General features: G+C 72.6%; 47 protein-coding genes and 1 tRNA gene. 22 read left to right on the top strand and 26 right to left on the bottom strand.

The annotated features are described in order from the left end of the window. Positions 1–98: 98 nt before the first annotated feature. Positions 99–1,814 (bottom strand): trypsin-like peptidase domain-containing protein, encoded by a 1,716-nt coding sequence (locus FRAQA3DRAFT_RS22660; protein ID WP_009741380.1) that lies wholly within the window; start codon positions 1,812–1,814, stop codon positions 99–101. A gap of 108 nt (positions 1,815–1,922) precedes the next feature. Continuing rightward, a complete protein-coding gene (mscL, locus tag FRAQA3DRAFT_RS22655; protein WP_009741379.1) occupies positions 1,923–2,318 on the bottom strand; it encodes a large conductance mechanosensitive channel protein MscL in 396 nt (131 codons plus the stop codon). 1,322 nt (positions 2,319–3,640) lie between these two features. Between mscL and FRAQA3DRAFT_RS35380 the strand changes: the two genes are divergently transcribed. Beyond that, positions 3,641–4,411, top strand: a complete 771-nt coding sequence (locus FRAQA3DRAFT_RS35380) for an LpqN/LpqT family lipoprotein (RefSeq protein ID WP_009741378.1) — start codon at positions 3,641–3,643, stop codon at positions 4,409–4,411. 12 nt (positions 4,412–4,423) lie between these two features. Here FRAQA3DRAFT_RS35380 and FRAQA3DRAFT_RS22645 read toward each other — a convergent pair whose 3' ends face one another. From FRAQA3DRAFT_RS22645 to FRAQA3DRAFT_RS22635, 3 genes are all read right to left on the bottom strand, one after another. Further along, a complete protein-coding gene (locus FRAQA3DRAFT_RS22645) occupies positions 4,424–5,575 on the bottom strand; it encodes a PHB depolymerase family esterase (RefSeq protein WP_009741377.1) in 1,152 nt (383 codons plus the stop codon). Between the two features lie 27 nt (positions 5,576–5,602). Then, complete coding sequence (locus FRAQA3DRAFT_RS22640; RefSeq protein WP_232291708.1) at positions 5,603–6,013, bottom strand: hypothetical protein; 411 nt, start codon at positions 6,011–6,013, stop codon at positions 5,603–5,605. Positions 6,014–6,222: 209 nt separating this feature from the next. Then, positions 6,223–7,350, bottom strand: a complete 1,128-nt coding sequence (locus FRAQA3DRAFT_RS22635) for a hypothetical protein (protein ID WP_009741375.1) — start codon at positions 7,348–7,350, stop codon at positions 6,223–6,225. A 119-nt stretch (positions 7,351–7,469) separates the two neighbouring features. Here FRAQA3DRAFT_RS22635 and FRAQA3DRAFT_RS22630 point away from each other — a divergent pair, with 119 nt between their 5' ends. Together FRAQA3DRAFT_RS22630 and FRAQA3DRAFT_RS22625 are read left to right on the top strand one after the other, a co-directional pair. Then, complete coding sequence (locus FRAQA3DRAFT_RS22630) at positions 7,470–8,891, top strand: deoxyribodipyrimidine photo-lyase (protein ID WP_009741374.1); 1,422 nt, start codon at positions 7,470–7,472, stop codon at positions 8,889–8,891. A 345-nt stretch (positions 8,892–9,236) separates the two neighbouring features. Beyond that, positions 9,237–9,893 carry a UdgX family uracil-DNA binding protein gene (locus FRAQA3DRAFT_RS22625; protein WP_009741373.1) on the top strand — a complete coding sequence of 219 codons (657 nt, stop codon included), beginning with the start codon at positions 9,237–9,239 and terminating at the stop codon, positions 9,891–9,893. Positions 9,894–9,947: 54 nt separating this feature from the next. Here the strand turns inward: FRAQA3DRAFT_RS22625 and FRAQA3DRAFT_RS22620 are convergent, their stop codons facing one another. From FRAQA3DRAFT_RS22620 to FRAQA3DRAFT_RS22610, 3 genes are all read right to left on the bottom strand, one after another. Beyond that, positions 9,948–10,715, bottom strand: a complete 768-nt coding sequence (locus FRAQA3DRAFT_RS22620; protein WP_009741372.1) for a L,D-transpeptidase — start codon at positions 10,713–10,715, stop codon at positions 9,948–9,950. Further along, the gene (locus FRAQA3DRAFT_RS22615) at positions 10,712–11,509 is read right to left on the bottom strand and encodes a hypothetical protein (protein WP_009741371.1); all 798 of its coding nucleotides are present in this window, start codon (positions 11,507–11,509) and stop codon (positions 10,712–10,714) included. Before FRAQA3DRAFT_RS22615 ends, FRAQA3DRAFT_RS22620 begins: the two co-directional genes overlap by 4 nt. Before the next feature lie 466 nt (positions 11,510–11,975). Next, positions 11,976–12,278 carry a hypothetical protein gene (locus FRAQA3DRAFT_RS22610; RefSeq protein ID WP_009741370.1) on the bottom strand — a complete coding sequence of 101 codons (303 nt, stop codon included), beginning with the start codon at positions 12,276–12,278 and terminating at the stop codon, positions 11,976–11,978. 63 nt (positions 12,279–12,341) lie between these two features. On the opposite strand from FRAQA3DRAFT_RS22610, the gene FRAQA3DRAFT_RS22605 reads away from it, so the two are divergent. After that, the gene (locus tag FRAQA3DRAFT_RS22605) at positions 12,342–12,494 is read left to right on the top strand and encodes a hypothetical protein (RefSeq protein ID WP_157467591.1); all 153 of its coding nucleotides are present in this window, start codon (positions 12,342–12,344) and stop codon (positions 12,492–12,494) included. An 80-nt stretch (positions 12,495–12,574) separates the two neighbouring features. Here the strand turns inward: FRAQA3DRAFT_RS22605 and pdxH are convergent, their stop codons facing one another. Both pdxH and FRAQA3DRAFT_RS22595 read right to left on the bottom strand, forming a co-directional pair. After that, positions 12,575–13,243: a pyridoxamine 5'-phosphate oxidase gene (gene pdxH, locus FRAQA3DRAFT_RS22600; RefSeq protein WP_009741369.1), complete on the bottom strand. Its 669-nt coding sequence runs from the start codon at positions 13,241–13,243 to the stop codon at positions 12,575–12,577. Positions 13,244–13,384: 141 nt separating this feature from the next. Beyond that, positions 13,385–13,771, bottom strand: a complete 387-nt coding sequence (locus FRAQA3DRAFT_RS22595) for a toll/interleukin-1 receptor domain-containing protein (protein ID WP_009741368.1) — start codon at positions 13,769–13,771, stop codon at positions 13,385–13,387. A gap of 399 nt (positions 13,772–14,170) precedes the next feature. On the opposite strand from FRAQA3DRAFT_RS22595, the gene FRAQA3DRAFT_RS22590 reads away from it, so the two are divergent. After that, positions 14,171–15,280, top strand: a complete 1,110-nt coding sequence (locus FRAQA3DRAFT_RS22590) for a citrate synthase 2 (RefSeq protein ID WP_009741367.1) — start codon at positions 14,171–14,173, stop codon at positions 15,278–15,280. Continuing rightward, complete coding sequence (gene serC / locus FRAQA3DRAFT_RS22585; protein WP_009741366.1) at positions 15,273–16,397, top strand: phosphoserine transaminase; 1,125 nt, start codon at positions 15,273–15,275, stop codon at positions 16,395–16,397. Before FRAQA3DRAFT_RS22590 ends, serC begins: the two co-directional genes overlap by 8 nt. A gap of 69 nt (positions 16,398–16,466) precedes the next feature. Here the strand turns inward: serC and FRAQA3DRAFT_RS33510 are convergent, their stop codons facing one another. The 5 genes from FRAQA3DRAFT_RS33510 to FRAQA3DRAFT_RS22565 form a co-directional block, all read right to left on the bottom strand. Then, a complete protein-coding gene (locus tag FRAQA3DRAFT_RS33510; protein ID WP_009741365.1) occupies positions 16,467–17,087 on the bottom strand; it encodes an RloB family protein in 621 nt (206 codons plus the stop codon). After that, positions 17,084–18,388, bottom strand: a complete 1,305-nt coding sequence (locus tag FRAQA3DRAFT_RS22580) for an ATP/GTP-binding protein (RefSeq protein ID WP_009741364.1) — start codon at positions 18,386–18,388, stop codon at positions 17,084–17,086. The genes FRAQA3DRAFT_RS33510 and FRAQA3DRAFT_RS22580 overlap by 4 nt, the downstream gene beginning before the upstream one ends. A 309-nt stretch (positions 18,389–18,697) precedes the next feature. After that, on the bottom strand, positions 18,698–20,065 hold the full coding sequence (locus tag FRAQA3DRAFT_RS22575; RefSeq protein WP_009741363.1) for a citrate synthase: 1,368 nt from the start codon (positions 20,063–20,065) through the stop codon (positions 18,698–18,700). 271 nt (positions 20,066–20,336) lie between these two features. Next, positions 20,337–21,110, bottom strand: coding sequence for a response regulator transcription factor (locus FRAQA3DRAFT_RS22570; protein ID WP_035923342.1), 774 nt, complete (start codon positions 21,108–21,110; stop codon positions 20,337–20,339). Between the two features lie 60 nt (positions 21,111–21,170). Then, the gene (locus tag FRAQA3DRAFT_RS22565) at positions 21,171–22,937 is read right to left on the bottom strand and encodes a sensor histidine kinase (RefSeq protein ID WP_009741361.1); all 1,767 of its coding nucleotides are present in this window, start codon (positions 22,935–22,937) and stop codon (positions 21,171–21,173) included. Between the two features lie 324 nt (positions 22,938–23,261). Here FRAQA3DRAFT_RS22565 and FRAQA3DRAFT_RS22560 point away from each other — a divergent pair, with 324 nt between their 5' ends. Continuing rightward, complete coding sequence (locus FRAQA3DRAFT_RS22560) at positions 23,262–23,693, top strand: MarR family winged helix-turn-helix transcriptional regulator (RefSeq protein ID WP_009741360.1); 432 nt, start codon at positions 23,262–23,264, stop codon at positions 23,691–23,693. A gap of 62 nt (positions 23,694–23,755) precedes the next feature. Here FRAQA3DRAFT_RS22560 and FRAQA3DRAFT_RS22555 read toward each other — a convergent pair whose 3' ends face one another. Continuing rightward, on the bottom strand, positions 23,756–24,769 hold the full coding sequence (locus FRAQA3DRAFT_RS22555; RefSeq protein WP_009741359.1) for a Gfo/Idh/MocA family oxidoreductase: 1,014 nt from the start codon (positions 24,767–24,769) through the stop codon (positions 23,756–23,758). A gap of 128 nt (positions 24,770–24,897) precedes the next feature. On the opposite strand from FRAQA3DRAFT_RS22555, the gene FRAQA3DRAFT_RS22550 reads away from it, so the two are divergent. From FRAQA3DRAFT_RS22550 to thpR, 3 genes are read left to right on the top strand one after another with little or no spacing between them, the layout of a single operon-like run. Next, the gene (locus tag FRAQA3DRAFT_RS22550) at positions 24,898–25,125 is read left to right on the top strand and encodes a helix-turn-helix transcriptional regulator (RefSeq protein ID WP_009741358.1); all 228 of its coding nucleotides are present in this window, start codon (positions 24,898–24,900) and stop codon (positions 25,123–25,125) included. A gap of 3 nt (positions 25,126–25,128) precedes the next feature. Continuing rightward, the gene (locus FRAQA3DRAFT_RS22545; protein WP_009741357.1) at positions 25,129–25,725 is read left to right on the top strand and encodes a Clp protease N-terminal domain-containing protein; all 597 of its coding nucleotides are present in this window, start codon (positions 25,129–25,131) and stop codon (positions 25,723–25,725) included. A gap of 14 nt (positions 25,726–25,739) precedes the next feature. Beyond that, positions 25,740–26,306 carry an RNA 2',3'-cyclic phosphodiesterase gene (thpR, locus tag FRAQA3DRAFT_RS22540; protein ID WP_009741356.1) on the top strand — a complete coding sequence of 189 codons (567 nt, stop codon included), beginning with the start codon at positions 25,740–25,742 and terminating at the stop codon, positions 26,304–26,306. Between the two features lie 9 nt (positions 26,307–26,315). On the opposite strand, the gene FRAQA3DRAFT_RS22535 is transcribed toward thpR, so the two are convergent. After that, positions 26,316–26,801 (bottom strand): winged helix-turn-helix domain-containing protein, encoded by a 486-nt coding sequence (locus tag FRAQA3DRAFT_RS22535; protein ID WP_009741355.1) that lies wholly within the window; start codon positions 26,799–26,801, stop codon positions 26,316–26,318. An 839-nt stretch (positions 26,802–27,640) separates the two neighbouring features. On the opposite strand from FRAQA3DRAFT_RS22535, the gene FRAQA3DRAFT_RS22530 reads away from it, so the two are divergent. Then, positions 27,641–28,543 carry a sulfotransferase domain-containing protein gene (locus FRAQA3DRAFT_RS22530; protein ID WP_009741354.1) on the top strand — a complete coding sequence of 301 codons (903 nt, stop codon included), beginning with the start codon at positions 27,641–27,643 and terminating at the stop codon, positions 28,541–28,543. 40 nt (positions 28,544–28,583) lie between these two features. On the opposite strand, the gene FRAQA3DRAFT_RS22525 is transcribed toward FRAQA3DRAFT_RS22530, so the two are convergent. Together FRAQA3DRAFT_RS22525 and FRAQA3DRAFT_RS22520 are read right to left on the bottom strand one after the other, a co-directional pair. Further along, entirely contained in the window at positions 28,584–30,191 is a 1,608-nt protein-coding gene (locus FRAQA3DRAFT_RS22525) for an FAD-dependent oxidoreductase (RefSeq protein WP_009741353.1), read from the bottom strand. Between the two features lie 132 nt (positions 30,192–30,323). Beyond that, positions 30,324–30,908 (bottom strand): lytic polysaccharide monooxygenase auxiliary activity family 9 protein, encoded by a 585-nt coding sequence (locus tag FRAQA3DRAFT_RS22520; protein WP_009741352.1) that lies wholly within the window; start codon positions 30,906–30,908, stop codon positions 30,324–30,326. 204 nt (positions 30,909–31,112) lie between these two features. Between FRAQA3DRAFT_RS22520 and FRAQA3DRAFT_RS22515 the strand changes: the two genes are divergently transcribed. Further along, on the top strand, positions 31,113–31,418 hold the full coding sequence (locus tag FRAQA3DRAFT_RS22515; protein WP_035921342.1) for a DUF2530 domain-containing protein: 306 nt from the start codon (positions 31,113–31,115) through the stop codon (positions 31,416–31,418). Positions 31,419–31,512: 94 nt separating this feature from the next. On the opposite strand, the gene FRAQA3DRAFT_RS22510 is transcribed toward FRAQA3DRAFT_RS22515, so the two are convergent. Continuing rightward, positions 31,513–35,187 (bottom strand): sacsin N-terminal ATP-binding-like domain-containing protein, encoded by a 3,675-nt coding sequence (locus FRAQA3DRAFT_RS22510; RefSeq protein WP_157467589.1) that lies wholly within the window; start codon positions 35,185–35,187, stop codon positions 31,513–31,515. Between the two features lie 115 nt (positions 35,188–35,302). Between FRAQA3DRAFT_RS22510 and FRAQA3DRAFT_RS22505 the strand changes: the two genes are divergently transcribed. From FRAQA3DRAFT_RS22505 to purM, 3 genes are all read left to right on the top strand, one after another. Continuing rightward, positions 35,303–36,103 carry a sterol carrier family protein gene (locus FRAQA3DRAFT_RS22505; RefSeq protein WP_051054447.1) on the top strand — a complete coding sequence of 267 codons (801 nt, stop codon included), beginning with the start codon at positions 35,303–35,305 and terminating at the stop codon, positions 36,101–36,103. 215 nt (positions 36,104–36,318) lie between these two features. After that, on the top strand, positions 36,319–38,052 hold the full coding sequence (purF, locus tag FRAQA3DRAFT_RS22500; RefSeq protein WP_009741348.1) for an amidophosphoribosyltransferase: 1,734 nt from the start codon (positions 36,319–36,321) through the stop codon (positions 38,050–38,052). Then, a complete protein-coding gene (gene purM, locus FRAQA3DRAFT_RS22495; RefSeq protein ID WP_009741347.1) occupies positions 38,049–39,266 on the top strand; it encodes a phosphoribosylformylglycinamidine cyclo-ligase in 1,218 nt (405 codons plus the stop codon). The genes purF and purM overlap by 4 nt, the downstream gene beginning before the upstream one ends. Positions 39,267–39,558: 292 nt before the next feature. On the opposite strand, the gene FRAQA3DRAFT_RS22490 is transcribed toward purM, so the two are convergent. Further along, the gene (locus FRAQA3DRAFT_RS22490) at positions 39,559–39,765 is read right to left on the bottom strand and encodes a DUF3073 domain-containing protein (RefSeq protein WP_009741346.1); all 207 of its coding nucleotides are present in this window, start codon (positions 39,763–39,765) and stop codon (positions 39,559–39,561) included. A gap of 315 nt (positions 39,766–40,080) precedes the next feature. Continuing rightward, positions 40,081–41,151: a Glu/Leu/Phe/Val dehydrogenase dimerization domain-containing protein gene (locus FRAQA3DRAFT_RS22485; protein WP_009741345.1), complete on the bottom strand. Its 1,071-nt coding sequence runs from the start codon at positions 41,149–41,151 to the stop codon at positions 40,081–40,083. A gap of 315 nt (positions 41,152–41,466) precedes the next feature. Here FRAQA3DRAFT_RS22485 and FRAQA3DRAFT_RS22480 point away from each other — a divergent pair, with 315 nt between their 5' ends. The 5 genes from FRAQA3DRAFT_RS22480 to FRAQA3DRAFT_RS22455 all read left to right on the top strand — a co-directional run bounded on the left by FRAQA3DRAFT_RS22480 (position 41,467) and on the right by FRAQA3DRAFT_RS22455 (position 45,516). After that, the gene (locus FRAQA3DRAFT_RS22480; protein WP_009741344.1) at positions 41,467–42,297 is read left to right on the top strand and encodes a hypothetical protein; all 831 of its coding nucleotides are present in this window, start codon (positions 41,467–41,469) and stop codon (positions 42,295–42,297) included. Between the two features lie 152 nt (positions 42,298–42,449). After that, complete coding sequence (gene bldC / locus FRAQA3DRAFT_RS22475) at positions 42,450–42,656, top strand: developmental transcriptional regulator BldC (protein ID WP_009741343.1); 207 nt, start codon at positions 42,450–42,452, stop codon at positions 42,654–42,656. A gap of 475 nt (positions 42,657–43,131) precedes the next feature. Then, positions 43,132–43,995 carry a hypothetical protein gene (locus FRAQA3DRAFT_RS22465; protein WP_009741342.1) on the top strand — a complete coding sequence of 288 codons (864 nt, stop codon included), beginning with the start codon at positions 43,132–43,134 and terminating at the stop codon, positions 43,993–43,995. A 118-nt stretch (positions 43,996–44,113) separates the two neighbouring features. Further along, positions 44,114–44,189, top strand: a tRNA-Glu gene (locus FRAQA3DRAFT_RS22460). 805 nt (positions 44,190–44,994) lie between these two features. Next, the gene (locus tag FRAQA3DRAFT_RS22455) at positions 44,995–45,516 is read left to right on the top strand and encodes an ATP-binding protein (RefSeq protein WP_009741340.1); all 522 of its coding nucleotides are present in this window, start codon (positions 44,995–44,997) and stop codon (positions 45,514–45,516) included. On the opposite strand, the gene FRAQA3DRAFT_RS35375 is transcribed toward FRAQA3DRAFT_RS22455, so the two are convergent. Continuing rightward, complete coding sequence (locus tag FRAQA3DRAFT_RS35375; RefSeq protein ID WP_198286963.1) at positions 45,500–46,141, bottom strand: GlxA family transcriptional regulator; 642 nt, start codon at positions 46,139–46,141, stop codon at positions 45,500–45,502. The two genes, FRAQA3DRAFT_RS22455 and FRAQA3DRAFT_RS35375, sit on opposite strands and share 17 nt — an antisense overlap. 313 nt (positions 46,142–46,454) lie before the next feature. Between FRAQA3DRAFT_RS35375 and FRAQA3DRAFT_RS22445 the strand changes: the two genes are divergently transcribed. Then, positions 46,455–48,860 (top strand): leucine--tRNA ligase, encoded by a 2,406-nt coding sequence (locus tag FRAQA3DRAFT_RS22445; RefSeq protein ID WP_009741339.1) that lies wholly within the window; start codon positions 46,455–46,457, stop codon positions 48,858–48,860. A gap of 290 nt (positions 48,861–49,150) precedes the next feature. After that, positions 49,151–51,583, top strand: coding sequence for a CATRA conflict system CASPASE/TPR repeat-associated protein (locus FRAQA3DRAFT_RS22440; protein ID WP_009741338.1), 2,433 nt, complete (start codon positions 49,151–49,153; stop codon positions 51,581–51,583). Positions 51,584–51,608: 25 nt separating this feature from the next. Here FRAQA3DRAFT_RS22440 and FRAQA3DRAFT_RS38165 read toward each other — a convergent pair whose 3' ends face one another. The 3 genes from FRAQA3DRAFT_RS38165 to FRAQA3DRAFT_RS22425 all read right to left on the bottom strand — a co-directional run bounded on the left by FRAQA3DRAFT_RS38165 (position 51,609) and on the right by FRAQA3DRAFT_RS22425 (position 56,198). Further along, positions 51,609–55,199, bottom strand: coding sequence for a CHAT domain-containing protein (locus FRAQA3DRAFT_RS38165; protein WP_009741337.1), 3,591 nt, complete (start codon positions 55,197–55,199; stop codon positions 51,609–51,611). A gap of 121 nt (positions 55,200–55,320) precedes the next feature. Further along, on the bottom strand, positions 55,321–55,848 hold the full coding sequence (locus tag FRAQA3DRAFT_RS22430; RefSeq protein ID WP_009741336.1) for a hypothetical protein: 528 nt from the start codon (positions 55,846–55,848) through the stop codon (positions 55,321–55,323). Next, entirely contained in the window at positions 55,848–56,198 is a 351-nt protein-coding gene (locus FRAQA3DRAFT_RS22425) for a hypothetical protein (RefSeq protein WP_009741335.1), read from the bottom strand. Before FRAQA3DRAFT_RS22425 ends, FRAQA3DRAFT_RS22430 begins: the two co-directional genes overlap by 1 nt. Between the last annotated feature and the right edge of the window lie 15 nt (positions 56,199–56,213).

The following is a 56,213-nucleotide window of genomic DNA, read 5'->3' as shown; positions in this document are numbered from 1 at the left end:
GACCGTCCGTCGGATTGCCCCACGATTATTACGCGGTCGGTATGTCGGTTCCGAAGCGGTACGACGGCGACGATCAGGGCGGGTGATCAGGACGGTGATCAGGAGGTCGGTGGCTGCAGGGCGAGCCGGGCCTTCACGGTGCCGGTCTGGCCGTTGCGGGTGTACGTCACCTGGACCTCGTCTCCGATGGCGTGTGAGCGCACCGCCGCGATCAGGGAGTCGACGTCGCTGACGGCCCGGTCGCCGACCTTGGTGATCACGTCGCCGGTGCGCAGGCCGGCGCCTTCCGCGGGGCCGCCGGAGACCATCGACCGGATCTGCGCGCCGGTGCCGCTGGACGCGGTCGAGCGAGTGTTCTCGGCCGCGGTCGACGCGGAGACACCCAGGTAGGGATGCTGTGCGCGTCCGGTGGCGATCAGCTGGGTGGCCACCGATTCGGCGTAGTTGCCGGGGATCGCGAAACCGACGCCGATGTTGCCGGACTGCTGGCTGCCGCCGAACGGACCGCCCCCGCCGCCGCCGCCGACGGTCGCGATCGCGCTGTTCACCCCGATGATCTCGCCACGGCTGTTGACCAGCGGACCGCCGGAGTTACCCGGGTTGATCGGCGCGTCGGTCTGGATCGCGTCGAGGACGGCGTTCTGCTGGTCCTGCACGGTCGAGTCGCCGGTACGGACCGGGCGGTGCACGGCGCTGACGATGCCGGAGGTCACCGTGCCGTTCAGGCCGAGCGGGCTGCCGACGGCCACCACCAGCTCGCCGATGTTCAGCGAGTCGGAGTTGCCGAAGGTCGCCGCGGTCAGCCCCGGCGCGTTGATCTTGATGATGGCGAGGTCGGAACTAGGGTCGGTCCCCACCACCTGCGCGTCGAAGGTGCGGCCGTCCTGCAGGGTCACCGTCAGCGTGCCGCCGCCGGAGGCGCCCGACACGACGTGGTTGTTCGTCAGGATGTGTCCGTCCGAGCGGATGATCGTCCCGGAACCGGTGCCCGACTCGCTGCTTGACTCCTCGGCGATCGTCACGACGCTTGGGAGGATCTTCTGCGCCGCCGCGGCGACGGTGCCGGAGGCCGCCGGGGACGTCCCGCCGGAGCTGTCGCTGCTGCGCTCGAGCCCGGCGGTGGTCACGACCGTGTTCCCGCTGTCGTTGTCGGCGACCAGGGCGCCGACGCCTCCCCCGATGCCGGCGGAGACGAGGGCGATGGCGAGCCCCGCGGCCACCAGCCGGCGCCGCCGCCAGGGCAGCGGAGAGGCCGTCGCCGTCGTGAGCCGGTTGCCGTGGAGGTCGTGCGCGGTCGGTGGAATGCCCCCGCCGGGAGCGCCCCACTGATTACCCCACGGCTGTCCCCCCGCGGGCGGGCTGGGCGGCAGACCCGGACCGTCCGGTCCTCCGGGGCCGCCGATTCCCGGGGCTCCCGGGCCGTACGGACCGCTCACCCCGCCGGGACCGGCGTTCGCCCTGACCACACCCTGCCCTGGGCCGCCCTGGCCCGGACCCGGGCTGGGCGGTCCCCAGGGCCCGGGAGCGAGCCCGCCGGTGTTGAACGGCGCCGGCTGGCCGGGGCCGGTGGATGGGTGGACCGGCGGGGGAGCGCCGTAGGGCGTCCCGGGCAGACCGGGGGGCGACGCCACCGGGCGATCGGGCGTGGAGCTGCCGGGGCCGGCCGGGTGAGGCTGTTCTGCCCGTGACCCGTATGCGCCTTCGGCGGGTGGGGCCCAGGGGGACGGCGAGTCGTGCCCGGCGCCGGCCTCCTCCCGGCCGCTGTCCGCCTGAGCGTCCTCGGCGCCGCTGCTGAAGGGGAGACGCGGTGTCATGGTAGGCACTTTCCCTTGCGAGCCTGAGCGATTCCTGAATGCCGACCAACGTTCGGGTAAGCGATCGACAGGATGGACCGGTGCGGAGTCCCTCCGGTGTCGACCGACTCAGGAGGTGGGACGGCGTTCCGCCAGTAGATCACGAATCTCGGTGAGCAGGCGTGCCTCATCGGTCAGCACCGGGTCCTCCTCGGGCGGGACCTGGCCCCGGGCGCGCCGGTCGTTGATGGTCTTCAGGGGGAGCACCACGACGAAGTAGATCACGGTCGCCACGGAGAGGAAGGCGACGACGCTGTTGATGAACTCGCCGTAGCGAAACACGCTGCCGTTAACCGTGAACGTGAGGGCCGAGAAGTCCGGCTTGCCGAAGATCGCCGCGATCAGCGGGGTGAAGATGGTCTTCACCAGGGACGTCACCACAGCGGTGAAGGCGGTGCCGATCACCACGGCGACCGCGAGGTCGACCACGTTCCCTCGCATCAGGAACTGCTTGAAGCCCTTCATCGACGGTCCCCCCATCAGGCGCCCGGTGCGCCATGGGAGGATATCGCTGCAGGTCGGTGATATCCGACCCGGCCTCTATGCCCCTGGCGGGCTGTTGTCAACTAGGCGCGCGCTACGTGCCGGCAACTCCGTGGTACACCGGTGGGACGAACGAATGCGTGCGGGGGCTCGGGATCGGAGGTCGTCTGGTGACGGACGGTGCGCGACGGGCCGAATGGGACGATGACCACCGCCAGCCCGCCTACCGTCGGCCCGGGGGAAACCTCCCGCCGGGCGGGCCCTACCCTCCGGCCGATCAAGCCCCCGCAGGTTATGGCGGTCCGCCCGCCCCCGGCGGCCATGGTGATCGGCTGCCCGCGGCGGGCTATGGAGCGGACACCGGACCCTACTACCCTGCCGGCCCGCCGACCGGGTCCTATCTCCCCGGGGGCGTGAGCGGCGGATTCGGGTCTGCGGACGGCCCGGGAGACGATCCCTACGGTCGGGGCCGCCCGCAGGGCCGAGACAGCCGGGACAGCCGGGACAGCCGGGACAGCGGTCCGGGCCCCGATCGGGACCGGGCCTGGCCGCCGGGACCGCCCGGCTCGCCAGGACCGGCGGGACCGGCGGGACCGCGCGCGCCGCGGGCCGGTGATGCCTCGGGCCTGCCCCGGGACACCGGCACCTCCACCCGCAGGGCTCTCGTCCCGCCGGCCGGCGGGCGACGCACAACAGGCGACGCTACCGGCCCGGCGGCACGGCCGGGTGCCCCCACCGGGGACACGGGCCGGCACGCGGTCGTGCGGTCGCGGCCGGCCGCCACCGGCGGACAGGGCTATCCGGCCGTCGGCGGGGAACGGACGGGACGGCCCGGCCGCCCTGGTGACGCCGGTCCGCGGGATCGGACGACCCCGCCGGGGTTCGGGGCCGCCGATGGCCCGGCCGGCGGCGCGGCGCCCGGTGCTGGCGGGCGGGCAGGCCGTGCCGGGACCGATGGCGGGCCTGGGGGCACTGGCGCGCGGGCGCGCTTCGCGGCCCCTGCGGGAACCGAGGACCCCCGCCTCGACCGGCCGCGCTCCGGCCGGCCGCCGCCGGGTTCCGGCGGCGGCGACCGCGCCGACCCGGGTCGCGCCGACCGGCTCGGAGCTCCGGCACGCCCGTCCCGCCCGCAGCGGTCGGGTGGGCCGGGACGGACCGGCGTCGGCGGCGCCATCGCCGGTCGGGAGGGCGACCAGTCGCTGGACTCTCCGCCTACCATGATCAGGAAGCGGACCGGGCCGCATCGTCCGGGTAGCGACCGGTCTCCCGCGCCGCGCCGTGCGGGTGGTCCCCTCACGGCGGCCATGGAACGCGACTTCCCCGAGCCCGATGACGTCAGCGACCTCGACGAGGTCGACGAGCTCGACGACCGCCGGGGTGGTGGCGGTGCCGACTCCATGTCCTTCCTGCACCGCCTCGGCGTGGCGCTGGTGGTGCTGGCGGTCGCGCTCGGGGTGGGGGTCGGCGCCGGCGTCGTGTGGGAGAAGGTGCGCCCCAGCGGCCGCACCGCCACGGCCACCACGCCGTCCCCGTCGGCCTCCGCCGCGTCCGCCGGGCCGGCGGCGCCCGGCGCGGGTGCCTCCGCCGCCCCGAGCACCGACCAGCCGGCTACGGGCCAGATCGCCGTGCCGGCGGACTGGGCCCCCTACACCGACCCGCTGCAGAAGGCGACTTTCTCCCATCCGCCGGTGTGGAAGCAGCGTCGCGACAACACCGGCATCTTCTACGGGGAGCCCGGCACCGTCTCGGAGTACGGCCCGCAGATGATCGGAGTCGCCAGGATCGCGGGCGCCGACCCGGCAGCGGCGCTCAGTCAGGTCCAGGCGGGCGAGTTCGACGCGGTCTCGGGGCTGACGAAGGAGCGTTCAGGCCCGGCGACGGACACCAGCGGCCAGCCGACCCAGGAGCTTGCCGGCTCCTATGACCGCGAGGGTCAGCGCGTGTCCTACCTGATGCGGACGGTCTCCGCGGCGGGGGCCGTCTACGTGCTCATCGCGAGGGTGTCCACGAGCGCTGCTGCGACGCTGAACACGCTGATGGGCGCCTTGCGCGCGTCGTTCTCTCCGGTGGCCTGACCTCGCCGGCCGTCACATCCGGGGCCCGGGGTGGGCGGACCGCGCCGGCGCGAGCAGGTTCCAGATCACCCCGCTGGTGGCGAACGAGTTCGGTCCGGCGGCGGGCGGCCAGCCGTGGCCCATCGAGGGCATCAGGAACTGGACGACCCGGGCCGAGGATGCGCACCGGGCCTCCCTGCGGACGGCCACCGGCCCGGTCGTCACCGGTGCGGCCGGGGGGCCGGCGGGGGCGGCCAGACCGTCGGGTACCGGTGTAGAAGGTCCGGGCACCGGCGTCGGCGCCCCGGGCTGGGGTGTGGACGCCGCGGGTGCGGGCTGCTGCCCGGCGGACAGGGCCGTGGGCGGAGCCTCGGCGTGCCAGGGCACCCCGGTGGAGTCGGTGAGGATGGTGTCGCCGGGCTGGCTGGGCAGCGGGCAGTGGTCCACCGCGCGGAACGGCGCCATGCTCTCCTCGACCGGGGTGATCGCCGTCTGCAGCACGGGTGACCACTGCGAGCCGAGGTAGGGGACGTGACCGTCGGCACCGCCGTGCACGACGACGACGGTCAGCGGCGCCGCCGGCTGGCACTGCGCCACCTGCCGGCTCGCCGCGACCACGGCGATGCCCGCGAGTTCGTCGCCGTGCTCGCAGGCGTACCGGTAGGCGAGCATGCCGCCGTTGGACAGGCCGATCAGACTGACCCGCGTACGGTCGATCGGGTAGTTCTCGCTCAGGTGAGCGATCAGCGCGCGCAACCAGCCGACGTCGTCCATGCTGTTGATCTTCGCGGTATCGCAGCATGTCCCGGCGTTCCAGGCCTTGCCGATGCCGTCCGGGTAGACGACGGCGAGGCCCGCGGCGCGGGCGAGGCCGTCGAGATCCCAGTGCGCCTTGGGGTCGGTGCCGTCGTAGTGCAGGCTGTGCAGCGCCACGATCAGTGGGTACGGCCGGGGTGTGCCGGGCGGCGGCAGCGTGATCCGGATCGGCATGCCGCGGCCGGATTGCTCGAACGCGTCCGGTCCGGTGGTCGGCGGCGCGGTCGGGGTGGCCCCGGGGACCACATTGCCTCGGCGGGTTCCACTCAGCCCGCTACAGCTGGTGACGGTCAGTAGCGCGGGGAGTAGGAAGGTGAGGAGCCAGACCGCGGTGACGCGGCGGCGACGAACGGCCGGCACGATGGCCATTCTGGCCCGCCTGTAGCGGACCGGGCGTCACCGGTGCCGGTGATTACTCTTCGTGTTGGAACTGCTGCGAGCGAGGTCGCCTTCCGGGGCGCGGACCACATTGAGGCGGGGGCGCTCCGCCGTGGCCGGCGGCGACCAGCGGCCCGCCGGACGCGGCGGGGGAGCCGAGGTGCTCTCCGCGGCGGTGCGGTAGCGGTCGAACGCCTCCTGGGCGCGACTTTCCAGGTCGTCCACGAGCGCCAGCGACTCGCGCACCCGACGTTCTCCCGCGGGACCGGCGGCGAGCAGGTCCGACAGACAGTTGTCCACCGCGCGCCGCGCCGCCAGCCAGCCGAGGAGCAGCCGGGAACGCTCCATGTCCGAGAGCTCCTCCACCGAGATGTCCCTCCGCTCGCCACTCGTGACGTTGATGAGGTTCCTGCCGCGAAGATCGGTCATGTGGAGATCGATCGGCGGGTCTCCTGGCTGGGTCAGGTGTCCGGGTCAGGTGTCCGGGTCCGGGTGGTACGGGCGGTTCAGGTCGATGACCGGCGTTGACATCCCGTCCTCTCCCAGAGTGCCCCACCCAGGGGCCGAACGCGCCGTAGTTCGCCTAACGCACACCCACTGGTCCCTGCGTGACGGTAGAGGCGGGAACGAGCCACAGGTTACGGGGGTCCCTCCGGCGGGGGCCCGTCGGCGGGCCGGGGCGGGCCGTTCGGCCGTGGCGAGGAGGCGGATGCCGAGGTCCGGTCGGGCGCGGCGGGTTCGAGGGGGGCCTGTTCGCCCGGCGGTGGGATGGACGGACGGGGCGTGGTGGCCGCAACCGCTCCCGGCGTCGGGACCGGGATTGACGGCGACACCGGGCCCCCGGCCGGATCCGGTTCGACCGGCACGTCCGGGTCGGCGGGCGGCTCGTTGGCCGTCGGCTCGTTGGCCGTCGGCTCGTTGGTCGTCGGGCCGGTGGCGTCGACGTCCGCGCCTTCCGCGGCGGTGAGGTCCGCGGCGGTGAGGTCCGCGGCGGTGAGGTCGGCGGCGGTGAGGTCGGCGGCGGTGGGGTCGGTCTCGGCGGGGTCGGTCTCGGCGGGGTCGGTGTGGCGTGCGCGCCAGGTCAGCCGGGCCTGGGCGGCGGTGTCCTCGGCGTGTTCGAGGATCTCCTCCCAGCGCAGCTGCATGGGTCGGACGAGGCCCCCGCCCACTCCGACCACGATCACCCCGGTCAGGGTGGCGAGGATGGCCCAGAGCAGGGGGGTCGTGACGGAGGTCGCGAGGCCCACCTCGTCGAGCCCGGCCTTGCCGAATGTGATCACGAGTACGGCGGCCACCGTGTTGCCGGCCGCGTGCGCATAACTGAGTTCCCGCAGCGCCTCGTGCACGAAGGTACGGGCGAGCCGGGCGAGGCTGACCCCGATCGCGATGATCACGGTTGCGAGCATGGTGTGCAGCAGCAGCGCGAGCAGCTCGGTGACGGTGTCCTCGGCGGCGCTCGGGCCGAAGACACCCACGGCGACGCGCAGCACCGTGAGCAGGCCGAGGCCGGTCAGCACCCGCACCGCGCCCGTGCGGACATCCGCCGCCGGCCGGCGCAGCAGGGCCGGCAGGCCGGATCGGTCCAGGGCCCGGTCGATCCCCAGCCGGATCGCCAGGGCGGTCAGCAGCCGTGCCCCGACCCGGACCAGCAGGCCGCCGAGCACGCAGATCGTGAGGAAGACCCCGATCTTCGGCCCGGTTTCCGCGATGCGGGACCAGGCATCCGAGAAACCGCGATCCCACGCGATGGCGACGGTCACCTGCACCCGGCAATCATAAGCTCACAGTAATCTTTCGATGACGCACAGCTATAGATCGGCGGGTCCTCCGCGTTCGCCGCCCCGCGCCGCGGCGAGGGGCGGTCGACCGGCTAGCGTCCGCTCGCATGACGGTGTCGGTCTGCTGGCTGCGGCGGGATCTGCGACTGAGTGACAACCCGGCGCTGCGCGCGGCGGCGCACGGGGTCGACGAGGTGCTGGTGCTGTTCGTCCTCGACGACGTGCTGCGCAGCCCGGCCGGTCCGGTCCGGCTCGCCTTCCTGCACCGCTGCCTGCGGGAGCTGGACGAGCAGCTTGGTGGCCGGCTGTGCGTGCGGGTGGGCGATCCGGTGGACGTCGTCCCCGCGGTCGCGCGGGCCGTCGACGCGCGCCAGGTGCACATCGCCGCGGACTACGGGCCCTACGGGCGCCGCCGCGACAGCGAGGTCGAGCGGGCGCTGCGCGCCGACGGCCGGGAGCTCGTCCGGACCGGGTCGCCGTACGCCGTAGCGCCGGGCCGGCTGTCCACGGCGGGCGGAACGCCGTTTCGCGTCTACACCCCGTTCTACCGGGCATGGAAGGAGCACGGCTGGCGCCGCCCGATCGCTGAGCCGGACGGGGTCCGCTGGGCGCGGCTACCCTCCGACGACATCCCGGCCGATCCGGACCTCGGCGGTACCCGGCTGCCCGCGGCGGGCGAGAAGGCCGCGCGCGAGCGGCTCGCCGAGTTCCTGCACGGCTCGCTGGATGGCTATGCCGAGCGGCGCGACGTGCCCGGGGAGGACACCACCTCGAGGCTGTCGCCCTACCTGAAGTACGGCTGCATCCATCCGCGGACCGTCCTCGCCGAGCTCGACCGGGTCACCGGCTCCCCCGCCTCGAGGTCGTCCGCCGCCTCGAGGTCGTCCGGCGGTATGGAGCAGTCCGGAGACCGGGAGCGTGACGTCGAGAAGTTCCGGTCGGAGCTGGCGTGGCGGGAGTTCTACGCCGACGTGCTCGCGGCGAACCCCGCGTCCGCTCGCGCGGACCTGACCGACGCGCTGGCCGACATGGCATATGAGCCGCCGGGGGCCGGATTCGAGGCCTGGAAGTGGGGCAACACGGGGTTCCCCATCGTCGACGCGGGCATGCGCCAGCTGTTCGCCGAGGGCTGGGTGCCCAACCGGGTCCGCCTGATCGAGGCGTCGTTCGTGTGCAAGGACCTGCACGTCCACTGGACCCACGGGGCGCGGTGGTTCCTCGACCATCTGGTCGACGGCGACCTGGCGTCGAACCATCACGGCTGGCAGTGGACGGCCGGTACCGGTACCGACGCCGCACCGTACTTCCGGGTGTTCAACCCGGTGTCACAGGGCCGCACGTACGACCCGGACGGGACCTATGTACGCCGGTGGATACCGCAGCTGCGCGACGTGCCGCGGGCGAAGGTGCACGAGCCGTGGACGCTGCCGGACGGGCCGCCCGAGGGGTATCCGGCGCCGGTGGTCGACCACGCCGCCGAGCGGCGGGAGGCGCTGGCCCGCTACGAGGCGGCCCGCCATCGCGGCTGAGGTGGCCGGGGCAGCTGGCGAACCGGTGGCCGGATTCCTCATCGAGGTGATCGTCTACCGGATGGATGGCTTGGCCGCAAGCGCGAAACGTGTCGCGAATCTGACACCCGGGTTGTCCGGTCCGATGGGTACGCCGGGCGAGGATTGGCCACCCTTGTGACAGGGCAGGGAGTTTGTGGGCAGGGATCTCCCGCTCGAAGCCCGGTGGAGAAGTGACGGGCTCCGCCGGAGGTGGTCGCGCCCGCGTGGGATGTGGAGGGCAACCCACGTGTGGCGCGCCACGCCCACCCCGTCTGACCCCGCAGGACCGCAGGTCGGCGCGTCCGCTTGAATCTCAGGATGAGCATGCAGCCCGTCGTGGTACCCCCTGGCGCGGATCTGCCCACGCTCGCGGCGGCCGCCGCCGCCTGCCGGGGATGCGACCTCGCCGAGCTGCCCGGCACCCGGACCGTCTTCGGCGCGGGTCCGGCCCGCACCTGGCTGGTGGTGGTCGGGGAGCAGCCCGGAGACGTCGAGGATCGCCGTGGCCAGCCGTTCGTCGGCCCCGCCGGCAAGCTGCTCGACCGGGCGCTCGGCGAGGCGGGGCTGGACCGCGCCGAGCTGTACGCGACGAACGCCGTCAAGCACTTCGGCTACCGCACGGGCAACGGCCCCCGGCGCATCCACCAGACGCCGCAGGCGCGGCACGTCACCGCCTGCCGCCCCTGGCTCGCCGCCGAGCTCAACATCATCCGGCCGTCGCTGGTCGTGGTGCTGGGCGCGACGGCGGGTGCGTCGCTGCTCGGGCCGTCGTTCCGGGTGACCCGGATGCGCGGGCGGCTGCTGCCCGGCCCGCCCGGGTCGAACGCCCAGCTGCTCGCGACGCTGCACCCCAGCGCCGTGCTGCGGGCGGATCCGGCCAAGCGGGACGAGGTGTACGGCGGGTTCGTCGCGGACCTGCGGATCGCCGCCGCGGCCCGGCCTGCCCTGGTCGGCGGCGACCAGGGACCTCAGCCGGCCTGACCGTGCCGACCGGTCTGACCGTGCCGACCGGTCTGGGTGGGACGACCGGAGGACTCAGGCGACGATGTCGACCGGAGTGCCCAGCGGGACGGTCTGGGCCAGTCGGCTGATCGCGTCGTTGCTCAACCGGATGCAGCCGTGGCTGACGTCCTTGCCGATCATCTTCGGCTCGTTGGTGCCGTGCAGGCCGATCACCGGTTTGCGGCCCTCGAACGAGCTCAGCGATGTCGAGAAACCGTTCAGGCCGAACGCGTACGGGCCGTATGGGCCCTTCGGGTTGCGCGGCTGCAGCAGCTCCATGAGGTAGAAGCGTCCGCCCGGGGTCGGCGTGTCGCTGGTGCCGATGGCCACCGGCTCCTGCGCGATCTGCTTGCCGTCGCTGAACACCTGCAGCAGGTGGCGACCGCGGGACACGACCAGCCGGTAGGGCGTTTCCGACGCGGTGACCTGGTCGGCCTTGACCCAACCGGTGCTGCCGTTGGGCTGGACCGGCAGCATCACCTGCCACCAGCCGGGCATCTTGGCCTGAACCAGAAAGACCCGCTTGACGCCGTTCTCGTTCGGGCTCGCCAGCGTGGATGACGGCTGGGTGTCCGTGGGGGCGCTGTAGATGTCGACGCTCGTGCCGACGGCGGTGACGATCGTGCTCTTGCTCTGGCCGAGGCCCGCGATGGCGGCGAGCTGGTTGCGGACCTGCGGCGAGAGGTCGGTGGCGGCGTTGTGGCTGCCGTCGCCGCCGCCGCACCCCGTGAGCACCGCACCGCCGAGGACGGCCGCGAGGATTCCCGCAGCCGTCCTCGGGCCGAGCCGGCTGATGGTCATCTGGTGTAGTACGGCTCGGCCGTGACGGCGCCACCGGCGGCGGGCGCCGCGACCGGCAGCGCCGCGGGTGCCGGGATCGCCGGCGGCGCGCTCGTCGCGCCGCCGCAGTTCGACACGCCGACGGTGGGCACGGTCACGAGCAGGAGCTTCGTCTCGGCGTCCCAGGGCGAGCCGACCACGGCGAGGGCCTTGGACGGGATGTCGACGGTCTGCTTCGGACCGATGTCGAGGATGCCGCCGCCCAGGTTGGTGTCGAACCAGCCGAAGCCGAAGCTCTTGCCGCCGGTGTTCTTCAGCTTCCAGGCCGGCTCGCTGCCGTTGCAGGCGAACGTGAGGACGAGGGGGTTGGCGTCGATGTCCTCGATGCCGTTGATCTCCTTGTCCAGCGGGACCTTGAACGGCAGCAGGTCGAGGAACCCGTCGAGGGTCGGGTCGCCGGTGCCGCCGGTCGAGGCCGCCGCGGCGGCCGGGGTGGCCGAGGCCGAGGCCGAGGCGCTCGGGTCGACGCTCGCGGTGGCGCCGGCCACCGGGCTCGGTGTGGCGCTGGGGTCGAGGCTCGGGGTCGCGCTCGGGCTGGCGGATGCGCTGGTCGAGACCAGCGGGAAGGCGGTCGCTGTCGGGGACGCGCTGGGCGAGACGGGCGCGCCCGCGGGGGCGGTCTGAGTCGGTGAGCTGACCGCGGCGGTCTCGGTCGGCGAGGGCGTCGGCGTGACGGCGGAGGCCGGCGAGGCCAGCGCGATCGCCGCCACGCCGAGAACGCCGGCCACCACGGCCCGCATTCTGGTGCTGCGCATGAATCCGTCTCCCTCGACATCTGCCGGGTCGGGAAAACCTCGACGGGAAGCATTGATCGGGAAGAAGGTAGCAACGCGGCGGGCGTCCCGGTACATCCGGGTCCGGTGTAGCGGGACCGTTGGGTGAACGAAGCGGTGATTCGTGGTCATCCGGTGGTGTTCGCCGGACCCGGAGGCCGCCCGGATGAACGGGACGCTGAACGACGCCTGAACGGCGAACAGTGATCGGCCCGGATGAATCGGTGACCGCATCGGTCGCGTCAATGGCGCCGGCCACCATGGCCGACCGTAAAGTCGGCGCGTTCGTCGGGGCGGTATCCATGTTCGGCGGGACCGGCAGGCGGGTTCGGCGACGGCCGGCGGTTCCTGATGGCGGTTGGGTCGTCCACAGCAACGTTCGTCGGCGACGGCGCCGGGCCCTCGCCGCCGCCCGGGCGGGCTCGGTGATCCATCTCGCCGACGGCGTCTACCAGGGCGGATATGTGCTCACGGCGCGGGCCACGGCGACGGCGCCGATCTGGGTGTGCGGCTCGAGGCGGGCCGTGATCGACGGTGCGGCCGTGGCCGGGACCCCGCTGTCCCACTCCCGGCCGCCCCCGTCCGAGTCGCCCCCGTCCGCGGCGCCCCGCGCGGGCTCGCCCGCTCCGGCCGTCCGTCCTACCCCGTCGGCGTGGGCCGCCGCGCCGCCCCGGCCCCCGCCGCGGATTCCGCCACGCCGGGTTCCGCGGCGGGGGAACCGGCTACAGCCGGGGCGCTGGACCTGTTTCATCTCGATGGCGCCTCGTGGGTGCGGCTGGTCGGCTTCAGCCTGCGCCGGGGCGACAAAGGAGTCATGGCCGAGGCGACCATGCACAGCGTCATCGCCGGGTTGTCCGTCGACCGCAGCCGGGAGGAGGGAATCCATCTGCGGACCGGTGGTTCGGACAATGTCGTGCGCGACAACGGAATCCGGGAAAGCAGCCGGGCCACCGCCGGGTTCGGATAGGGAATCTAGGTGGGCAGCGCGGTGAACAACTGGTGCCGGTACCCCGGTTGCCGCCCGGATCGGGGCCGACCGCAATCACATCAGGGGGACAGGCGTTCGACGACCCAGAGGTCCGCGGTGGAGGCGCGGCGGTAGCGCAGCCGGTCGTGCAACCGGTTCGACCGGCCCTGCCAGAACTCGACGGTGTCGGGCACGAGGCGCAGCCCGCCCCAGAACGGCGGGGTGGGCACCGGGGTCCCCGCGGGCCAGCGGGCCGTGAGCTCGGCGGCGCGGGCGTCCAGGACGTCCCGGGACTCGATGATCTGTGACTGGTGGCTGGCCCAGGCGCCGAGTTGGGACCCGCGGGGCCGGGAGGCGAAGTAGCGCTCGGTCTCGGCCCGGCTGACGCGCTCCACCGCGCCGATGACCACCACCTGCCGCTCCAGCGCGTACCAGGGGAAGACCAGCGAGCCGAAGGGATTCTCGGCGCTCTCTCGACCCTTGCGGGAGGTGTAGTTCGTGTAGATCACGAATCCGCGGTGGTCGAACCCCTTGAGTAGTACCGTGCGCGCACTCGGCCGGCCGTCGGCGGACGCGGTGGCGAAGACGGCCGCGTTGGCCTCGGGGACGCCCTCCCCCGCGGTGCTCGCGTCGGCGAACCAGCGGGCGAACTGCTCGACCCAGGTCGCCGCGAGCTGATCCGTTTCCAGTCGGCCGGTGTGGTAACCCTGCCGCAGCCCCGCCGGGTCGGGCACGGCCGGGTCAGGCACGTCTGGGGAGGCTGTGCTGGCTGGGGAGGCTGTGCTGGCTGGGGAGGCTGTGCTGGCTGGGGAGGCGCTGGACGGCGGGGTGGAGGCGCTGGACGGCGGGGTGGAGGCCACCCCTGGATCGTGCCAGCCGCGCCCGGGTGCTCAGCCGAGCTCGCGCAGGACTGTGGCGACCCCGCGGTCCCAGTCGGTGGTCAGGTCGAGGCAGGGCCGCCCGCCGATCCGGGCGGGGGGCTCGGTGCCGGACAGGATCACGGGCAGCATGATGATGCCGCGAGCCGAGAGGTCCCCGGCGAGCGCCGGCAGGAATTCCTGCGCTATCCACGGCGCGTGAATTCCCAGGGTGGAGTGGCCCAGCACGAGAAAATCCGCGGTGGCGAGGGTTTCATTCATGAACATGGGCACGGTGTCGCCGATGCGCACCTCCCAACGGTCGAGGTGCACCGCATGGCCCACCGCGTTGACCGCCCGCCCCAGCCGTTCGGCGGTGGCGATGTCCGCCGCACGATGACTGATGAAGACGAACGCCATGATCTCCCGAGCTCCTGATCCAGTTGTTCGCGCAGCGTGACCGCCGGCCAGTCAGGCCATTTTCTCCTGCCGACCGTAGCGCGACGCGATCTCCGCTGGTCGACCCTCCCCGACACTGGTTTCGGCAGCTTGTTGCAAATAGCCGCACAATCGGACAAAGTGACTGTGACTCATCTCATAAATTGTCGTTTGAGTGCGTCGGGGTTGGCGAACTGTGAGGCCGCCGCATGCGATGGCGGTTGGCTGGAACCCCGCCGAAGCGGCGGCGCTCTGGCGTGTCCGGATGCCGCGGGGCAGGATCGGATGGAGCAGGACCGACGAGGCAGGACACAGCGGGCCGCCGGTCGAAGCGACAGACCGCCGGTCGAACCAACAGACAGAAGCGGAGATCCGGACTCGATGGCCGAGAAGACAAGCGATTTCAAGCCAGGTCTGGAAGGCGTGATCGCCTTTGAGACGGAGATCGCCGAGCCGGACAAGGAGGGCAGCGCACTGCGCTACCGCGGGGTCGATATCGAGGACCTCGTCGGCAAGGTGGACTACGGCCACGTCTGGGGGCTGCTGGTCGACGGGGCGTTCGAGCCCGGGCTGCCGCCGGCCGAGCCGTTCCCGGTGCCGGTGCACTCGGGTGACATCCGGGTGGACGTGCAGAGCGCGCTGGCGATGCTCGCCCCCTACTGGGGCCTGGGTCAGCTGATCGACATCACCCCCGCGCAGGCCCGCGACGACCTCGCCCGCGCGTCGGTGGTCGCGCTGTCCTTCGTCGCCCAGTCCGCCCGGGGCCTGGGGCAGCCCGCGGTCCCGCAGAAGGAGGTGGACCGGGCGCGGACGATAACGGAACGGTTCATGATCCGCTGGCGCGGCGAGCCGGACCCGAAGCACGTCCAGGCCGTCGACGCCTACTGGGTGTCGGCCGCCGAGCACGGCATGAACGCCTCCACGTTCACCGCCCGGGTGGTCGCCTCGACCGGTGCCGATGCCTCGGCCGCGCTGTCCGCCGCCGTCGGTGCGCTGTCCGGGCCGCTGCACGGCGGCGCCCCGTCCCGGGTGCTGGCGATGCTCGACGAGGTCGAGCGCACCGGGGACCCGCTCGGCTACGTCCGGCGTGCCCTGGACCGCAAGGAGCGGCTGATGGGCTTCGGCCACCGGGTGTACCGCGCGGAGGACCCGCGCGCCCGGGTGCTGCGCCGCACCGCGCGCGACCTCGGCTCCGACCGGTACGAGGTGGCCGAGGCGCTGGAGGCGGCCGCGATCGAGGAGCTGACCAACCGCTTCCCCGACCGCCCGCTGCGCACGAACGTGGAGTTCTGGTCGGCCGTGGTGCTGGACTTCGCACAGGTCCCCGCCCATATGTTCACGTCCATGTTCACCTGCGCCCGCACCGCGGGCTGGAGTGCCCACATCCTCGAGCAGCAGCGCACGGGCCGGCTGATCCGCCCGTCCGCCCGCTACGTCGGCCCGGACCCGCGCCCGCTCGGCGACGTCTCGCCGGGGGTGCCCCGTGGCTGACGCCGCCGCGATCGAACTGCCCGACAGCCTGCGCCCGGCCGACGGCCGCTTCGGCTGCGGCCCGTCGAAGATCCGCCCGGAGGCCGTCGCGGCCCTCGCCGCCAGCGGCTCGACCTACCTCGGCACCTCGCACCGCCAGAAGCCGGTCAAGGGCCTGGTCGGCCGGGTGCGCGCGGGGCTCGCGGAGCTGTTCTCGCTGCCCGCCGGCTACGAGGTCGTGCTCGGCATCGGGGGCGCCACCGCGTTCTGGGACGCCGCCGCGTTCAACCTGGTCCGTACCCGGTCGCAGCACCTCGTCTTCGGCGAGTTCGGCGGAAAGTTCGCGGACACGACGAAGGGCGCGCCGTTCCTGGCGGAGCCCTCCGTGGTGTCCTCGGCCCCGGGCACGCACCCGGACTGGGCGCCCGAGGCCGGCATCGACGTCTACGCCAGCCCGCACAACGAGACCTCCACCGGCGTCGCGCGCCCGGTGCGCCGCCCGGTGGGCGCCGACGCCGACGCTCTGCACCTGGTCGACGCCACCTCCGGCGCCGGCGGCCTGCCCGTCGACGTCTCCGAGACCGACGTCTACTACTTCGCGCCGCAGAAGAACTTCGCCTCCGACGGCGGCCTGTGGACGGCGCTGTTCTCGCCGGCGGCGATCGACCGGCTCGCCGAGATCGCCGCGACCGACCGGTGGATCCCGCCGTTCCTCGACCTGACCACGGCCCGCGACAACAGCTCCAAGGACCAGACCTACAACACCCCGGCGGTGGCGACGCTGTTCCTGTTCGCCGACCAGATCGAGTGGATGCTCGCCCAGGGTGGGCTGGACTGGTGCGTGCGGCGCACCGCCGAGTCCTCGTCGATCCTCTACACCTGGGCCGAGAAGACGGCGTACACGACGCCGTTCGTCGCCGACCCGGCGCAGCGCTCCCAGGTCGTCGTGACGATCGACTTCGACGGGGTCGACGCGGCCGCGGTGGCGAAGGTGCTGCGCGCCAACGGCGTCGTCGACGTCGAGCCGTACCGCAAGCTCGGCCGCAACCAGCTCCGTGTCGCCTGCTTCCCGGCGATCGAGCCCGCCGACGTCGAGGCCCTCACCGCCAGCATCGACTACATCGTCGAGCGCCTGTAGCGGCGGGTCCAAGGAAACGCGCCGAGCGGGTCGGGAGCTTTCCGCCTCTCGACCCGCTCCACGTTCAGATCATGTTCTCGGCGGGTGTGTCCCACTAGCCTCGACGAGATAGGTGGCCAAGGCGGAGACAGAGCTCGAGGGGTTGGGCCCGCGGATGCCGGGAGCACACTCGGGTGCGGTCCGTTCCGCCCGGCCGCATGCCGCCTGGTAGTTGCCGAACGGAAAGCTCGGGGGCAGCGCCTTATCCCGATGACCGTGGCCGCGGAGAATCTGACGGAGGCTGTCGCCGCGCGTATGTGCCGCGTGCTCGTCGTAGTGCCAGAGCAGCCATATTTCGAAGCACGGGTTGCTGATGGCGATCTTGACCCCCGCCGAATAGGCGAGGGCGATCGCGCGGTCGAGCGTCGCATGTGAGTCGACGTCGACGACGCACCAGCATGCGTCCACGCCTTCTTCGCGATCCCGATGGGCCATCGCAGTTCGAACTACCGTTTCGGGATCACGCCCCGTTCCTATGACCTTTGGTTTGATGACTCGGACGCCGGTTGCCCGGATCGCTCGCGCAAGCCCGTTGAAGTAATCTGGTTCGGTGCGTTCACCTTCGGTGACGATGATGATCCGTGGTCGCTCCGTCCGAGTCCCTCGTCTGCGCCGGAGGTCGGATTTTCCCGGCCTTCCCGCGGGGCTCACGTCTCGACCCGGCTCAGAACTCCCGCGAGCGCGTCGGGGTCCACCAGCGGCACGGCTCCGTACCGGCCTTCGAGGTACCTCTTGGCGAAGTTGTCGGACCGGCGGGTCGGATATTCCGCCAGTGAGTAGAGCTCGGTTGCTCCATCCGAGTTCTTCTCTGCGAACCAGATCTCGTCGGGTTCGAGCGCGGCCGGGAACGACGGGCTCATGAAGCTCACGTCGTGGGTGGTGAAGACGATCTGCGCCCCGGTCTTGTTGATCTCCGGCGCCTTGAACATCCCGACGAGAGTCGCGGCAAGGTAGGGATGCAGGCTGGCGTCCAGCTCGTCCACCAGCAGGACGCTTCCGTCCTGGAAGGCGTGCAGCGCGGGCACGGCAAGGCTGATCCAGGCGAGAGTGCCGCTGCTCTGGTCGATCTCGGGTATTTCGAACTCTGTTCCGTCGGCGGTCGTATGCACGAAAGACAAATTTTTTCGGGTCGCGGCGAGCGTGCGTGCGGTGACACCTTTGTCGCGCTCATCGCCATCATCGGAGGCGAGTTCCAGGAAGGCTGCCAGGAAGGTCGGCCGCTCCCGTTCGCGGACGGTCACGCCCCTGATGCCGAGGTCGGCCATCCTGAGTAGCGCGATCGTCTTTTGTAGAGAGTCCTTGTCCTCGATGACATCTCTGACCATGCGAAGTCGTGTTCTACGGTCAAATTCCGTGTACCTGGCATACTGGATATTGCGGGTGATCTGATGCTGGATGCGTCCCAAAAAATTATGATTGGAGTTGGCTGCGACCGAGAGGAAGAGGCTGCGTGGGCGCAGCAGGCTGGCTGCCAGGGCCTTGTCGCCGGGCAGGTGATTGCTGAATGAGATCGGAGTGCCGCCGGTGGACTCGCGTACAAAGAGCCGCCGCCGCCTGCCTTCAGGGTAGCTGTAGAGCCATTCGCTGTGTACGCCCTGGTCCGTGCATCTGAACCCGTAGTCATAGCGGACGTCATCCACTGTCAAGGAAAACTCGTAGAATGAAGGATGTGCTTCCTCGATCATGGTCAGCCGAAAAGGTTGATAGGGGAAGTCTTCCTTCTCGGCCCAGGTAGTGGCTGAATGGCGAACCGCGCTGATGGCGAAATCGAAGGCGTCGAGCAGATTTGACTTCCCGGCCGCATTGGCGCCGTAGATGGCCGCCACGCGGGTGGTCGCGCCGATCCAGTCGCCGTCAGGTGGGGTGATCGTCCGCAGTGAGGACGAAATGAGCGAAAGTTCCGCTTCGTCCCGGATTGACCTGTGGTTGGCCACCCGGAAGCGCAGAAGCACCTCTGGCCTCCCTCTGGACACGGTTTCAGGCCGAATCTCGGCGAACTTCCCCCGATTCGCGTCGGTAACTGAGGTCGATCGTACATCGGCGCCTGTCAACAGCCAGCGCCTTACTGGCGGGCGGGCCCTCTTGGGCGACAGATGACGCTGGTGCCTCTCGGTCCACCGCGCCAGGCGCGGCCGGGGAAACCGACAAGGCCGGCGAGCTGAACAGCTCGCCGGCCTTGTGCCGATCATTTGAAGGCGCTCGCGCGTTGGCTCTGGCAGGCGGCTGGAGTGCCGCAGCGCCACGCTGACGCCGGGTGGTGCCTAGCGCAGGGGGCGCTCCGGGGCGGCCTGGGCGGCCTGGGCGGCGATCAGGTCGGCCTCGGTGTCGGCGGTCGCGCCGCGGTCGTCCATCGGGACGTACGGGCGCTGGTCGTAGCCGACGTAGAGCTGGCGCGGGCGGGCGATCTTCTGCTCGGGGTCGAGCAGGCCCTCCTCCCACTGGGCCAGCCAGCCGGGCATCCGGCCGATGGCGAACAGCACCGGGAACATCTCCACGGGGAAGCCCATGGCCTGGTAGATGATGCCGGTGTAGAAGTCGACGTTCGGGTAGAGCTTGCGGGCGATGAAGTACTCGTCCTCCAGCGCGATCCGCTCCAGCTCCATGGCCAGGTCCAGCAGCGGGTTCGTGCCGGTGACCTTGAAGACCTCGTCGGCGACCTGGCGGATCACCCGGGCGCGCGGGTCGTAGTTCTTGTAGACCCGGTGGCCGAAGCCCATCAGCTTCTTCTTGCCGTCCTTCACCTGGGCGATGAAGGAGGGGATGTTCTCGACCGAGCCGATCTCGGCGAGCATCCGCAGCACCTGCTCGTTCGCCCCGCCGTGCAGCGGGCCGTAGAGCGCGGCGATCGCGGCCGCGGCCGCCGAGAACGGGTCCGCCTGCGAGCTGCCGACGGCGCGCATCGCGTTCGCCGAACAGTTCTGCTCGTGGTCGGCGTGCAGGATGAACAGCACGTCGAGGGCGTGCTCCAGGTTCGGGTCCGGCTCGTACTTGAGCTCGGTGGCCTTCCACATCATGTTGAGGAAGTTGCCGGCGTACGACAGGTCGTTGTCCGGGTAGACGTACGGGAAGCCGACCGAGTGCCGGTAGGAGTACGCCGCCAGCGTCGTGATCTTGGCGATCAGGCGGACGATCTGGAGACGACGCAGGCCCGGGTCGTCGATCGTCTTGGCGTCCGGGTAGAAGGTCGACAGCGCGCCCACGGTGGACACGAGCATGCCCATGGGGTGGGCGTCGTGGTGGAACCCGTCGATGAACTTCTTGATCGACTCGTGCACCAGGGTGTGGTGCGTGATCTCGTCTTCCCAGGTCGACAGCTCGTCGGTGGAGGGAAGCTCGCCCGCCAGCAACAGGTAGGCGACCTCGAGGAAGCTGCTCTTCTCGGCGAGCTCCTGGATCGGGTAGCCGCGGTAGCGCAGGATGCCGGCGTCGCCGTCGATGTAGGTGATGGCGCTGCGGCAGCTCGCGGTGTTCGTGAACGCCGGGTCGTACGCCATCAACCCGAAGTCGTCGTCGCCCGTCTTGATCGAACGCAACGCACTCGCGCGTACCGTGCCGTCCGTGACCGGGATCTCGTACGTCTTACCGGTTCGGTTGTCGGTGACGGTCAGTGTGCTGACCTGCTCGGACACGCCGGGCTCCTCTCGCGGTCGCGATGCCGCTGGTGACGGCTCTGGCCCCAGCCGGGGCGCGCATCCGGGTACGGAGCGCTCACGCCGGTTTGCTGGCTCACATGGTTCTTCCCAAGTCTGGCCGTTCGCGGCTGCACATGCGCGTGATCGGTGAGCCTCATCCCACGTGTGCTGCGCCACCCCTTGTAGGAGAACACATCCCCTGGCTGCGGTGATGGGGTACGGCACGCTCGGTGAGCATGCGGCCGGCCATCGCGCGGGTGGATTGCACCTACCCGAACGGGGAGAAGCCACTCTGGTGCCCGGGGCCACTCGTTGAGTGGGTTCCCGGCGTGATAACGGAAGACGTGCCGGCGGACGTTCCCGCGGCGGCACCCGGCTGGCCCGGCCCGGCGGCGGCGTTGCGCAGCCAGGTGAGCACGGCGAGCACCCGGCGGTTGTCGTCCGCGGACGCCGGCATCCCGAGCTTGCTGAAGACGCCGGCGATGTGGTTCTCCACGGTCTTGGGCGCCAGGTGCAGGCGGGCGCCGATGCCCTGGTTGGACCGCCCCTCGGCCATGTGCGCGAGCACCATGCGTTCCCGCGGGGTGAGCCGGGCCAGCTCGTCGGCGCGCCGCCGGTGGGCCAGCAGGCCCGCGACGATTTCCTCATCGAGCACGAGGCGACCGTCGATCACCCGCCGCAGCGCGTCCTGTAGCGCCCCGACGTCGTCGACCCGGTCCTTGAGCAGGTAGCCGAGGCCACCGCCGCCGCCGTCGCCGAGCAGGCGCAGCGCGTAGGGCGTCTCGGCGTAGGTCGACAGGACGAGCACGGCGATCGCGCGGTGCTCGGCGCGGATCCGCTCGGCCGCGACCAGTCCCTCGTCGGTGAACGTGGGCGGCATCCGGATGTCCAGGATCACCGCGTCCGGCCGGCTGCGCCCGAGCCCGCGGATCAGGTCGTCGGCGGTGCCGGCCTGCGCCACTACCTCGGCGCCCGCGGCGGTCAACAGCATCGCCAACCCCTCGCGGAACAGGGCCGAGTCGTCCGCGATCGCTACCCGCACGGGTCCGTTCCCCTCTTCTCGGTCGGCATGGGTCTTCTCGGTCGACACGGGTCTTCTCGGTCAGCATGGGATGCTCGCCGTCAGCCGGGTCCCGCCGCCCGACGGGCTGACGATCACCAGGGCGCCGCCGAGCGCCCGGACCCGATCGTCGAGGCCGGCCAGCCCACCGCCCTCGACGGCGGTGGCGCCGCCCTTGCCATCGTCGGTGACGTCGATGCGGACGATGCCGTCGTCGTGGCGCACCGCGACCCGGGCCCGGCTGGCCCCGGCGTGCTTGACCGTGTTCGTGAGCGCCTCGCAGATCGTGTAGTAGGCGCCCGCCTCCAGGACCGCCTCGAACCGCGCCACGGGGACGTCCAACTCGACCTCCACGGGCAGCGCGGCCGTGACGACCTCCAGGGCCGGCCGAAGCCCGCCCTGGCTGAGCACGGCCGGATGGATTCCCCGAGCGAGGCTGCGCAGGTCCGCGAGGGCGTGGCGCAGGTCCTCCCGGGCGGCCTCGATGGCGGAGATCGTATCGGGATCGGTGGCTTTCGTCCGGGCGAGTCCAAGTCTGGTGGCCAGCGCCAGGAGCCGCTGCTGCGCGCCGTCGTGCAGATCGCGCTCCAGCCGGCGCCGCTCGTGCAGACCGGCCTCGACGAGGCGGGCCCGGGATGCGCGCACGGCATCGAGCTGCGCGGCCACCGTGGCGTGCAGCTGGGCGTTCTCCAGGGCCAGGGCGCTGGCGCGCACGGCCGCCTCGACCAGATCGCGGTTGCGCCGCATGGCGGGCGCGGCAGCGATCACCGCCAGGGGCGCCCCGGTCGCGGTCCGCAGTGTCATGACCAGCTCGGCGGCGCCGGGCGGCGGCGGGGGCCGGACGGCCCCGTCGGCATCGACGTGGTGGTCCTCCCCGGGCAGCCACAGGTAGATCTCGGCGGAGTCGTCGTGCAGCGCCGCCCGCAGCGCCGCGCGCACCGCCCGCACGGCCGGCGGGGTGGGCAGCGTCGCGAGCAGCTGCGCGATGCGGGCCCGGACGAACACCCGGCGCAGCACCGCCGCCGCGAACGCCAGGGGGATCGTCAGCAGGGTGAGGGAGATGGCGACGAACTCGGGCCCGATGTCGGCGTCGCTCGGGTTGTAGACGAAGAAGTTGACCGTCGACGCGAGGACGAACGCCAGCAGCAACGCGAGCGCCACCGGCCGGAAGATCCGCCGGTCCAGCTCGGAGTACCGCCGCAGCCGCCCGCGGACGACGAGCAGGAAGGCGGCGGCGAGTACGAGGGTCAGGCCGTCGAGAGTCCAGACCACGGCGTCGAACGCTCCGTGGCCGATCGGCTCGCCGTACCACCAGACGTCGGGGTGACCGGAGTAGCCGAACCATTCCGGCCGGCCGATGCCGATCAGCCCGAGGTTCGCCAGCGGAATGACGAGCACGGCGACGCCCAGCAGCACCCGTTCACCGTTGTTCTGTAGCCGCCCCGTCGGGTAACGCAGCACGCCCCAGCCGAGGCAGACCCAGAAATGGGTGTAGGCGAAGGTCGACACGAGCGCGGACGGTCCGGCATCCCAGCCCGCCGTCCAGGACAGCGGCCACAGCAGTCCGCCCAGGACCAGCGCCGCGGTGACGCTGCCCAGCGACTCCTCGCCGTTGAGCATGGCCGCCGTGAGCGCGAACGCGAGCGCCACCACGACGTTGAGGGTCGCGGCGAGCGGGCTGTGTCCAAACGCGGGCCACTGACACGCGATCGCACCGGCGGCGGTGGCGGTGCCGCCGATTGCCAGACACCACGGGCGGTGACGGGCGGCGCACGCGGACAGTCGAGCGGGCAGATGCGGATGCGGCACGTCAGACGACGTTATGTAGCCAGGATCTCACCCGACAAGCGTCGCACACGCCGATCGGCGGATTGCGGGTTACCCCTCACTTCCTCCCAGGAGATCCCCCGGTGAACTGTGGAGCTCTCCCTGAAGTCAGCGACGGCGCGCCGGGTGGAACCTGGATGACACGGATCGGTGTCCTCGATGATCGCATCCGAACGCAGACACCGCACCGTGCGGGGGTCGGCTGCCGCCGGGGGGTGGCCGACCCCTATTCGTCCCGTTGGCGTGGCATTCCCCGAAATCAACCTTTCTTCGGTCTCCGGTCCTCCTGGCGAGTACCGTCAGAAGATGGAGACCGAGACGGCGCGTGACGCCGAACTCGCGTCCGCGCTGCGGCTGTCGGTGATGCGACTTTCCCGACGAATGCGCCAGGAGCGGTCGAGTCAGCTCACCCCCACGCAGACCTCGGCGCTGGCGTCGCTCGAGCGCCACGGCCCGATGACGCTCGGGGAGATCGCGGCGCACGAGCGCGTCCAGCCGCCCTCGATGACGCGGGTCATCGCGCATCTCGCGGTCGCCGGGCTGGTCGAGCGCCGCCCACACCCCACCGATGGCCGGCAGGTGATCGCCGAGGTCACCGAGAAGGGGCGGGCGCTGCTCAGCGACGACCGCCGCCGCCGGGACGAGTGGCTGACCGACCGGCTCGCGGCCCTGCCGGCCGACGAGATCGCCGCCCTGACCCGGGCGGCGCCGATCCTGGACGCCCTCGCCGGCTCGTAGTCCGTCGGCGGTCCGTCGGCGGTCCGTCGGCGGACCGCCGGCGGACCGCCGCAGCTCGGCCGTCACAGCTCGACCCAGCCGCCCCGCTGGTGGGAGGTGCGGGCGGCGGCGATGAGTCGGTTCGCGGTGAGCAGGTCGTGGAAGGTGGCTCCCCGCACCAGCCGCGCGTCGTCGAGCTCGGTGGCCCGCACGACGTCGTAGGTGGCCTCCATCAGCCCGGGCCGGGCGGTCGGCAGGGTGGGCATCAGCAGGTCGCGCACCCCGGCGTCGTCCTGGCAGCGGACGCGGCGGCCCTGGACGACGATGCGCCCCTCGTCCCCGCACACCGTGATGGTGGCGGTATCCAGGTTGCCACCCATTTGCTCGTTGATCAGTACGGTGGCGCCGCTGGCAGAGAGCAGGGCCAGCGTCACGGGCGCGTCGGGCGTCAGGGTGGGGGCGGGCATCGCGGCGGGATCCGCGCAGACCGCCAGGATCTCCCCGCACCAGCGCATCGTGAGGTCGATGATCTCGACCCGGCCGGCCGGTCCGGTCGGCGCGCCGACCACGGTCATCTGGGTCAGCCGACCCAGTGAGGGGACCGTCGCCGCGACGTGGGTCGCCGCCGGCCAGGCTCGCCCGTCCAGGGCGACCACGTGGGCGAGGTCGCCCTCCTCGGCCAGGTCCGCGACGGCACGCAGGGTCTCCGCCTCGGCGGTGGCGGGGCCGGCGAGCAGCACGTGCAGGCCGATCTCGGCCGCCCGCCGGGCGACGATGTCGGAGCCGGGCGGGGGTGTCTCCACGCAGACCGCCTCGATGTCGTCCGAGAGCAGGGCGAGCAGGTCGGCGTAGGCGCGGGGGACCCCTGCCTCGGCCGCCCAGGCCAGCGACTCCAGCGGCTCCGGGGCGAGCAGGCCGACCACCGCGACCCCGGCGTCGCGCAGTACTTCGGCCGTCGTGCTGTCGGAGCCGTCGGTGACCAGCGCCATCGCGAGCGGCAGGTCGGGCTGGCGGCGGCGGACGAGCCGCCGCAGTTCCCGCCAGCTTGCGGACAGTGCCGGATCACGCGGTGGCACCAGCTCGGGGAGCGTCGTCACGGCTCTGATAGTGCTCCCGGCCCGCCGGTGGTGGTCGGCGATGGCACCGATTGTCGCGGAGAGCGGACAGCGTCCCATCTTGTCAATCAGGGTTGACACTCCCCCGATGTCAACGTAGGTTGACGGCCATGAACATGACCGCCACGAAGCTCGCCGGGGCGGCCTCCGACGACGACCCACGGGTGGGTCTCGCCGCCGTCGCCTCGCTGCGGGCCCTGTTGGAATCACTCGAGGAGCTCCAGGTCGCCAGCGCCCGGCACAAGGGCTGGTCCTGGCAGGAGATCGCCGACGTGCTCGGCGTGAGCCGGCAGGCCGCGCACAAGAAGTACGGACGCCGGTTCGGGAAGGGGAGGTAGGCAGTGTTCGAGAGGTTCACGCCGCAGTCCCGCGCGGTCGTGCGCGCCGCGGCCCGGGCCGCGGCCGCCTTCGAGCACGACCGGGTGCACAGCGGCCACCTGCTGTTCGCCATCATCACCGAGGGTGGCGCCGTCGGGCGTGCCCTGGCCGGCCTCGGCCTCGACGAGCCATCGCTGCGCGCCGAGCTGCACGGGGCCCGGGTGCTCTCGCGCGGCGGCCGCGAGGTGGACACCGACGCGCTCGCGGCGATCGGGGTGGACTACGAGGCCATCCGGGCCGCCGCCGACGAGCGGTTCGGCGCCGGCGTGCTGGGGCTGACGATGGTCCGCAAGGCCCCGCGGCGGTCCTGGTGGCGGCGGCGTCCGCGCGCCCGTGGGCGGCGCTTCTCGGCCGAGGCGCGGCGGGCGCTGGAACGCGCCGTGCGGCTCGCGGCCACCCGCGGCGAGGCGGACGTCACGCCGCTTCATCTGCTGCTGGGGATGCTCGCCGACCGGTTCTCGCTAGCCGCCGGGATCATCGTGCGCCGAGGAACGAGCCTGGAACAGGTCCGGCTCGCGGCGGCGGTCGCGGACGACGCCGACCCGGGAGCACGGAGCTGACCGCGCGGCTGTTCGTGGCCGCCGTGCCGCCGGCCGCGGTGACCGACGCGTTGTGCACCGCGGTGCACCGGGCCCGGGCGGCCGCCCCCGACCTGCGCTGGTCGGCGCCCGACCGGTGGCACGTCACCCTCGCCTTCCTCGGGCCGGTGCCGGACGAGCGGCGCGGCGACCTCGACGCCCGGCTCGCGCGGGTGGCACGGCGGCACGGCCCGATCGCCGTCGAGACCGTCGGCGGCGGGCACTTCGGTGACCGGGTGCTGTGGACGGCGGTGCGGCCCGGGTCCGCGGCGGTGCGGCCCGGGGCGCTCGTAGCGCTCGCGGCCGGCGTGCGGCGTGCGGTCGAGCGGGCCGGCGCCGCTGCCGGGGCGGACGACCGGCCGCTGCGAGCGCACCTGACGCTCGCCCGGGTGCCCGACCGCGGCCACCGGGCGCTCGGCCCGCTCGTCGAGCTGCTGCGGGCCGATGTGGAACCGCTGCCGTGGACCGTCGACCGGCTGGTGCTGATGCGCAGCATCGACAGCGGCCCGGGCGCCGCCCCGGTCTACCGGGAGCAGGCGTCCTGGCCGCTCACCGGCCGGTGACGGCCGCCGTCAGGACGCCACGGCCGGATCGAGCGGGCGGTAGCGGTAGCCCACCCGGCGAATCGTCTCGATCCGGTATCGGTGCTCGGGGCCGAGCTTGCGCCGCAGCCGGGTCACGAGGACGTCGACCGTGCGGACGTCCGGGGCCGTCGCGTCGTCGGCCTGGTGTCCCCACACCGACGACAGCAGCGCCTGACGGCTGTGAGCCTGCCCGGGGTGGTGGACGAAGAAGTCCAGCACCTCGAACTCGAGGTAGGTCAGCTGCAGCGCGCGACCGTCCACGGTCGCGAGCCAGGCGTTCCGGTCGATCCACACGCCGGTGCGGGGTGGGGCCTGGACGGTCGGGCGGTGGTCGGGCCGGGCCGGGGCCGTCCGCGCGTGGGTCGGCGCGGGCAGGGGCTGGCGGGGGAGGGTCGCCGCCGTCCCGACGGGCGTGCGCTGCGGCGTGGTCACCAGGCGCGGCCGGTACGGGAGAGCGGTCGTCTGCGGGGGCATCGCTGGCCTTTCGGTCAGTGGTTCTTCCGGTCGCCGGGGGCTGTGGGCGCTGGGCCGTGCGGGCCTTGGAGCCGGGCGCTCCCTGGGCCGGGGGCGGGAAATCCTGAGCGGGTGGTGCTGGCGGGCCGGTCCCGGTCGGCAGGCGCGGTGCCAAGGGGCCGGACAGCGCTCGGGCACCGCGGCGATGGGGCGGCCGAGCTGGCATGGACTGAGACGTGACGTCGGCGGTGCCGGGCGTCTTCGCCGGTGGCGTGGAGGGATGTGGTGGCCACCGCGACGACGGGGTGCGCCACGATTGACGCCGGTCCAATGGTGGCGGCGGGCCCCGGCAAGCCAGGGGCGGGCGTCACTCGGCCGGGGACCGGAGCCTGTCGGCGGCTTGGTCGGTCCGCAGGCGCGGGCGCCGGTGGTGCGGCTGGTGGCCGCCCGTCAGACAGCCGGACAGGCAGCCGAGGCGACGCGGAGCAGATCGATATGGCTCCGGGTGACCAGGATCAGCCGCTTCAACACAAGAGCAACGGAAGCACACTGTTCCGGTCGCCGCCAAGGGAATAAAAGTGTGACTTGCTTCACACGGTGATATGGGATGCGCCGAATGTGCGGCGGCGGGGGCGTGGGACCCCAGGTCCGCGCGGGTCGGACGGTGGGTGGGCGCGGGTTTCCGGGCGGGCGGCGTCGTGTCCGCATCCATCCGATTCGGAACATTTTGTTCGGAATCTCCGGAGTCTCGCGGGCCCTCGAGCGATGTCGATTTTTCCGGTGGGGAAGTCGGAATATACTGGTGGATCGTCGGTATCCGCTGGTCGGGGACGCCGAAGAGGCCGAGAACAGGAGATCTCATGGCCCTGCCTGATTTCCTCGTGATCGGTGCGCCGGACGCGGGCATGGAGATCCTTCTCGCCGGCCTGCGCCGCTGCCCGGCGGTCTTCCTCCCCGCCACCGATCTCGGTCCGCCCGGCGATCTCGGTCCGCCCGGCGATCTCGGTCCGCCCGGCGATCTCGGCCCCGGTGCGGCGCCGGGGGCCGGGGGACCGGCTGGAGGCGGCGCGGGGCCGTGGGGCCTGGATGCGCCCCGCCGCCGGGCGCGGTTCGAGGCCCTGGTGGACCCGGCGCCCGTCGGCGTCCTGCGCGGCGTGAGCGCCCCCTACTACCTGGCCGACTTCACCGCGTTGCGGCACCTGCACGAGTTGCTGCCCTACGTCCGGCTCATTGCCCTGCTGCGGGATCCGGCGGCGCGGGCGCACGCGCACTGGCTGCGGATGCGCGCAGCCGACCTGGAGCCCATCGCCGACTTCGAAGGGGCCCTCGCGGCGGAGGGGGGGCGGGCCTGCGCCGGCTGGCCCTGGCCGTGGCGGTACCTGGCCCTGGGCCGGTACGGGGATCAGGTACAGCGCCTGTACACCCTCTTCGCGCGCCATCAGGTGCTCCTCGTGCCCTACCCCGAACTGAGCGTGGACCCGGCGGCGGCGCTGGGCCGCGTCCACCGCTTCCTCGGCCTCGGCCGCCATCGCGGCCCCGCCGGTACCGGCCGCGCGGACCGCTGCGCCGCGGTCCCGGTGCCGGTCCAGCGTTGCGGCGACCCGGGCGGCCTGCGGTGTGCCGAGCCGGCGGCGGTGGCGGCCGCGGCGCGGCGGCTCGAGCCGGCCATGGCCGCCCGGCTGCGCGCCGGCTTCCACGCCGATCTCGCCCTGCTCGACCAGGTGACGGGGCGGCGCTGGGCGCTCGGTCCCGCCCCGGAGTGATCCTCCCCGGGGCGGGTCGTCGACACCCGGCGCCGCCGGGTCAGCGGGAACCCTGGGTGAGGGCGACCGAGTCGGGCACCCTGACGGGCTCGGGCACGGTGCGCGAGATGACGCCCTGGATCTGCCCGATCACGTAGTGGGCCGACATCATCGCCCCCTCCTGCCAGCCGGGCAGCGGGGAGCTCTGGTCGCCCAGCACGTAGAAGCGCCCGTCCCCCTCGGGCTGGAGGAGCTGCTTGTAGGCCCGCATGTGGTCGGGGTTCCCGGGGTCCCAGCCAGCCCAGCCGCCGAGCTGGTGCGGCACCTTGTGCCAGGCGATCGTGATGCCCTTCGCGGTCGGGACGACGCCTTCGTCGGCGAACTGCGGGTGCAGCTCCGCCGCCCCGGCCCGGGCCTGCGCCAGCCGCTCCGGCGGCGCCAGGTCGCCGAACTTCGCGGCCACGTCGCCGAAGTTGTAGGCGCCGGTCACGGTGCCCGCCCCCGAGAAGTAGTCATTACTCGGATACCAGACCTGGGTGATCGGATGGTTCGTCCAACTGATCCCGCCGTAGATCTGGTCGGCATCGCCTTCCCAGAAACGCTCGTCGGTCTGCCAGCCGACCTTGCAGGTGTTCGCGAACTCGACGGCATTGATAGCCGCATCGAACTCGGGGGAGAAGTTCGTCGATATTCCCCGCAGCACCGGCAGTGGGATGCTGCTCACGCAGTAGTCCGCGGTCAGCGTCCGCGGTCGGCCGTCGTGTCGATATTCGACGGCCACTCCACCCTCGTCGAGCAGGCTGATCGCGGTGACCTCGGAGTTCAGCTCGACGACGTCGCCGAACTCACTTCTGAGCTCCCGCTCGAAGGCGGCCACGATGCGATCCATGCCGCCGACCGGCTGGAACATCGTGGCCTGCCACAGATAGTCCACCGGCTGGTAGAAGCTGTGCCGCCAGAATCCCGACTCCACCAGGTCCGCCAGGGGGATCGGCGGCGCCGGGCGGGGAAAGTCGTGCACGTCGGGATCCTCGGCGTACCCGGAGCGGGTGGAGCCGTCGTAGCTGTGGTCGTCCGCCAGCGAACCGAACACCCGCAGCAGGTCCAGCAGCTCGCCGGTCCCGGCGTCCCGTCGCACGAGGGTCCTGGCGAGCATCGCCGCGAGGTGCCCGCGGGTGTCGTTGGCGACCTGCCGGTTGCGCCACCGGACCACCCGGCCGTCGGCGAGGTGGATGACGTTCGCCGTCGTCTCCATGACGTACGGCTCGAGGTCGACGCCGAACGCCCGGCAGTAGCCGAGCATCCGCCGGTGGTGGTGGGGGATGCGGCCGGGGCCCAGGTTGAGGTAGAGCCCGTCGTCGAAGGAGCACCGGTGGGTGGTGACCGGCTCCCCGGTCGGGCCGAGCTCGCGGAGCACGTCGCCGCCGCGGGCCGTGCGGTTGCGACCGCCCGCGCGGTCCGACGCCTCCAGCACGGTGCACCGATAGCCCAGCCGGCCGAGTTCGTAGGCCGCGGTCAGCCCGGCGATCCCGGCGCCGAGGACGGCGACGGTGGCGCCCGCGCGGGGTGCCGGGGGCAGCTCGAACGAGCCCGTCCAGCCCGTCGCCTCCGGCCCACCCCGGCCGATCATCGCCTCGCGCAGTGCGTCGGCGGCACTTCGCGCGGTCATGACAGTCGTCCGCGGTCGTCGTCGCGCATGATTGCCCACCTGCCTTCGTCTGGTGTCTGGTCCTGGTCCGCGGTCGTGACCAGGCAAGCCCCGTCCGCCGGCCGGAGCCGGCCGGCGGACGGGGCCCCGACGTCACCCGGTGAAATCGAGGTCGATGACCTGGTAGAAGCCCTTAGCGGTGTCGGCGACCTCCCAGACGCCGAGCAGAACGTGGTATCCCTGCCGCTTTGGCAGCACGATCGTGTGCCGGGTCGGGTCCGCCGGCAGGAGGTCGTCGGCCGACCAGTAGGGCTGCCCGCTGTTCTGGACCTGATGGATGGGCTGCGGCTCGAACTGGGCCCGGCTCAGCGGGGCGTTCGGGTCCCAGCCCTCCCGGGTCACGAAGTAGTTCCACCGCCGCGTCTTGTGCGGGGCGTGGAAACTCCAGGTGATGGTGAGTCGCTGGCCGGCGGCCACGGAGTGCTTCTGCCAGTCCGATCCCGGCCGGTCCAGTTCGGCGGCATACTCCCGGCCGGCGCTGGCAATCTGCCCGTCGGCGGGTGGGGCGTCGTTCCGGACATCGTCCGGCGCGAACGGATCGGCCAGCCCGGCCTGTGTCTCCGGGAAGAACTTCCCGGATTCGAGGTCGGCGGACTGCCATTCCGAAAGGTATATGTTCGCGCGGGAGGCCGGTTCGGAGACCGTACCGTGCCGCGGCGCAACTTTGCTCTGGGTCATAGCGCAACGGTAGCGTCGGCACTCTTGGTTTGCATTCCCGGAAAGCGGGAAACCGGCGTCCTCCGGAGTGATTTTTTTGAATCGTCGGAGTCATTTCCGGAGTTTGCTGTGGAAAGCCCCGGACCGGGACCGTGCGCCGCGTTCCGGGCGAGTGGGGGCGTCCCGGCGGCCCCGGCCCGCGGGCGGCGGGTACCGTCGGGCGGGATGAGTGCGTCAGCGAACAGCGACCCCGCCGCGGGCGTCGCCGCCGGGCAGGCCCCGGGCGACCCGCCGGCACCCGAGCCGCTGCCCTACGACGGCGTCGTCTCCGTCGCCGTCGGCACGGTGCTGTGGGCCGTCGCCGCGCTGGTCATGCTGGTATTCCTGGACAACCTGCGCGACGACGGCCACCTGTGGTGGCTGGCCACCGCGATCTGCGGCTTCGGGCTCGGGCTCGCCGGTCTGTGGGTCGTGATCCGCCGCCGCAACCGGCTACGGGCCCGGCAGGAGCTACGGGCCCGGCAGGAGTAGCCGGCCGCGGCGGGCAGCCGCCCGGGCGGTGCGCACCCGTCTCGTCCTCGCTGACGCCTCGCCGCGGACGTCCCGCCACCGCCATCTCGCCGGCTCACGTCTCGTCGAGGTCGTCCTCCGCCGCGCGGAACGCCGCGCCCGCCGGGTCGCGCAGCTCCGCGGCGAGCGCGTGCCGCCGGTCCCACTGCCCGCCCCGCCAGGCCAGCGCCCGGGCCAGCGCGTCCGGACCGGCGTCGGCATCGACGTGCACCTCGCCGCCGATTCCGCCGAGCACCCGCCACGGCACCCTGGTCGGCCGGCCGGTCAGGTCCTCGACCAGCAGCGGGCGGTGCACGCGGTAGGGCGTGCCGTCCGGCGCGCGCCGGGGCTCGCCGGGCGCGGGCGAGCCTGGCACGGCGCCGGCATCCCCGTCCGCATGCCTCCCGCCGGCGATCTCGCAGGATGCGATCTCGGCGGCCAGCGGCACCCCGAGGACGTGGGCGACCTCGGCCGCGCGGTCCAGCGGCAGCCGCAGCGCCCCACGGCCGGTGCCCAGCAGGCCCAGCAGATCGGGCGCGTCCACGACGACGGCCTGCCCGCTCGGCACGACCCCGTCGGGTGTCCGCACGGTCAGCGGCGGGTCGAACCGCTCGTCGCGCGCGGATGCGTGCGGTGCCGCGAGCATCCGGGCCACGGCGTCGACCGCGGCGATGTACAGCGTGCGCGCTGCCGGCCAGGGGACCTCCCGATCCGCGTCGCCCAGCCGGTCGAGCAGATCCATGACCGCGCCGAGGTCGCCGAGGACGTCGTCGAGGGTGAGCCGGGCGCCGAGGTGACGCAGGAACTCGTCATCGACGCCGGCCAGCGGGGCGGCGGGGGCGAACAGGCCGGCGAGCAGCGGATCGGCCGCGGGTAGCAGCAGCTCGCGCGGCGGCAGCACCCGGTCGGTGCCCGCCACGGGCAGCACCGAGTGCCGCGCCAGCCACCACCGGGTGTACGACGGTTCCGGGGTGAACACGGCCTCGCGCAGCGGCGGGCGGGCCAGCTCCGCGAGCGCCTCGGGCCAGGCCGCCGGGTCGACGAGTTCGAGGTCGCGCACCGCCACGAACACGCCGATCATGGCCGGGGCGGGCGGTCCCCCCGCCGGCGGGCGGCGCAGGTTCGCCGAGCCCCCCGGTGCGCCGCCGTGATCACCGGCCGCGACGTCGTCGACCCAGGTGTCGCTGTCGTCGAGATCGAGCAGGATCTGCTCGTCGGCGTCCAGCGGCAGGTCGTAGGCGCGCAGCACGCCGAACGAGTGCAGCACGCCGACCCGTTCCAGCACCTGGGCGGGCCACGCCCGGGCGACCTCGGGCGCCAGTGTCGAGAACGGGGCGTCCTCGGCCAGCACCCGGTCCAGTGGACCCCCCTCGACGAGCAGCTCCCCGGCGGGGGTGAACTCGCCGTCGGCGGCCGGCAGCAGCAGGTCCTCCAGCCAGCCGAGCTCCGCCGGGTGCTCCTCGCCCGCGTCGCGGACCAGGGCGAGCACGGCTGCGGCCAGCGCCAGCAGGTCGTCGGGGTGGTCGTCCGGGTCGGCGTCGAGCACCGCCGCGCGCACCGCCGGATCGCGCAGCACCCCGGCCGGCGTGCCCTCGAGGGCGCCCAGGGTCCGCAGCGCGTCGCGGGCGCCGCCGGCGCAGGCGTCGGGATGGACCACCCGCAGCGGCAGCCCCGAGCGCACCAGGGCGACGATGTCCAGGTCGGCGGTGGGCAGCAGGGTGCCGCGCGGTCCGGTGACCATGCGGGTCCGCAGCCCGTCGCCGGTCGGTCCTGCGGCCGTCGGTCCCGCGAGTGGGTCGGCCGCGTCGGGCCCGTCCGCGCGGATCTCGGCGAGCGGCACCGGCAGCGCCCCCAAGGCGTCGCGGTCCGGCGCGCCGACCAGCAGCGCGTAGAGCCGTCCCCACCAGGCCGGCGGGCGGGAGACCTCGGACAACAGCTCGACCAGCGCGGCGCTGTCCACCCGCCGGACGCCGAGCAGGTCCAGCGCGGTGCGCCACTGCCGGGCGGCGTAGGCCGCCGGGAGCAGACCCGCCGCGAGCGCCGACTCGCCCGCACCCGTTCCTGCACCGCCCGCGGCGATCGGATCGGCCTGGCTGGTGGGGTCGGCCTGGCTGGTGGGGTCGGCCTGGCTGGCGGGGTCGGCTTGGCTCGCGGGGTCGGCGGGGTCGGCCGGAGGGCCGGGGGCGCGCAGCAGCTCGGTCACCGCGTCGGTGGCCGGCCCAAGGTCGGCCACGGAACAGTCCCGGCCGCGCAGGGCGCCGGGAAACAGCGCCGACTCGGGGAGCAGCCGCAGCAGGCGCTCCCGCAGCCGCCCGTCGACCTCGCCGAGGGCGAGCCCGGTCGGGACCAGGGCCAGGGCGGCCAGTGGATCGGGCGGCGCCCCCCCGGGTGCGTCCTGAGCGCCGGGGCCGCCGGCCCGTGCCTGGTCGCCGGGCTCCAGCCCGGTGCCGAGGTATTCGGCCAGGACGACGGCGGCCTCGGCCAGCTCGTCGGTCAGCCGATCACGCAGCGGGCCGCCGATGGTGTGCCGCCGGGACGGGTCCAGCGGCAGCTCGACGCTGGCCAGGACCGGCAGCGAGAGCGGCTCGTCGGTGGGCTGCGGCGCGCGCAGCACCCGGGCCACGCCGTCGGGCCAGCCGTCGTCGCGGACCATCACCCGAGCCGTGAATCCGGTCCGTCCCCGCTCTTCCACCGGGCGGTCGGCGAGCAGCGAGGCGGGGATCGTGCCGCTGCGGGCGATTCCGCGCCACCGCTCGCCGTTCAGGTCGGCTATCTCGACGCGTTCGGTGACCGGCCCGCCGGCCGGCCCGGCGCCGTTCACCTGCCCCGCACCCCGGCGGCCGTCCGGGCCGCCGCGCAGCCAGCGGCAGGTGACGGTTCGCACGGCACCGTCCACGTCGACGACGATCTCGCCGGGGCCGCCGAGTACCAGTGGCAGGGTGGGATCGAGCCCGGCCAGCAGCTCCCGCGCGAGCGCCGCCGCGGCGCCGTCGCGCAGGGGGAGCCGGACCACGGTGTCGTAGCCCTCGGGCGGCGGCCCGGTGGTGATCGTGAACGGCAGCCGGAGGATCGGCACGGCACCCTCGCGCCGAGAGAGTTCCTCGCCCAGACGCGCCGCCGGGCCGCCGCCGATGCCGCCGGCGGCTCCGGGGGCGTCGAGGGGCGACCCGAGATTCGTTGCGTCGCGATTCGTTACGTCGCCATGGATTACGTCACCGCCGGCCAGCGGGGTGGCCGGCGCGGCGAGGGCCGCCACCGCGTCGATCACGCGGGTCCTCGACCAGGCCACGCCGGTCGCCAGCGGGTCCGAGTCGCCGCGGGAGACGATCGAGGGCTCGTCCGTCACCGCGAGGACCGCGGCGAAACCGGCGCCGAACCGGCCGACGGAGGCGCTGTCGCGTTTGGCGGAGGCCCGCAGGGTCGACAGTGCCTCGACGCCGGCGGCCGAGAGCGCCGCCCCGGTGTTGGCGACCTCCAGCAGGCCGCCGGGCCCGGCACCCGGCGCGGTGGCGTCGATGTCCAGCCGCAGGAGCACCCGCGCCGGCACGCCGGCCTCGCCCGCGGCGTCGACCGCGTTCTGCAACAGCTCCACGACGAGGCGGTCGTGGTAGGCGCCGAGGGCCGCATCCTCCTCCGCGTTGGCATCCTCCCGGAAGCGGGCCGGCGAGGCGACCCAGGCGTCCAGCACCCGCCGCCGGATCGCCGCGGTCCCGTACACGTCTGCCGCAGCATGTGCGGCGGTCACTGACACCCGTCCATACTCGTCTTCCCGCCCCGCCCGCGGCGGGAGCGGGGCTCGGATCGCGGGCGGCGCCGTGGCCGGGCTGGCGCCGATCGGGCCGGCGCCGACCGGGCAGGATGGGGTGATGTCCTCCCGAACCCGCCGCCGGGACGCCATGGCGGTGCTCCCCGAGCTCGCCGCGGCCGTCGTGCCCCAGTGGCGGCGGGTCGCCGACGCCGTGGGCGACCTGCCGGACGACGCGTTCGCCGCGCCGAGCGTGCTACCCGGTTGGACGGTCGGTGACCTGGTCATGCACGTCGGCCGGTCCGCGACCGCGCTGACGCAGGCCCTCGCCCCGGCCCTCCCGGCCGGGGCCGCCGCCGGGCCGCGGCCGGTCCCGGCGGTCGACTACCTCACGGGCACCGGGGCCCGGGCGGAGATGATCGCGGACACCGCCCGGTCCCTGGCGGCGGGCACCGGGCCGGCCGGCATGCGCAGGCGGCTGGCCGCCGAGGTGTCGGCGGCGGCGGCCGCGCTGGCGCAGGTCACCGACGGCGATCCGGTAGTCGCGACCCCGGGCGGCCCGATGCTGCTGACCGAGTTCCTGCGCACCCTGGCGGTGGAGGCGGTCGTACACGGCCTCGACCTCGGCGTCGAGCCGCTGCGACCGGCGTTGAAGGTGGTGACGCGGCTGTTCGCCGAGCTGTTCGCCCACCGTGTGCCCGGGCACACGGTGGAGCTGCGGGTACCGCCCTTCGTCGCCGTCCAGGTCGTCGAGGGGCCCCGGCACACCCGCGGCACCCCGCCGAACGTGGTCGAGGCCGGACCGGTCGCGTTCGTCCTGCTCTGCGCGGGACGGTTGGCCTGGGGCGACGCCGTGGCCGACGGGCGGATCTCCGCCAGCGGTGAGAGGGCCGATCTCAGCGGTCACCTGCCGCTGTTGTGACGGGGGGGTGGGCTGCGGGGCAATGGGCCAGCACGCGAGGCAAGGGCCGATGCGCGTCGTCGCTGCTAGCGTGGAGAGAGGTAGCTGCCGGTCGAGGCGGTGGCCGGAACCGGTCCGGTACGTCTCGTCACGAGTGAGGACGGGCCGGCGTGGACGCGGTCCCGCGCGTAACCCTCCGCATTTCTCCGGTGTCCCTGACCAGTCGAGGAGCCCTGGTGCCAGACGTCGCCGCCCGCTTTGGCGCCACCCCCGCAGCGGGGTCCGAGCTGTCCGACGACCCCGGTCCCCGGGACGCCTGTGGCGTCTTCGGCGTCTGGGCGCCCGGTGAGGACGTGGCGAACCTGGCCTACTACGGGTTGTACGCCCTGCAGCACCGCGGTCAGGAGGCGGCCGGCATCGCGGTCGGCGACGGCCGGACGGTCGTGGTGTTCAAGGAGCTCGGGCTCGTCGCCCAGGTCTTCGACGAGATCACCCTGTCCAGCCTGAGCGGCCACGTGGCGGTGGGGCACACCCGGTACTCGACGACCGGCTCCTCCACCTGGGAGAACGCCCAGCCGTCCTACCGCACGGCCCGCTTCGGCGGCCCGATCGCGCTCGGCCACAACGGCAACCTCACCAACATCGTCGAGCTCGCGCAGGGGCTGGACGCCGGGCGGGACAGGCTGCGCGCGACCACCGACTCGGACCTCATCACCGCGATGCTCGCCGACCATCCCGGGCCCACCCTCGCCGATGCGGCGATGGCCGTGCTGCCTCGGCTCGCCGGCGCCTTCTCGCTGGTCTTCTCGGACGCCTCGACCCTCTACGCGGCCCGCGACCCGCACGGCATCCATCCCCTCGTCCTCGGCCGCCTGGCCGAACACCCGGACGGGGCGTGGATCGTCGCCAGCGAGACCGCCGCCCTCGACATCGTCGGCGCGACCTTCGTCCGCGAGGTCGAGCCCGGCGAGATGATCGTCATCGACGCCACCGGGGTGCGGTCACGCACCTTCGCTCGGGCCGATCCGCACGGCTGCCTGTTCGAGTACGTCTACCTCGCCCGCCCGGACACGGCGATCGCCGGCCGTTCGGTGCACGCCACCCGGGTCGACGTGGGCCGCCAGCTCGCCCGCGAGGCGCCCGTGGAGGCGGACCTCGTGATCCCGGTGCCGCAGTCCGGGGTGCCCGCCGCGGTCGGCTACGCGGAGCAGTCCGGCATCCCGTTCGGGGAGGGGCTGGTCAAGAACTCCTACGTGGGCCGCACCTTCATCCAGCCGTCGCAGACGATCCGCCAGCGCGGGATCCGGCTCAAGCTGAACCCGCTGCGTGACGTCATCGAGGGCCGCCGCCTGGTCGTCGTGGACGATTCGATCGTGCGCGGGAACACGCAGCGGGCTCTGGTCCGGATGCTGCGCGAGGCCGGCGCCGCCGAGGTCCACATCCGGATCTCCTCACCCCCGGTGCGCTGGCCCTGCTTCTACGGCATCGACTTCGCCACCCGCGCCGAGCTCATCGCCAGCGACGCCGGCGTCGAGGAGATCCGCGTCTCGCTCGGCGCGGACTCGCTGGCCTACGTCTCGCTGGAGGGTCTGGTCGCCGCGTCCCACCAACCGGCCGAGGCCCTGTGCCGGGCCTGTTTCGACGGCATCTACCCGGTGCCGCTGACCGAGTCCGACAAGCTCGGCAAGCACCGCCTGGAGCCGATGGCCGGCGTTCAGACGACCGCGGACATGATCGCCGAGGCGATGCGCCGGGAGGTGACGCTCGGCATGAACGGGGCCGATCCGTCCCCGGACGACCATGATGACGTCGACCTGGCCGACAGCGCCGGCCCCGCGGCCCGCGCGGGCGACGGCCCGGTGACCCAGGGGGAGAACGGGCGGGCGCCCGGGCCCGGCCTGGACCCGCCGCCGGCGGCGGAGCGCCGCGGCGCTCACCGGCCCGAGCCGGCCGGGGCGAGGCCGGCATGAGCGGCGCCGAGCGGATCGCGGCCGGGGCTGCCACCCCGACGCCGGTGGGGGGTGCCTCGTACCACGCCGCGGGGGTCGACGTGGCCGCGGGGGACCGGGCCGTCGAGCTGATGCGCAGGCACGTGGCGCGGGCGACGCGGCCCGAGGTGGTCGGTTCGTTGGGCGGGTTCGCCGGCCTGTTCGCCCTGGACACGGCACGCTACCGGCAGCCGCTGCTCGCCTCGTCCACGGACGGCGTCGGCACCAAGATCGCACTCGCCCGCGCCCTCGACGCGCACGACACGGTCGGCATCGACCTGGTCGCCATGGTCGTCGACGATCTCGTCGTCTGCGGTGCCGAGCCGCTGTTCCTGCTCGACTACATCGCCTGCGGGTCCCTGGTGCCCGCGCGGATTGCGGAGATCGTCTCGGGAATCGCGGCCGGATGCGAGCAGGCCGGGGCGGCGCTGGTCGGCGGCGAGACCGCCGAGCATCCCGGGCTCATGGGTAGCGACGACTACGACCTGGCCGCGACGGGGGTCGGGGTCGTGGAGGCCGACGGCGTGCTCGGGCCGGAGCGAGTCCGGCCCGGGGACGTGGTGGTCGCGATGGCATCATCCGGCATCCACTCCAACGGCTTCTCGCTCGTACGGCACATCTTGTTCGGTCCTGTTGATTCTGGCCAGCCCGGTGGGGTCTCCGAAACCGCTGCGGCGGGTCTGAGGTCATATGTCCCCTCGCTGGGGGACACACTCGGCCGGTCCCTGCTGACCCCGACCCGCATCTACGCAAGGGACTGTCTGGCCCTGGCGGCGGCGGTCGAGGTGCACGCCTTCGCTCACATCACCGGCGGCGGCCTCGCCGCGAACATCGCCCGCGTGATCCCCGCCGGCCTGGTGGCCACCCTCGACCGGGCGTCCTGGGCGGTGCCCCCGATCTTCGGTCTGCTCGCCGAGCGCGGCGCGGTGGCCCAGGCGGACATGGAGAGCACTTTCAATCAGGGCATCGGCATGGTGGCGGTGCTGCCGGCCGGTGTCGTCCCCGAGGCGCTCGCGCTGCTCGCGGAGCGGGAGGTGCCCTCATGGGTCGTCGGCGAGATCGGTACCGCGGCCAGTGGGACCCCTGCCGGCGGTGAGCTCGGCGCGGGCGGGGCCGGTGTGGGGGAGGCGGGTACGGGCGAGCCGGGGGCGGATGCCACCGTCCGGGCCCGGCTGGTCGGGCGGCACCCGGGCTGAGCCGCGCGGGCGGCACCCGGGCTGAGCCGCTCGCGCGAGTCGCTGCGGGCAGGGTGCGCCCGCGCGCGAGGACGGGCCGCGTGACCCCGGGGCGCGTACGCGAGCGGCGCCGCACACGCGGCGCTTCTCGGTCGCGCACCGCGAACAGGCATGCCAACCAGTGTGATCGCGCGTGCACGGAGGCAGCACGATATGGCGGTGGATGTCCGGGCCGAAGCCCGGACGACCACCATCGGCGACGACCGCCGGGGTGAGCCTGCCGCGGCGGGACGGCTACCGACGTGACGCTGCGTCAGCGGGAGGAACGGCGATCATCCTCGTCGTCTGCGTAAGCGTCGTATCCGTAATCGTCATCTACATGCACGTCGTCGCTGTTGTTCTCGCGCGTCGAGCCCGCGCCCAGATCCGCCTTCAATCGGTCGAGATCCATATTGGGCGAGTTGTACTTGAGCTCGCGGGCGACTTTCGTCTGCTTGGCCTTAGCTCGGCCGCGCCCCATGGCTCGACCCCCTCGAACATGACGACGGGGACCCGCCCCGGTGCTCTCACTGTCTCGTGCTTCCCGAGACTACAGGGACCGGAGGCTTCTCGGCACGCCAACCCGACAGTTGCCTGTCCTCGGACAAGATGTCCACGATCGGAAGCGCTCCGTGAAGCCTGCTGTCCGGCGGGTTCGAGTGGGGGATCGGTGCCGCTCACCGGCCCGCCGCCAGCCCGACCCGCCACGCCGTGGTGTGCGCACCGTCACGTTCTCCCGGCCGTTCTGACCTGCGCGGACGTGCCGTGGCCCGGCGTCGGGGGCCGGCCGTGTGACTCACGGCAGCAGGATCCCCCGCAGCCGGCCAACCTCGACCATGCGGCGCTCGGCGAGTCGTTCGGCCGCCTTCGCCGGCGCCACGCCCTCGTCCCGGGCGAGGCGGAAGACCTCCGCGGTGGTGTCGAAGATGCGTGCCGCCCGGGCCCGGGCCCGCTCCGGCGAGTACCCCTGGATCTCGTCGGCGACCTGGATGAGTCCGCCGGCGTTGACGACGAAGTCGGGCGCGTAGAGCACCCCGGCGTCGGCGAGCCGGCGGCCGATGTCGGGGGTGGCGAGCTGGTTGTTGGCCCCGCCGCAGACGATCTCCGCGCGCAGCCGGGTGACCGTCTCGGCGCTCAGCACGCCCCCGAGCGCGCACGGCGAGTAGACGTCGAGGTCGAGATCGAACAGCTGGTCCGGGTCGGCCACGGTCTGCGCGGTCGGGAATTCGGCGCGCACCCGGGCCAGGGCCGCCGGGTCGACGTCCGCGGCGATCACCGAGGCCCCGTCCTCCACCAGGTGCCCGACGAGGCGGCGGCCGACCTTACCGACGCCGCTGACCCCCACCCGGCGCCCGCCGAGGTCCGGCGTCCCCCACCGGTGCCGGGCGGCGGCGCGCATGCCCTCGAAGACCCCGTAGGCGGTCAGCACGCCGGAGTCGCCCGACCCGCCGTACGCCGGCGAGCGCCCGGTCACCCAGCGCGTCTCGCGGGCGATGACGTCCATGTCGTCGACGTAGGTGCCGACGTCGCAGGCGGTGATGTAGCGCCCGCCCAGCGAGGCGATGTGGCGGCCGAAGGCGCGCAGCAGCGGCTCGGACTTGTCGCGGGCGGGGTCGCCGATGATGACCGCCTTGCCGCCGCCGAGGTCCAGGCCCGCGCAGGCGGCCTTGTAGGCCATCGCCCGGGACAGCGCCAGGGCGTCGGCGAGCGCGTCGTCGTCGTCGGCGTAGGGGTGGAAGCGGGTGCCCCCGAGCGAGGGGCCCAGCGCGGTCGAGTAGACCGCGATGATCGCGCGTAGCCCGGCACGCTGGTCCGAGCACAGCAGCACCTGTTCGTGGTCGCGAACGGCACCGAACAGCGATGTCATGGCGCACCTCCTGGGGGACGGACCCGGCTTGAGACCCGGACCGCCGCGGCGCCGTTCGCCCGGCGGACCTGCGGGTCGGCGGCCGGCTGGGCGCGGGCGGCGGCGGCGGCCGGGTCCTGGCGAACCCTACGGCCCCGGTAGCGCGCACGGCTTGCGTGCGGACGTGCCAGGATCGAGGCATGCCAGGTTCCAGGGCATCCGCGTGGGTGTCGTCCGCGGCTGTCCGGCGCGTGACCGGGCTCGCCCTGCGGGATGGGCGTCGCGCCGCCTCCACGCGCCCGGCGCCCGGGTCGGACGCGGTCAGTGGGAGCTGAGATGGCTGTTGTCTCGCCTGCGGCGTACCTGCGCGTGTACGAGCCGCTCGCGGCCTTCCCGGCCGCCGAGCGCGGGCGCTGGCAGCGCTACGCCGCCGCGGGGCCGCCGTCCCGGCGGGCCGGCTCGCGTCGGGAGCGGGTCGTCGCCCTGGTCGCGACCGTCCGGCCGACCCTCGACGTGGCCGACGAGTCGGCGTTCGTGCAGTGGATCGACGGGCTGATGTTCGTCTGCCCGTGGTCGACCCAGCTGCGGGTGTGGCAGGCGGCGCTGGAGTTCCGTGGCCTGATGCCCGAGCGGGTCGCCGAGGCGTTCCTGCCGCGGCGGATCACCGAGCCGGCCGAGATCGAGCTGGACCGCTGGAAGGCCCGCCGGCCGAGCCTGAAGGTCCACGTCCAGACCTGCACCTGGATGGTCCCGCCGCCGTGGTTCCTGCTGTTCGACCCGGCCGAGCGGTCGCTGGTGACCGGGGACACCGCCGAGCGGTCGATGATCTATCGGACGACGATGAGCCTGGCCCGGCGCCGGGCGAGCCGAGCGGTGGAGGCGGTGGAGGCGCTGCGGGGGGGCGCGGGCGACGCCCCCGCGGTCGAGGGCATCGGCGATCTGGCCCGTTGGCTGGGGTCCTTCCATCCGCAGAGCAGGGTCGAACTGGACTACGACGGGCTAGTTGACCTGCTCGACGATGACATGCTTCGGCGCGACAGCTCGGTAGAGGACATCGTCGAGGCTGTCAGCGCGTTACGCCGTGGGCGAACAGACCTAGCGGTCGAAGCCTACGAACGGGTCCTGATGAGGTGGAGACCCTTGCAGGCGCGGGAATCCGCAAGCTGATCGACGCATTCCGTTAACCGAGAGTCGCCGTCCGCTTCGGACGAGCTGTGACTAGTCAGCAGATGGTCCTGACGTGCCATGTCCGAAATGCCCCCGAAGGATGCACGATCTGTATGGGACGGAGCGACGCTCTGTGACGGGAGGCCAACACAATGACGACACGAACGCCGGACGCCGAGCCGCTGCTGACGCCCGCCGAGGTAGCCACGATGTTTCGGGTTGACCCGAAGACCGTGACCCGGTGGGCGAAGGCCGGCAAGCTGACGTCGATTCGGACCCTGGGTGGGCACCGCCGGTACCGAGAGGCCGAGGTGCGCGCCCTGCTGAAGGGGGTCCCGAGCATCGGAGGCGACATCTAGATCGCGCTGACCTGGCGCGTAGCCGGAAACATCCCCTTTCCCTCGCCCGGGCGGCATCCACCGCCAGTGCGAGGGTGTCGGTGGTCCGACCCCGTGGAATAGGGCCGAAGGTCCGAAGGCTGTCCGTCCACTGTGAACCGGACAGTCGGCCGGTCCGGGCCCCCACCTTCGGGCCACCCGACGTAAAGGAAGTGTGAAGATCCGGATGCCGGGCTGCCCGGACGGCGGGGAGGCCGCCGGGCGGAGTCCGGTTCGCGTCGACGTCCGCGTCAAGGACCACCTGAGCACCGGGAGGGCGCAGGGTGGGCCTGTTGGGGAACCGGCGGACGGCCCGGGTGGGCCGTCCGCCGGCCTCGTCGTACGCGGCGAAGGCGTCGGACGGGCCGCCACGGCCTGGCGGCCGTTCACCGACCGATGACCGACATCCGCCGCCTGGCCAGCCCAGGCGGTGTGGGGTCGGGCGAGGGGCTGCGCCATGGACCATGACCGCCCCCAGGGCTGGGTGGCGCGCTCCGCCGTACCCGGGTTCCTGCCCGGCGGCAGCGCGTTCCGGTTCACGAACAGCTTCGACGTCCAGCCGCTGCTGGCCCTGCGGCTGCCCGGGATGCCCTGGGGCATCGGGATCGGGGACGCCAGCCGCGGCCTGTGCGGCGGAATGATCTTCGCGGTGCGCGACCTGTTCGAGGCGGGCATCGCTGCGCCGCCCGACGCCGAGCCGCCCCGGCGGGGCTCCCCGCTGTACGGCTACCTCGTGCGTCGGCTGCTGGCGAGCTTCGACCTTCCCCGTGGCGTCGCCCGGTACTACGGGCTCATGCGGGGCGCCGACGCCTACCCACGGCCGCGCACCGGGGTCGCGTGGTGGCCCGGCACGAGCCGGCCGGACCGTCGCGGCTCTACCTCTGACCGTCCCGGCTCTGCTCTGGGACGGCCCGGCAGCGCGCTGGGCCGCCTCGGTGTGGGACGGCGCAGCCTCGCCGACGAATGGCCACGGATCCGGCTCGATCTCGACTCCGGGCGGCTCGCCCCGATCGGCATCATCACCGTCCACTCGGCGGATCCCCTGCAACTCGGCCTGAACCACCAGGTCCTCGCCTACGCCTACACCCAGGTCGACACGGCGGTGACCCTGCGCGTCTACGACCCGAACACGCCGCTGGAGCGGGCCGACGACGTCACGATGTCCTTCGACCTCGCCGACGCCGGCGGTGGCGCGCAGGCGGTGCGCATCACCCACTCGATCGCGATCGGCGGCCGGCCGGTGCGCGCGTTCTTCCACTCCCGCTACCGCTGGGCCGACCCGCGCCCGGCCCTGCGCGCCCACTCCGCCGGCCTGCGCTGACCGGACCTGGCGCGAACGGGTTTGTCGCCCGCCCTGGCCATCCCCTATGCTTGCAGTGCTTCAGACGATCGACGATGTGGCGGAGCGGTTGCTCTGCTCCGGCTGTGGTCGTCACCGCGCCCCCATCGTCTAGCGGCCCAGGACGTCGCCCTTTCAAGGCGGTAGCACGGGTTCGAATCCCGTTGGGGGCACCAGGGTGTAGTTGGTCGACTACAGAATGTAGATAGCTGTCGATAGATCACCGATTCCTGGTGACACCGCAAGATCCGACAGAGGAATTTTCGCTACGTTGCGTGGCTAGCGGCTTGTTCGCGCCTCGCATTACCCGGCAGCGACATCCACGGGTTCGAAGCCCACTATCGCGCGAATTCAACCCCTGTGGCCGGAGCGGACCGTTTGACATGCCGTCACCACGACGAGGTGGGTTGAGGCGGCCCTGAGCTCGGTCACGTGCTCCGCGAACCCGGAGGCGCCCATGGCCCCAACGCCACCGTGATCGTCACGACGCCCAGGGCTGCCCTTGCGCGCTCATGCCGAGCAGGCAACGGCACGAGACTGGGCGCCATGGCTACCCCACACCGCTTTCTCGTGCTCGACCGGAACTCCAATGGCCCCCAGTAGTCCAGGTGCGCCGTCCGGTACACCTCGCCCTCGCGGTCGCGTGCGGCGTTGACCGCGGCGACCACGTGCGCGGCGTCGGCACCTTGCCTCGGGGCATGTTGATGATCATGGCGCGGACATCTGCCAACCCGGGTGCCCGGCCCGCGAGGAGAAGACGCGGGCTGACCGATCAGGCCCTCTACAGAGCTCGGGCGACCGAAGTGCCGTCACGTGAACCGCTTCGGAAGAGCACGCCGGCGCGCGCCGCCGGGGACAACCCACCACCGTCCGGATATCTCATGCTCGCGACAGACCCGCCGCCGGCCGGCACGTGGGTACGCCGGGCGTTATCAACCAGACAGAGAACCCGACCAGTCAAGATCTTGTAGTCTCGCCCTCATGGGCGAAGCGGATCTTCTGCCGGACCTCGTCGGGACGGAGCGCGGTCTCGTCGTGATGATGTGCGGTCTGCCTGGCTCGGGCAAGAGTACGTATGCGCGGGCCCTTGAGCGTCGCGGCTACACCCGACTCTCGATCGACGAGATTGTGTGGATATGGACCGGCCGCGATGGGGCTGAACTCGACCCGGCGGAGTACGAGCATCTCAAGTCGACGGCCGAGCAGCAACTGTGGGACGACCTGATCCGCCTGCTGGAGGCGAAGGTGCCCGCGGTCATCGACTACAGCTTTTGGAGCCGGACCACCCGAGATCGATACAAGGCCGTGATCGAGAGCCACGGATGCCGATGGGAACTTGTCCGCCTGAAGGCGGACCTCGAAACACTCCGGCGTCGACTGGCGATCCGCAATCAGCGCAACGACGCGAACAGCGTCACCGTCTCCGATGAGCTGCTGGAACGCTACTTCGCCAACTTCCAGGAGCCCGCGGGCGAGGGGGAGCGCGTCATCTTCCAGGAGTGAGCCGGAAGGGCCAGTGACCTGGCACGTCCGGTCGGTGACCTTCGAGGCGCGGGTGGCGGGCTGGAAGGACCAGGTGTGGCCGGCGGTACAAGGACGGCGGGCGACCGAGGCGCCTGGCTGTGCTTCGAAGACGAGCGGCTTCGGTGCGCGCAACTCGAACGTAACGGGCGGGGGTCATGCCCACCTGAGCATTGAACAGTCGCGTGAGATGACGCGTGCTGAGCCCGGCTCTGGCCGCGAGGTTCGGTGGGGCGAGGTCGTCGGTCAGGTGACCGGCTATGAAGTCGATGACGCCGTGGACGAGGTCGTTCTCGGAAGCGGCGGGTGCGACGAACATGCTTGTCTGGGCCTGGCTCGCCGGTCGCTGAAGATAGGTGACGAGCGAACGGGCAACCGAGCGGGCGAGCGCCGAACCGTGGTCCTCGGCGATGAGGGCGAGGGAGACGTCGAGAGTGCTGGTGACGCCGGCAGCGGTGTAGCTGTTCCCGTCTTTGATGTACAGAGGCTTCGGGTCGACGTCGACGGCGGGGTAGGCCCGGGCGAGCCGGGCCGCGGTGGCCCAGTGCGTGGCGACCCGGCGTCGTCCAACAGGCCGGCGCAGGCCAGGATGGTGGCGCCGGTGCACACCGACACGACGCGACGGGCGTCGCCGGCGAGGTGACGGACCAGGCCGACAACGCCGCTGGACGTGACCGCCGCGCTCTCGGACAGACGTTCCTGAGCTCGGGCGGGACCCGCCTGAGGACGGGGCTGGAAGGCGTGGCGTCGAGATGACTCCTGGCCGCGGCACTGGTACCGTTGGCGCCATGCGCTTTTCGCTGCTCCTTACCTGGCCGCGCTGATTCGGTTCCCTGATCGGGCACACTCGGCGCGGCAGCCCCTCCCCGTGAGGGGCTTTTTCGTGCCCGGGGTCGATCAGGAGTAGCAGGAGCACGGCCATGAGGGTCAAGCCGGCCATGTCGCGGGACGTGGAAGCAAAGTGGCAGCGAGTGTGGGTGGAGCGTGGGACGTTCCGCGCCCAGGACGACGGGCGGGCGACGCGGCGCTACCTGCTGACGATGTTTCCTTATCCGTCGGGTGACCTGCACATGGGTCACGCGGAGGTGTTCGCCCTGGAGGATGTCGTCGCGCGCTACTGGCGGCTGCGCGGCTATGACGTCATGAATCCGATCGGATGGGACTCCTTCGGTCTTCCGGCCGAGAACGCCGCTATCCGCCGGGGGGAGAACCCCGCGGTCTTCACCGAGGAGAACATCGCCGACCAGGCGCGTTCCATCAGGCGTTACGGGGTTTCCTTCGACTGGTCCCGTCGGCTGGAGACCCATCGGCCCGAGTACTACCGTTGGACGCAGTGGCTGTTCCTCCGGCTGCGTGAGCGAGGACTGGCGTACCGGGCCGCCGGGGCGGTGAACTGGTGCCCGCGGGACCAGACGGTCCTGGCCAACGAACAGGTCGTCGCCGGGCGTTGCGAGCGGTGCGGCGCACAGGTCAGCCGTCGTGATCTGACCCAGTGGTTCTTCCGCGTCACCGCCTATGCCGACCGGTTGCTCGACGACATGACGCAGCTGGAGGGCGGGTGGCCCGAACGGGTCCTGACGATGCAGCGCAACTGGATCGGTCGCCGCGAAGGCGTACGCGTCCGGTTCGACGTCCTGAGCACCGGTGGGACCTGCGCCGGCGAGGTGGTCGAGGTCTTCACGACCCGTCCGGACACGCTGCCCGCAGCCACGTTCCTCGTCGTCGCGCCCGAGAGCGGGCTCGCGGCCACGCTGTGCGCGGCGGACCGGGCGGACGAGCTGCTGCGGTACCGGGACAGGGCCGCCGCGGCCGGTGACATCGCCCGTTCGGCCGTGAACCGCGAGAAGACCGGCGTCTTCCTCGGAACGTGGGTCGCCCATCCCGTGACCGGCGAACGGCTGCCCGTCTGGGCGGCCGACTACGTGCTGCCGAGGTCTGGAACCGGGGCTGTCATGGGGGTTCCCGCGTGCGACGAGCGCGATGCCGCCTTCGCGCGCGCGCACGGCCTGCGCGAAACGCCTCCAGGCGAGAGGTGGCCGACGGCGGCGCAGGCCATCGCGTGGCTTGAGGCCACCGGCCATGGCGAGCCGGCCACGTCCTACCGGCTGCGCGACTGGCTGGTGTCCCGCCAACGGTACTGGGGTGTGCCGATCCCGATCGTGCACTGCCCGCGCTGCGGCGAGGTGGCGGTGCCGGATGACGAGCTGCCGGTGCGGCTGCCGGACCTGTGCGGAAGCGAGCTCCTGCCGCGAGGCGTGGCCCCGCTCGCCGCCGCGCGATCCTGGGTGGAGGTACCGTGCCCGGCGTGCGGCGGCCCCGCGGAAAGGGACACCGACACCATGGACACCTTCGTCGATTCCTCGTGGTACTTCCTGCGTTACTGCTCACCCGACGCCACCGACGTCCCGTTCCGACCCGAGGACGCTCGGCGGTGGATGCCCGCCGCGCAGTACGTCGGAGGAGCCGAGCATGCGATCCTGCACCTGCTCTACAGCCGGTTCGTCACCAAGGTCCTGCACGACCTGGGCATGGTCGACGTCGTCGAACCGTTCGCCACCCTGCTCAACCAGGGCCATGTGATCAACGGTGGCAGGGCCATGAGCAAGTCCCTGGGCAACGGAGTCAAGCTCGGTGAACAGCTCGACCGGTACGGCGCCGACGCCGTGCGCCTGGCAATGGTCTTCGCCGGGCCGCCCGAGGACGACATCGACTGGGCCGACCTGTCACCAGCAGCCATGCAACGCTTCCTCGCCCGGGCGCTGCGCCTGGCCGACGAGGTTGGACCCGCCACCTCGCTGCCCGCCCCCTCGTCCCCACCGTCGGCGCCGGCCGGCGGCGACGACCTGAGGCGGACGGTTCACCGGACGGTGCGCGACATCGAAGGGCTGCTGGCGGCGGACCGTTTCAACGTCGTCGTGGCACGCGTCATGGAACTGCTCAACGTCACCCGTAGGACGCTGGCCACGGGCCTCGGCGCCCGAGAGGCCGCCGTGCGGGAAGCAGTCGAGACCTTCGCCGTCCTGCTGAGCCTGTTCGCCCCCTACACCGCCGAGGAGATGTGGGAACGCCTCGGACACGAACCGTCCGTGTCCGACGCGGCCTGGCCCGTCGTCGACGCGTCGCTTCTCACCGACGAGACCGTCGAGGCCGTCGTCCAGGTACAGGGCAGGCTCCGGGACCGCTTCACCGTTGCGACCACCGTCACGGCCGACGAGCTGCGGCAGCTCGCCCTCGAACGTCCGGCGGTCCAACGCGCCCTGGCCGGCCGAGCGATCGCGAAAACCGTCGTGCGACCGCCCCGCCTCGTCAACATCGTCCTGCGCTGACCCGCGGCTCGCGACCGCGTGCTGGCTGTCCCGGCGCCATGGCTGGGGTTTACCGTCCGTCAGCGCCCGCCGGTGGGGAAGAATGCTGCTCGAATGGCTGCTCGTACTGACCGCCGTGATCAGCCTCGGCGTCCTGTTCCCGGGATCCTTCCGGTCCAGCAACTCCAGATCCTGGAAAGCGCTAGAACTGTCTGGAATGCGAACGTCTCCGCCAACGACACCCGGGGGACGGCATAGACGGGAACCTGAGACCCGCCCCAGCCGGGCCGCTGATCGCGCCGGAACTCGTGGTGCACGTGTTCGCCCCGGTCGGCGGCGAGCACGCGGCCGAGGCGTACGACTACCTGCGCCGGGTCTGGGACGCCTGCGGGGACCAGTTCGGCATGTGGCACCCGATGGACACGCTCGGCCTGCCCCGGCAGCCACCCGAGCGGCACCGGCCGGTGGCCGCCCAGGTCGAGGAGCCGATCGCGGCGCGGCGGCATGCCGGTCCGGGCGTGTTCCAGGGCCTGCTGCGCCGGGTGCACGACGTCCTGTGCCTGTCGGTGGTGCTCGCGCCGCCGCCCGAGTCGATGCCGAGCTGGGTCGACCTGCGTCACCGGTGGGCCCAGGTGAGCGAACCCGTCCCGGACGGGCTGCTCGGCGTGGCCGAGATCTACCAGGCTCGGCTGGCCGATCCGGCACCGGCGCGCGCCGAGCCGACGCCGATTCTCGGCGCGGCCTGCCGGCTGCTGCTGCCCGCGCCGTCGGCGGCCGAGGACTTCGACGGCCACGGCGTCGCCGCAGCGGACGGGTTCGCGGTCTGGGAGGCCGAGCGGGATGACGACGCCCGGCTGCGCCGACGGCTGGTGGTGGTCGCGCCGCACGACCGCGACGCCGAGCTCAGCGCCTGGACCTGGATCCGCGGCGGCGACGCCGCCGTGACACCGTTCGCCCGCTACCTCATGCACGCGGCCAAGCTCCGGTACCACCTGCGGGTCTGGGCCGGGGGCGAACCCCTGCGCGGCCTGCGGGCAGCGACCGACCGCGCGGCCGCCGCGGTGGTCTCCCTGATGGACGGGCGCCTGGGCACGAATGCCGACACGGGGCACGACGCCGGAAGCGCGGGTCTCCCGTCGGCGGATGAGGCTCAGCACCAGATCGCACGGCTTCGTGTCGAGACATACCACCTCGGCGCGGCGATCACTCAGGTACGACAGCTCAGGCGCACGGTCGAGATCGCCGCCGCCAACCTCGCCGGCTACGTGCCGACGCCCGCGCCTCCGGAACCCAGCGGTGAGCACGCCGCGAACACCCACCTCGGCCTGTTCGCCGACGACCGCGGTCTCGCCGGCTGGTTCGTCCAGCAGCTCGACGACGACCTGTACTACGCGGACGAGACGCTGAACGGTGGGCGGCAGGCCCTGGACGCTGCGGCGGCACTGCTCACCACGCCACCCGGCGAGCAGCCGGACCGGGCGAAAGCCGGCCACGGCCACGAGCCCACCCGCAGCATCGGCGGCCACGACGATTCCCTACGGGTGCTCGTCCTCGCGGACGAGTGGCTCCCCGGCCGAGGTGGTATCACCGCGCTGAACCGATATCTGTGCGCCGCGCTGTCCGCGGCCGGTGTCACCGTCTACTGCGTCGTCCCAACATCGTCGCCCGAGGAACAGGCGGATGCCGCGCGTGCGGGAGTCCGGCTCCTCGACGCCCAGGCCGTGCCCGGAGCCATGGGGCCCGACGTCCTGATGCGCAAGCCACCGCTACCCGCCGACGTCGTGCCCGACATCGTCATCGGCCACGGCCGGATCACCGGCGCCCATGCCAAGGCGGTCACCGAGGACCACTTCCCCAAGGCTCGCCGGCTGCACGTCGTTCACACCTCCCCGGACGAGAGCGACTGGTGGCGCGACGAGCAGGACATCGACATCGGAGCCCTCGCCGAGAACCGCACGACGGCCCAGCTCCTGCTCAGCAAGGACGCGGCCGGCGTGCTCGCGGTCGGCCCGCGGCTGCACCAGTGGATCTGCCGGGAGCTGTCGGTCTTCGACCACGCGCCCGAGCCCATCCGGCTCGACCCGGGCTTCGACGTCGCCGATGAGCCGCGACGGCGACCACCGCCCGGCACGCCGCAGGTGCTGGTGCTCGGCCGCCTGGATGACACCCAGGTGAAGGGCCTCGACATCGCCGCCCGCGCGGTCGGGCACGCGGACGGGCTGCGCGGGCCGGCGGACCCACCGGTCGAGCTCCTGCTCCGTGGCGCGCCGCCCGGGCAGGCCCGAGCGATCCGGGAGCAGGTGCTGCAATGGTCCGGACGGCCGTCGCTCGCCGTGACGGTACGCAACTACTTGCCCGACTCCGAGCGGCTCGGGCGGGACCTGCGCCGGGCCAGCCTGCTGCTGATGCCGTCGCGCGCCGAAGGCTTCGGCCTGGTCGGCGTCGAGGCGATCGTCGCCGGCACCCCCGTGCTGGTCAGTGCCCGCAGCGGCCTCGGCGAGCTACTGCGGGAGGTACTTCCCGGCCCGGACGCCGACCAGCTCGTCGTCCCGGTCCGCAACGACGACGACGATGCCGCGACGTGGGGACGGCGGATCCACGAGGTCCTCCGCAACCGCGACGCCGCGTTCGCGCGGGCGGAGTCGGTCCGCCGGACATTGCGGCAACGACGAACGTGGGCGGCGGCCGTCACCCACCTACTCACCACACTCGGCCTGCCAGAGCCGGGCGGAGCCACCCGCTGACGTCACCACCGGCACGGCTTGGCGATCAGATGCCGCTGTGAATGTGCGCGGCCCACCGGGACGGATACTCCGGCCGCCGACCACGGAGCCGTCTGGTGGCGGCGTGCAGGGCGACGGCCGGTTCGACCGGTTCGGCGCCGGTCAGGGCCGCGTAGACCTGATCGGCGACCCGGGTGGCGACCAGGTCCTTGACCGGCCACAGGGTGGCGAGGACGCGCCGGTAGCCGGCGAGCTGAAACGCCGAGGCGAGGTGGATCGCCTCGTCGACAAGCCGGAGGCCCGGCTGGGCGGTGGAGCAGGCCGACAGGTAGGCGAGATCCGCCTCCAGACGGAGCTGGGACACGTCGACGACGGTGAACGGCCGTTCCCGGTGGTCATGCAGAAGCAGTCGGCTCGACGACGGGGCGGTCAGATCGCTGTGCCCGTAGCAGGCGAAGTGCGCCCAGGCGGCGTCCGGGAGCGCGGTGTGCACCGTCTCCCAGCGGGCGTCCGGGCCGACCAGCTCGCGGACCCGGCCCGGCAGATGCCGGTGCAGGGCGGCGAGCTCGTTCGTCGCACTGGGGAGGTCGAGGTCGGCGGCTGATCCTGGCCTCTCGGCTCCTGATCCGTCGGCCCCCGGCTCGTCGACAGGCGCGGGGGTGCGCGGCATCACGACCGCGAGCACCTGCCTGGCGGACGCATCCGCGCGGCCGGCCGCCGCGGCGCCGCCGGTGCGGCGAGCGTGAATCAGCGCCCGCAGGGTCGGGGTGTGGGACGACACGACCCGGTCGGTCACCGTCGCCGGGCGGGGGCTGGATCGAGTGTCGTGCCGGCCCGCTGCGTGAACCGGCAGGAACGCCAGCGCCCCGGCCACGCACCACCACAGCCGCGGCAGGCCGCCCGGCCGGTCCGGGGCCGGCGGTTGCGGGGCTGGCAGCAGCGCATGCTGGTCGAGGTGGTGCAGGACGGGGCCGGCGAGCCGGTCCCACAGCCAGACCAGCGTCTTCGACAGCCGCTGCTGCGCCTGCTCCCGCCCGTCAGGGCCGGCCTCGATGTCCTCGGTCGCGGCCAGGGCGTCCAGGAACTCCGCGGCCTCCTCCTCGACCGCGTCCGGCGTCAGCGCGGCCAGTTCCACCGGCTCGGCGACCCCGGTCTCGGTGACCATCAGCGCATACGAGCCGAACCGGGAGACCGCCACCAGCACGACCGGGCCCCCGGCTGCCGCCCGGGTCAGCTCCACCAGCGGCGGCGGCCGCAGGAACCCGTCGAAGCCGGGCAGGCCGCGGATCCGTGCCACCAGCCCGTCGAACTCCTCGCGCAACACCCGCCTGGCCCGGATCAACTCTGCCTGGTCCACCCGGCCCACCTCGCCGCCCAGGCCGCCCAGGCCGCCCAGGCCGCCCAGGTCGCCCAGCGGTGCCGCGTAGGCGGCGCCGGCCGCCGCCGGCCGGTCAAGGTCGGCGGCCAGCGCAACGAAGCGGTCGTGCAACACCCGGTCGGCGGTGTGGAGATCGCTCAGGTCCCGCCGGGTGTCCAGAGCCTGCCCCAGCAGCACCCCCCGCCCCTGCTCGAACAGCTCCACCGCGCGGCCCGGCTCACCTGCGCGCACCGCGCACACCGCTGCCTGGGCGCCCAGTCCACCGACCTCGGCGACCAGCCCCTCCCGGTCCGCCCGCGACAGCTCCCGCGGTACCAGCTCCTCCAGCAGCCCGGCCGCCGCCGCCAGCCCGTCGACCGCCGCCGCCCAGCGGCCCCCCGCCGCCGCGGCACCGCCCCATACCTGCGCCGCCCGGGCCCGCACCCGCGGCGGGGCAGCCACGATGCCGAAGCCCTGCCGCCCGGCCTCGACCGCACGTTCCAGGTCGGCGACCGCCCCGGTCTCCTCGAACCGGGTCCGTCGGGCGATCCCGAGGTTCGCCAGGTACATGGCGCTGTCCGGGTGACCGGCGGCGATGGCGGCGACGGCCTGTTCGCCGGCGTCGACCGCACCGTCCAGATCGGCCAGCACCCCGGTCAGCCGGAAGCGGGAGCGCAGCGCGGCCCCGAGGTTCGACAGCCGCCCAGCGCGCTCGGGGTCACCGGCGGGGGTCGCAGCGACGGCTTCGTGGCAGACGGCGACCGCCTCGTCCACGTCGTCCACGTCGTCCACGCCGGTAAGCACCCGGGTGCGCCCGAACCGGGTCTGCAGGGCGACCCCGAGGTTCGACAGCATGGCCGCGCGATCGAGATGATCACCCGGGGCCGCGGCGACGGCGTACCGGAAGGCGTCGACCGCGTCATCCAGATCGGCCGACACGCCAGTGCGCCCGAACCGGGTGCCCAGAGCGGCCCCGAGGTTCGACAGATACGCGGCGCGGGAGGGGTGATCGACGTCGGCTGCCTTGAGGGCCTGCCGGCAGGCGTCGACCGCGTCGTCCAGATCGGCCAGCACCCCGGTCCGCGCAAACCGAGTACGCAGGACGGCCCCGAGGTTCGACAGCCGGTCGACCCGGTCGGGGAGACCGGCAGGGGTCGTCCTGGCGGCCTCGCGGCAGGCGTCGACCGCACCGTCCAGATCGGCCAGCACCCCGGTCCGCACGAACCGGGCACGCAGGGCGACCCCGAGGTTGTTCAGGTACATGGCGCGGTAGGGGTGGCCGTCGGGGACCATCGTCACGGCTTCCTGGCCGGTGGCGATCGCATCGTCCACGTCGGCGAGCTCCCCGGTCCGCCCGAACCGGGTCTGCAGGGCGCTCCCGAGGTTCGACAGCATGCCGGGGCGATCGGGGTGACCGGTGGGAGTGATGGTGACGGCCCGACGGCCGGCGTCGACCGCCTCGTCCAGATCGGTCGGATCGGCCAGCGCCCCAAGCCGCTCGAACCGGGTGCGCAGGGCGGTCCCGAGGTTCGACAGCATGCCCGCACGGGCGGGATGATCTGCGGGAATCGCCGCGAGGGTCCCGCGGTGGGCCTTGATCGCAGCGTCCAGGTCCGTGATCTTCCCAAGCCGCTCGTAGCGCTTCTGCAGGACGACACCGAGGTTCGCCAGCCGTCCGGCATAGTCGGAGTGATCAGCATGGGTCACCTCAACGGCCTGCCGGCAGGCGTCGACCGCGCCGTCCAGAGCGGCCAGCACCCCGGTCAGCACAAAGCGGGTGTGCAGAGCGATCCCCAGGTTCGACAGCACGGCCGCTGGGTCGAGACGAGCATCCGGGGTGGCCGCCAGCACCCGGCGGAAAAGGTCCACGGCGGCGTCGAGAGCGGGCACATCATTGGTCTGCAGACCGCGTTGAAGAAAATCCATGGCCTGGCGGACCCAGGTCTCGGGGCCATCCTGCGCCGGCTGCTGGCCCCGGCCGAAGTGGTCGCGCACCTCGTCGGGTACCGCGTCTGCTCGAACCAGACAGACGGGTTCGAGCAGACGCAGCGCGGCGGCGCGATCGTCCTGCCCGTCGTCGGGGGAAAGCACCAGATGGCGGCACCAGTGCAGCAGGCCGGCCGCATGACAGACCTCGATATCCAACATCGGCTGCGGAACCGACGCCACCAGCGCCGCCGCCTCCGCCACGGCCGACGGCTCGAGCACCGCGACATGATCATGCCCAGTCGCGAACCTGTCCAGCCTCGCCCGCACCGAGCCCAGCAGCTCGTCCCGCACCCCAGTCCCCCTCGTTCCCCGGGTCGCTACGCGCCCCCTTTCATAGCACCGCTGCGGCGACCCCGGAGCCCGGACGCAACACTCCGATTGAGGTGGGGGCGGTACGCGTAATCTCTGCTTTCTAGGGAGTCACGGTCGGAACGCAGTCCTGGATGGCCAGTGATTGTATGGCCGATTTGTACTCCTCGATGGTCACGGGTGAACTGGCGATGTGCGCTTGGGAGTCGGGGGAGACGTTGCCCCTGATCCCGACCACGTATTGGATCGCCGTCTTCTCGTCCATGCCCAGATGCATGAGGCCTTCGACCATCACGCGGGCATAGCGATAATTCAGTGGGTTGAAGAACGGCTCGCACGGATTCTCGCCGTAGAGCCATCGCGAAGGACGTTCATTTAGCATTGACTCCGCCACGTCCGAGTTCTTGTGAACATCGCGGAGGGTCCAAGGGGACGTGAAGCAGACGATGTCTTCTCGCTGCTTGTCCGGGCGAGTGGGAGTCCGGCCTCGGAACAGCAGCATGCGTCCGTAGAGTTGATTGCTGAGATCTAGTCTTCTCTCCTGTTCGAGTGCGTGCCATCGGTCAATGAGGATCTGGACGGTCTCTTCGTACTTGCGAGGGTCGATGTGGCACTCGTCGAGCATGATCATTAAAACCATTTGAGGGGCATGCGGTAGAGGCTGAAGTAGGTGATATCGTTCACGTCGCCGGTCGGTTCGACGAAGACCCCGCCGCTCGCCCAGTCCGCCTTGTTTACCGGCTGCCATCGCAGGGATCGAAGTGCAGCGTAGATCGTCACCCCGCTCATCCGGATGCCGCCGATGCGCGCTATCTCGCCGTTGGGTATTCCCGCGGCATCGAGATAGAGGCCGAGGCGGTCGATGCCGCCCTCGTCGTTGCTAGCCAGGCTGGTTCCGTACGCCCCGTAGAGAACGTACCGCGGAACGTGGTCGGAGGCCGGCTCCAGAACCGACTCCACTGCGTCCCGTGCCGCGTTCACTTGTGGCGGCTCCCT

The organism is Frankia sp. QA3, assembly GCF_000262465.1.
In the GTDB taxonomy this organism is placed as follows: domain Bacteria; phylum Actinomycetota; class Actinomycetes; order Frankiales; family Frankiaceae; genus Frankia.
The sequence above is the reverse complement of the archived record's forward strand: the minus strand, read 5'-3'. Positions and strand labels throughout refer to the sequence as shown.

What these genes read in the sequence shown, in the direction of transcription:
- FRAQA3DRAFT_RS22610 (WP_009741370.1), bottom strand. Translation starts at nt 12,278, where the DNA reads ATGAAACAGGTCCAGCGCCCCGGCTGTAGCCGGTTCCCCCGCCGCGGA.
- FRAQA3DRAFT_RS22505 (WP_051054447.1), top strand. Translation starts at nt 35,303, where the DNA reads ATGTCCTCCCGAACCCGCCGCCGGGACGCCATGGCGGTGCTCCCCGAG.
- FRAQA3DRAFT_RS22590 (WP_009741367.1), top strand. Translation starts at nt 14,171, where the DNA reads ATGGCCGAGAAGACAAGCGATTTCAAGCCAGGTCTGGAAGGCGTGATC.
- FRAQA3DRAFT_RS22595 (WP_009741368.1), bottom strand. Translation starts at nt 13,771, where the DNA reads ATGGCGTTCGTCTTCATCAGTCATCGTGCGGCGGACATCGCCACCGCC.
- FRAQA3DRAFT_RS22465 (WP_009741342.1), top strand. Translation starts at nt 43,132, where the DNA reads ATGGACCATGACCGCCCCCAGGGCTGGGTGGCGCGCTCCGCCGTACCC.
- FRAQA3DRAFT_RS22445 (WP_009741339.1), top strand. Translation starts at nt 46,455, where the DNA reads ATGAGGGTCAAGCCGGCCATGTCGCGGGACGTGGAAGCAAAGTGGCAG.
- FRAQA3DRAFT_RS22430 (WP_009741336.1), bottom strand. Translation starts at nt 55,848, where the DNA reads ATGATCATGCTCGACGAGTGCCACATCGACCCTCGCAAGTACGAAGAG.
- FRAQA3DRAFT_RS22515 (WP_035921342.1), top strand. Translation starts at nt 31,113, where the DNA reads ATGAGTGCGTCAGCGAACAGCGACCCCGCCGCGGGCGTCGCCGCCGGG.
- FRAQA3DRAFT_RS22615 (WP_009741371.1), bottom strand. Translation starts at nt 11,509, where the DNA reads ATGCGCAGCACCAGAATGCGGGCCGTGGTGGCCGGCGTTCTCGGCGTG.
- purM (WP_009741347.1), top strand. Translation starts at nt 38,049, where the DNA reads ATGAGCGGCGCCGAGCGGATCGCGGCCGGGGCTGCCACCCCGACGCCG.
- bldC (WP_009741343.1), top strand. Translation starts at nt 42,450, where the DNA reads ATGACGACACGAACGCCGGACGCCGAGCCGCTGCTGACGCCCGCCGAG.
- mscL (WP_009741379.1), bottom strand. Translation starts at nt 2,318, where the DNA reads ATGAAGGGCTTCAAGCAGTTCCTGATGCGAGGGAACGTGGTCGACCTC.
- FRAQA3DRAFT_RS22620 (WP_009741372.1), bottom strand. Translation starts at nt 10,715, where the DNA reads ATGACCATCAGCCGGCTCGGCCCGAGGACGGCTGCGGGAATCCTCGCG.
- FRAQA3DRAFT_RS22525 (WP_009741353.1), bottom strand. Translation starts at nt 30,191, where the DNA reads ATGACCGCGCGAAGTGCCGCCGACGCACTGCGCGAGGCGATGATCGGC.
- FRAQA3DRAFT_RS22630 (WP_009741374.1), top strand. Translation starts at nt 7,470, where the DNA reads ATGACGGTGTCGGTCTGCTGGCTGCGGCGGGATCTGCGACTGAGTGAC.
- FRAQA3DRAFT_RS22625 (WP_009741373.1), top strand. Translation starts at nt 9,237, where the DNA reads ATGCAGCCCGTCGTGGTACCCCCTGGCGCGGATCTGCCCACGCTCGCG.
- FRAQA3DRAFT_RS35380 (WP_009741378.1), top strand. Translation starts at nt 3,641, where the DNA reads ATGGAACGCGACTTCCCCGAGCCCGATGACGTCAGCGACCTCGACGAG.
- FRAQA3DRAFT_RS22535 (WP_009741355.1), bottom strand. Translation starts at nt 26,801, where the DNA reads ATGCCCCCGCAGACGACCGCTCTCCCGTACCGGCCGCGCCTGGTGACC.
- FRAQA3DRAFT_RS22640 (WP_232291708.1), bottom strand. Translation starts at nt 6,013, where the DNA reads ATGACCGATCTTCGCGGCAGGAACCTCATCAACGTCACGAGTGGCGAG.
- FRAQA3DRAFT_RS22455 (WP_009741340.1), top strand. Translation starts at nt 44,995, where the DNA reads ATGGGCGAAGCGGATCTTCTGCCGGACCTCGTCGGGACGGAGCGCGGT.
- FRAQA3DRAFT_RS22605 (WP_157467591.1), top strand. Translation starts at nt 12,342, where the DNA reads ATGGCCGAGGCGACCATGCACAGCGTCATCGCCGGGTTGTCCGTCGAC.
- FRAQA3DRAFT_RS22660 (WP_009741380.1), bottom strand. Translation starts at nt 1,814, where the DNA reads ATGACACCGCGTCTCCCCTTCAGCAGCGGCGCCGAGGACGCTCAGGCG.
- FRAQA3DRAFT_RS22530 (WP_009741354.1), top strand. Translation starts at nt 27,641, where the DNA reads ATGGCCCTGCCTGATTTCCTCGTGATCGGTGCGCCGGACGCGGGCATG.
- FRAQA3DRAFT_RS22560 (WP_009741360.1), top strand. Translation starts at nt 23,262, where the DNA reads ATGGAGACCGAGACGGCGCGTGACGCCGAACTCGCGTCCGCGCTGCGG.
- FRAQA3DRAFT_RS22645 (WP_009741377.1), bottom strand. Translation starts at nt 5,575, where the DNA reads ATGGCCATCGTGCCGGCCGTTCGTCGCCGCCGCGTCACCGCGGTCTGG.
- FRAQA3DRAFT_RS22485 (WP_009741345.1), bottom strand. Translation starts at nt 41,151, where the DNA reads ATGACATCGCTGTTCGGTGCCGTTCGCGACCACGAACAGGTGCTGCTG.
- FRAQA3DRAFT_RS22550 (WP_009741358.1), top strand. Translation starts at nt 24,898, where the DNA reads ATGAACATGACCGCCACGAAGCTCGCCGGGGCGGCCTCCGACGACGAC.
- FRAQA3DRAFT_RS22520 (WP_009741352.1), bottom strand. Translation starts at nt 30,908, where the DNA reads ATGACCCAGAGCAAAGTTGCGCCGCGGCACGGTACGGTCTCCGAACCG.
- FRAQA3DRAFT_RS22490 (WP_009741346.1), bottom strand. Translation starts at nt 39,765, where the DNA reads ATGGGGCGCGGCCGAGCTAAGGCCAAGCAGACGAAAGTCGCCCGCGAG.
- FRAQA3DRAFT_RS22480 (WP_009741344.1), top strand. Translation starts at nt 41,467, where the DNA reads ATGGCTGTTGTCTCGCCTGCGGCGTACCTGCGCGTGTACGAGCCGCTC.